A 48,652-nucleotide genomic window follows, 5' to 3' on the forward strand; every position below is an offset into this window, starting at 1 on the left:
CTCGTTCAAGCGCGACGACCCCGACCGCGCCACGAAGTTCGCGAATTTCGTCGACCCCGCAGTCGCCGCTCTGCAGGAAAAGGGCCACGGCGTTGCCGGGTTCATCGCCGAGACCTTCCCCTCGGTCGGCGGACAGATCATCCCGCCCAAAGGATACCTGCCTGCGGTTTACGAAAAAATCCGCGCGGCGGGCGGCATCTGCATCGCTGACGAGGTGCAGACCGGATTGGGCCGGCTGGGCGAGTATTACTTTGGCTTCGAACATCAGGGCGCGTCGCCGGATATCGTGGTGCTGGGCAAACCTGTCGGCAACGGGCACCCTCTGGGTGTTCTGGTCACGACCAGGGCCATCGCCGAAAGCTTTGACAACGGCATCGAGTTCTTTTCGACCTTCGGCGGCTCGACCCTGTCCTGCCGGATCGGCAAAGAGGTGCTGGACATCGTCGATGACGAGGGCCTGCAGGACAACGCCCGCGTCATGGGTGAGCGCCTGATGGCCGGGCTACGCCGGATCGAGGCCGAGTTCGGATGCGTCGGGGATGTACGCGGAATGGGGTTGTTTCTGGGCGTGGAACTGATCAACCCCGATGGCTCGGAAGGCACCGAGATCTGCAAATACGTCAAGAACCGGATGCGCGACCATCGTATTCTGATCGGCAGCGAAGGACCAAAGGACAACATCCTGAAAATCCGCCCGCCGCTGACCATCGAGGCCGAGGATGCGGACATGATCCTTTGGGCCTTGCGCGAGGTTCTGGCTGAAGTGGCGGATTTCACTCCGCCCCCGGATTGCGATCACGAGCACCATCACCAAGGGTGCGGCTGCTGCTGACGCGCGCTGGTGCCCGGTATCAGTGCAGAAGTCCGCTCTGCTCTACACGGTCCGGGCGGATGCCAAACCCGGTTCCCGAGACGCGGCGCAAGGCCAGTCCAAGCTGCTCGGACAAGGCAACGAGTGCAGGCGCAAAATCCGGGCGCACAATCAGGGATGCCATCATCAGGGCATCTTCGCGCGCACCATCCGAGGCCGCCGCAACCATATGGGCGAAACAGCTTTCGTCCGCGCCCAGACAGGCACATCCCGCTCCGTGTCGAACAAGCGGGCGCCGACCATAGCGGGCACAGAGCATACAGATCTGCGTCAACGCCGCGGATACCGATGGGTCATCCCCGACAGTTTCGGCCCTTTCCAGCGCGTGGTCCCCGTTCCCGACCAGAGCCATGTCACTCCAATGTCGCAGGATGACGACCGCGCCCGCTTCGACCGGGCCGAGATCAGACAACCTGCCCACCGCGGCACCGCCGCGCGAAACTGCGCCGCTCATTTTGTCAGGATCAATTTACCCGCGCGGGTGATGCGCAAGGTATAAAGCTGATCCCCCAACGCGATATGCGCAAGGTTTCCGCCCCCGGTCAGATCTTCGGCCTTGTGGGCGGGCAGCATTTGAACGGCATACCCCTGAGCGGGCGTCGGGTTTTGGGCATTCATCGGATCGTCTCCAGATTTTGAGGTCACGAACTTGCTCCGTTCACAAGCCGGAGAGACCACGCCGCACCGGCCACTGCATTCGCATTCGTTCCCTCATTGACGCTTCTGGCTGACCCGTTTTGCGGGGTGGCTGCTGCTTTTACCTTAATCTGATTATTTTACTAAGGTATGTCAAGCGCGGATTTTTGGACTTCATTTACCAAATATCATTCATTAAAATGAATGTGATTATGCGTACAGGAGGATTCATCATGCCCATGACACGCCGCTCGTTTCTGACGGCAACTGCGGCCACGGCCGTTCTGACCGCACGGCCGATCTGGGCGACAGCGCAAATCAGTCTGGGTCAGGCCCGCATCACCACCCTCAGCGACGGATATCTGAGCCTGCCCTCAAGCTTCGTTTTCGGGTCGATGCCACAGGACGATCTGGCCCACATTCTGGCTGAATACGGCGTGAACACCGGGACGCTGGAAACACCCTGCAACGTGACGCTGCTCCAGGATGAAGACCGGAATGTTCTGTTCGATACCGGATCCGGCCCCGGCTTTCAGGGCAGCGCGGGCAAGTTGCCGGAGGCACTGGAGGTTGCCGGCCTGACGCCCGACGATATCACGCATGTTGTATTCACCCATGGCCACCCGGATCATCTTTGGGGCGTTATGGATGATTTCGACGAGCCCCTGTTCGCCAACGCACGGCATATGATGGGCACGGCCGAGTGGGATTATTGGTGGAACCCGGAAACCGTGAATCAGGTTGGTGCGGACCGCGCCGCGATGGCGGCCGGGGCCAAACGCCGTTTGGAACTTCTGGAAGGTTCGATCCATCTCTTTGATGACGGCGATGAATTAATTCCCCGAGTTGCGGCACGTGCCACCTATGGCCACAGCCCGGGCCATATGTCCTTCGAACTTCGCAGCGGTTCCAACGCGGTGATGATCGCAGGTGATGCGGTGATCAACCATCATGTGGCATTCGAACGGCCGGACTGGCATTCAGGGTCCGACCAGGATCAGGCAATGGCGGCGAAATCCCGCATGGGTCTGCTGGATCAACTGGCGACCGAGCAAATTCAGATCGTTGGCTTTCACTTGTCGCACGGCGGCATCGGGCAAGTAGAGCGCAAGGGGGATGCCTATCGCTTTGTTCCGCTGGGCGCCTAGACATGGAATAATGGTGGGTGAGGCTTGCGGCTGGATTTCATCGCGCCACCCTGTCATTGATCGGGCACGGCAATCCCGGAGGCGTCATGACTTCACCTATCGTATTCGATCTTGACGGCACCCTGGTCGACAGCGCGCCGGACATCGCGGCGGCGGTCAACCGAATGCTGGATGCAGAGGGCGTCGCACCGCTTGAGGTCGAAACGGTCGTGGGTTTCGTCGGAAACGGCCTGCCAAATCTGGTTGGACAGGTGATCCGGCATTGCGCGCTGGACATGTCTGCCCATCCCCGGCTGACCAGAGCGACACTGGACCACTACAACGCGGCACCCAGCGACAGCACCGCACCCTATCCCGGTATGATTGCCGCACTGGAGATGCTGAAGGAACGCGGGCATCCGATGGGCATTTGCACCAACAAACCGGAAAGCGCCGCACGACTGGTTCTGGGCAATCTGGGGATGGCCGCCTTTTTCGATGCGGTCATCGGAGGCGATTCTCTGAATGTCCGCAAACCCGACCCTGCTGCCTTGTGGGCCACCTTCGATTTTTTGCCGGACGGCCCGCGCCTTTATGTCGGTGACAGCGAGGTGGACGCGGAAACCGCGCAGCGCGCCGAGGTACCGTTTCTATTGTTCACGCAAGGTTATCGCAAACGCCCCGCCGAGGAATTGCCCCACGCCGCGAGCTATGACGACAGTTCGCAATTGCCGAAACTGGTCGAAAGCCTGTTGGCCGCCTCAGCAGGCTAAAAGCATCAGGCGTCAAGCAGGCGCCATGCCTCTATCAACCCCCGAAGCGTCATGCCCGCGTCATCCGCCAGCGCCGCCGGAACGCCCTGCGCCGACAGGGCATCGACGTAGAGACCGGCCAACGGGCCGACTCCGATCACTGCCAGTTGCTGGCCCAGCCAGAACGGGCGCGCCGCGGCCAGTTCGGCCCCGATCAGGGCGCCATGAATGCGGGCGCTGGCCACCGGAGACTCCAATCCGTTCATGACGCATTCGGCATGGACCCCATAGAGACGGGCAAAGATGCGCTCGGGTTTGGCGAGGGCGTCTTCGAGAGCTGTGGCAAAGGCGGCGCGGTCAATGCCCTCTGCTGCCACTGCCGATGCGGTGGCCGGAATACTCACCATGGCCGAGAGCATGGAACCGGTCAGAAAGGTCTGGAAGCTGACGATTTCTCCGGCGCTGACATGTACCCACCGGGTTTCGGGCCCGGTCAGGCAAACAACGCCGTCCCAATCCTTGTTGAGCGCCAGAAACCCCGCCACGCGGGTCTCATCGCCCTGCATCATGTCCGCCGGCGTGGTCTGCCGTATCCCAGGCAGCACATGAAGGTCCATCCGGTCGTCGCCCAGTGAAACCGACCATGTTCCGTCCGGGAAGGGTTTGCAGGGCACTGCCCGACCCATCGGCCCGAGCGCGCCGCAGGCCACCACCGGAACGGTGCCCTGCCCCAGCCAGGGAAAGAGAAGATCGATCAGGGCGTCTCTGGCAGGTTTTTCGATATCCTGCCGCTCTGCCCGGTCCAGCACATCCGCGCCGCGCATGGCCCAGGCCCGCTGCCGGGACTGCCCCCAATCCACCGCAATCCATTCGGGCGTCATCGGATTCGCTCCGTTTCAATCGATTCCTCGGGTCGTTCTAGGCAAGCGGGGCATCCGGCACCAGTCCGAAGCGGCAATTTCCATACCGTACAGTGCCCGCTCTAAGGATAGGAAAGCGGCAGGCCCAGCAATTCATCGAGCTGCCGCGCGATCCAGCCATGCGGGATGAAGTGACCGCCGGGATGGGTGTCGAGCGTCACACGGCCCGAGGCGCAATCGTTCCAGGCCACACGCGAAAGCTTCAGAAAGGGAACTTGCTGCCAGTCGCCCTGCGGCGTTGCCTGGTGACAGCCGTTCCTTTGCCGCCACAGGGCGACAGGATAGGTGGTGTCGCCGCCGGGGCCGTAAGGGAAATCCATCACCGTATCGTCCAGCCCGTGCACGTGGCGCACCTCGGTCGGCCCTTGCGGGCACTCCTCGGTCTGGCGCAGGGTTCCGGCGATGGCCAGCAGGGCAGCGATGTGATTGCCCGACTGGCAGACATAGCGCCACGCCATGGCCGAGCCAAAGGAATAGCCCGAGACATAGATGCGATCGCGGTCAACGGGATAGCGATTGGAGACATCCTCCAGCACGCGGTTGGCGAAACGCACGTCACTGGTGTCGGCCGTCCAGAAATCCCAGCTTTTGCGCTGTCCGTTGGGTGCGACCAGCAGCACACCGCGCTTGCGGGTGGCGCTGGCGATGCGCTGGTGATTGACGACAACGGTGCCCTGCCGCGCCCAGCCGTGGAAATGCAGCAACACCGGCAGCGGGCTTTCACCGTCCCATCCGTCCGGTTCCAGCACATGATACGAGCGATCCCCGACGATACAGGCTGTATCGCTGTGGCAGGTTTTTTTCCACGGCCCCATGGCAAGGGCCGGACTGGCGGTAAGCAGAAGTAGGCATAGCAATCGGTATATCATCTGGCCGAGCCTACCCACCCGGCGCCCGCTGTCACGTCACAACCCCGTGGGAAGATGAAAACAAGCCGCGCCATCGCCAGACCGCGGGGTGGCGATCCGAGGGGTGCGGCCTGACGGCCTTTGCTCCGCACTTACTTTTTGAAACGATCAATGAGTTTTTTGGTTTTCCACAACTGGGATTGTTGATCGCTCCGGGTCTCATCCCGATTTTTCCAAACACGATGGTGTGCCATCATGAAAAGACTGGTGAATGGTGTGGATACAAGCAAGATCAGGGCGGCAACCCAACTTGGAAGAAAACCGGCTATTCCTACAAATATCCAAAACCACAAGAATAGTATTGCGAAGCCAATCCAACGACGATTGCGGCTGGAAAGCGCAACACTCCAGTCGTAGTATTTCGAAAGATATACCCCCAAAAGGTACATCTACCGCGACAAACCACCATGCAGGTTCGGCATATCCAGCGCTGCGAACCCGTAATGGCGCAGCCAGCGCAGATCGGAATCGAAGAACGCCCGCAGATCGGGAATGCCGTATTTCAGCATCGCCAGACGGTCGATGCCGATGCCAAAGGCAAAGCCCTGATAGACCTCGGGGTCGATGCCGCCGGCGGCGATGACCTTGGGGTGGACCATGCCCGAGCCCAGAATCTCCATCCAGTCGTCACCCTCGCCGATCTTCAGCTGGCCGCCCTCCCACGAACAGCGGATATCGACCTCGGCCGACGGCTCGGTGAAAGGGAAGTGCGAAGCGCGGAAGCGCAGTTCGACGTCATCGACCTCGAAGAAGGCCTTCACGAACTCTTCCAGAACCCATTTCAGGTTCGCCATCGAGATGTCCTTGTCGATGGCCAGCCCCTCGACCTGATGGAACATCGGCGTGTGGGTCTGGTCATAGTCGGCACGATAGACGCCGCCCGGACAGATGACGCGGATCGGCGCGCCCTGCAGTTCCATCGAACGGATCTGCACCGGCGAGGTATGGGTGCGCAGCACATGCGGCGGGCGGTCGTCACCTTCGGCCCGGTGCATATAGAACGTGTCCATCTCGGCCCGTGCGGGGTGATGGCCGGGGATGTTCAGGGCGTCGAAATTGTGCCAGTCGGTCTCGATCCGCGGTCCTTCGGCCACCGAGAAACCCAGTTCGGCAAAGATCGCGGTCAGTTCCTCGCTCGCCTGGCTGACAGGATGAAGCGTGCCCTGACGGCGGGGGCGCGACGGCAGGGTGACGTCCAGCCATTCGGTGCGCAGGCGTTCGTCCAGCGCGGCATCCGCCAATGCGGCCTTTTTGGCGGAAAGCGCCGAGTTGATCTCGTCCTTCAGCGCGTTCAGAGCGGGGCCAGCGACCTGACGCTCATCGGGCGTCATCTTGCCCAACTCGCGCATCTTCAGCGCCACTTCGCCCTTTTTGCCCACGGCGGCGACACGGATCGCCTCCAGCACGTTTTCGTCGCCTGCCTCGGCAATCTGCCCCAGATATTTTGCCTTAAGATCGTCCATGACGGTCCCCTGAATTTGGTCCAGAACCTGCTATCGGCCAATGGCCGTGAATGCAAGCCGGACACGGTCCTGCGGCGCATATTCCGGCGGACAGGCCTGATGCAAGAAACCCTCAGCATAACGCGATGTTGGTCAGAACACCCTTACACGGGGTGAATTTTCGGCGAATTTCGGTCAGGCTTGCACCCGACACCTCGAAACCGGTGGTGATGAAATGCTCGAATACGGAATTGCCATAAAGAACGCGACCGGAAGCGGCGGCGGGTCTGGCGGATTTGATCTGTCGAGCCTGACGGAAACGGTCACCTCGAATCCGACAGCCCTCATGATCGGCGGCGCCGTCGCGGTTGCGGTTCTCTGGTTTCTCGTGACCTGATACGCCGGACCGAACCCCGTTGCACGACGAAAAAAGGCCGCTCCCCGGGGGAACGACCTTTGATTCACCGTCTCTCGAAAGAGGATCAGGCAGCCAGAGCCGCCTGTGCCTTGGCCACGATCGCGCCGAACGCTTCCGGTTCGTGCACGGCCAGGTCAGCCAGAACTTTGCGGTCCACTTCGATACCGGCCAGGTTCAGGCCGTTGATGAAGCGGGAATAGGTCAGAGCCTCGTCATGCGAACGGACAGCAGCGTTGATACGCTGGATCCACAGCGCGCGGAAGTTGCGCTTGCGGTTCTTGCGGTCGCGGGTTGCATACTGATTGGCCTTGTCGACGGCCTGACGGGCAACCTTGAAGGTGCTCTTGCGGCGGCCATAGTAACCTTTGGCGGCCTTGATGACCTTCTTGTGACGGGCGTGAGTTACGGTTCCACCTTTAACGCGGGACATCTCTTAATCTCCTCTTAGCGGTCGTAGGGCATATAGCCCTTGACGATCTTGGCGTCGGGGGCGGACATGGTGGTGGTGCCACGGGCATTGCGGATGAATTTCTTGTGCCGCTTGATCATGCCGTGACGCTTGCCGGCCTGAGCCGTCAGGACCTTTCCGGTCGCTGTCACCTTAAAGCGCTTCTTGGCGCTCGACTTGGTCTTCATCTTGGGCATTTCCGTCTCCTATTCTTCGGGTTCGGTGCAAAACGCGACTCGGCATGCCACATCGGCCGGTCGCGCGGTCAGAGGCGCCGTTTACGCAAGTCCGCGCAAACTGGCAAGGGGTTTCACGCATTTTCCGCTGCGAAAAACCGAAAACGCGTTCAGCCCGGATCGGTGTTATAGATCAACCGCTCGTCACAATGCGCGACGCGCAGGATGTTGGTCGTGCCCGGAACATTGAACGGAACGCCCGCCGTCACCACGATCTGATCGGCTTCTGTCGCGAACCCGCCAGCGCGGGCAGCGCGGGCGGCATTGACAACCGCGCTCTTGAACCGCTCCAGTTCCGGCGTCATCACGCAATTGCAGCCCCAGCTCAGGCACAGGCGCCGCGCGGTTCCGATCAGCGACGTCATGGCGATGATCGGCACTCCGGGCCGCTCTCTTGCGGTCAAAAGCGCAGTCGTTCCACTTTGCGTAAAACAGCAGATCGCCCTGATGTCGGTTTTTTCCGCAATCTCGCGCGCGGCAGCAACGATGCCGTCCGCAATCGTCGTGCCCTTGGCGCTGCGTGAGGCATTGATGATCTGCGTATAGGTCGGGTCGGCCTCGACCTCGATCGCCACCTTGTTCATGGTCTGAACCGCCTCGATCGGATAGCTTCCGGCCGCCGACTCCGCGCTCAGCATGATGGCATCCGTCCCCTCGTAGATCGCGGTCGCCACGTCAGACACTTCGGCCCGGGTGGGCATCGGGCTTTCGATCATGCTTTCCAGCATCTGCGTCGCCACGATCACCGGCTTGGCCGCCGCCCGGCACTTGCGCACCAGGCGTTTCTGGATCGGCGGCACGGCTGACACCGGCAATTCCACCCCGAGATCGCCACGCGCCACCATGATCCCGTCCGAAGCGTCAAGGATTTCTCCGAACGCCTCGACCGCTGCCGGCTTCTCGATCTTCGACAGAATGGCGGCTCGGCCGCCGGCCAGCGCGCGCGCTTCGAACACATCCCTGGCGCGCTGCACGAAACTCAGCGCCAGCCAGTCGACGCCCAGCTTGCAGGCAAAGTCCAGATCGGCCCGGTCCTTGTCGGACAGCGCCGCCAGCGGCAGCACGACATCCGGCACGTTCACACCCTTGCGGTTTGATATCGTACCGCCGGTTTCAACCGTGCACTCCGCGAAATCGCGGCCACAACGTTCCACCATCAGACGAATCTTGCCGTCATTGACCAACAGGCGCGCGCCGGGTTCCAACGCCTCGAAAATCTCGGGATGCGGCAGGCACACACGGGTCGCGTCCCCTGCGGCCCGATCCAGATCCAGCCGGAACGACGCGCCGTCCTCCAATTCCTCCGAGTCGTTGGCAAACTCTCCTACCCGCAGTTTCGGCCCCTGAAGATCGGCCAGAATGGCAATCGGGCTGTCGAGATCCTTTTCCACCTGGCGGATGATCCGGTGCTTTTCGCGAATGTCGTCATGGGTTCCGTGGCTCATGTTCAGCCGGAACACATCCGCCCCCGCCTCGTGCAATGCACGGATCATCTCATAACTTTCGGACGCCGGGCCCAGCGTCGCCACGATTTTCACATTTCTCAGGCGTCGCATTTGCCTTGCTCTCCTCAATTCGGCATCTGTTATCGCAAACAGCACTTGGGCCGCTTATTGCGCAATTCCCTTTCCCAGACAACTGTCCTACACCTGCGACAAACAAGATGACAGGCTGATGACATATACTCCGTTCTTCATTCACGGCGAGGACCGTCCGTCGCGCTGGCTGATTACCTGCGATCATGCGACCAATCTGGTCCCCCCGCAGATCAATGGCGGAGACCTCGGCCTGCCGCGCGAGGACATGGAACGCCACATTGCCTATGACGTGGGTGCCTATGAAGTGTCGAAACATCTGGGCGAGATCCTGAACGCGCCGGTGATTGCCGCCAATTTTTCGCGCCTGGTGATCGACCCGAACCGGGGCGAGGACGACCCCACCCTGCTGATGAAGCTTTATGACGGCTCGATCATCCCCGGCAACCGCCACGCGGATGCAACCGAACGCGAGCGGCGGCTGAACCTGTGCTATCGTCCCTATCACGCGGCGCTGACGCGGCTTGCGGCCCTGCCGCACGTGGTGGTCATCTCGATGCACTCCTTCACCCGCCAGTTACGGGGCCACGAACCGCGCCCCTGGCATATCGGCGTGCTGCACACCAGCGACGAGCGGTTCTCGCGACCGCTGATCCAGCGCCTGAAAACCGAAGGGGAGCTGTGCGTCGGCGTCAACCAACCCTATACCGGCGTGCTGCCCGGCGACGCGATCGACAAACATTGCACCGCCCATGGCCGCCCGAATGCCTTGATCGAGCTGCGCAACGACCTGATCGCGGATCACGCGGGCCAAAAGGCCTGGGCCGAGCGGCTGGCCAATATCCTGCAATCGGCGCTGGCAGACAGCTGCATATGACGTAAGGTAAAACCCACCGAAACCGGAGCCTCACTTTCTTGTGAGGATGTCTCGTCACCCCCATATTCATTGGGAAAGGAGACAAACATGACTCAGGAAATCCTGACGACTGTCTTCGGTTGGATGACGGTCCTAAACTTCGGTATCTTGCTCTTCAGCACCATTATGATCCTTGCCTTGCAGAACTGGATCGCGAACCTTCATGGCAATATGTTCGGAATGGAAAAGACCGATGTCAAAAAGGCCTATTTCCGCTATCTGGCCAACTACAAGATCCTGACACTGATCTTCTGCCTTGTGCCGTGGGTGGCGCTGAAACTGGCCTGATCACAGGTTTTTCAACCCGACGGGGGCCAGACAGGCCCCCGTTTGTTGTATCACGGGGCAAGTGTTGCTACCTCATTGCAAAATCATACACTCCGGAGCCTGCACCATGGACCATCAGACCGAAATCGAACTTCAGGCCGCCGCCTTTCGCCGCCTTCAGAAACACCTGATGGAGGACCGCACGGATGTGCAGAATATCGACATGATGAACCTGGCCGGTTTCTGCCGCAACTGCCTGGCCCGCTGGTATCAGGAAGCCGCCAACGAAAAGGGCATCGAGATGGGCAAGGACGAGGCGCGTGAAATCTATTACGGCATGACGATGGCCGAATGGAAAGCCAACTATCAGACCGAGGCCAGCGCCGAAAAACAGGCCGCCTTCAAAATCGCGTTCGAGGAAAACGTGCTCAAGAAGGGCTGAACACCACCCCGCGCGCGGCCAGATCGTCGAATGCGGCCGTGCCGATACCAAGTTCCCCAAGCAACTCCCGGCTGTCGGCCCCGTGCGCGCGCGGGGCGCTGTGCAGTTCCGGCGCACCGTGATCATAGGTAAATCCGGTTACCGTCAGACGCATTTCGCCGACGCTCTGCACTACGGGGCGCGCGGCGATCTGCGGCTCGGTCAGCGTCTCCTCCAGCCTGCGCACCCGTGCCGCCGGAACGTGATGGGCGTTCAGGATTGCTTCCCATTCTGCGGCGGTTTTGGTTTGCATTGCGCGACGCAATACCTCTGCATCCTTTTTCCGGCGCGCGCCGATACATGCGCGGGGTGTCGCCTCGATCTCGTCCGCCAAACCCTCTTCTGTCACCGCCCGCATCAGATTGGCCATCTGCGCGTTCGTAAACGCCCCGATCATCAATGTGCCGTCAGCGGTTTCATAAGTGGCGTATCCCGCCAGCGAAGGGTCCTGATTGCCGTGCGGGCTGGGGGCGACCCCGGTCGCCAGAGCCGCCACCGTGTGCGAATTCATCAGCATCAACGCGCAATCGGCCATCGCCACGTCAATCCGCCGCCCCCGCCCGGTCATCGCCCGCCCGTACAAGGCCGCCGAGACCGCCAGCGCCGCCTGCGCCCCGGTGCCATAATCCACCATCGCGGGACCCACCCTCACCGGGTCCGATCCGGCTTCACCATTGGCCGCCATGACGCCTGCAAAAGCCTGAATGACAACATCATAGGCAGGATGCCCCGCCTTTGGCCCGGTGGCGCCGAACCCGCTGATGGCGCAATAAATCAGCTCGGGTTTCAAAGCGGCCAGCCGGTCATATCCCAGATTCAGCGCCTCCACCGCATGAGCGGTGTAGTTCAACACCATTACATCCGCGGTTTGCACCAGCCTGTCGAAAATCCCCTGCCCTTCATCCGATTTCAGGTTCAGCGCCAGCGTGCGTTTACCGCCGCCCTGCGCCTGAAATCCCAAGCCCATTCCGGCAGCGTTCAGATCGGGGGCCGCACCCTCGCCGCGCGTCATGTCCGGCTGGTCCACCGGTTCGATCTTGATGACCTCGGCGCCCAAAACACCCAGTTGATAGGCGCAGAACGGGCCGGCAAAGACATGGGTCAGGTCCAGAACCCGCAATCCTTCGAATGGTCGCATGAAATATCCTCCCACCGGCAGGCTACCAGTCGGAGGATTGAAAGATGGTCCGTTTTCGTCAGACCGAGGTCGGTTTCCTCAGATCGCGGCCTTGCGGCTTTCGTCCAGATAGATTTCACGCAGCCGCCTGGCCACCGGCCCGGGCGTGCCATCGCCCAGTTGCACCCCGTCAATCTCGACCACCGGCATCACAAAAGCGCTGGCCGATGTGGTAAACGCCTCATCCGCCTGTTGCGCCTCGTGGATGGTGAACAGACGTTCCTCGATCTCCATCTGTGCCTCGGCCGCCATCCGCAGCACCGCCTTGCGGGTGATACCGTGCAGGATGTCGGTCGACAGCGGACGGGTTACGATCTTGCCGTTCTTGACGAAATAGGCGTTGTTCGAGGTGCCCTCGGTCACATGCCCATCTTCGATCAGCCAGGCATCGTCACAGCCTGCCGCCTTGGCCATCATCTTGCCCAGCGACGGATAGAGCAACTGCGTCGTCTTGATGTCTCGGCGGCCCCAGCGGATATCCTCGATCGAAATGATCTTGTTGCCCTTTGCGGCCGCCGGGCTGTCGGCCAGTCCGGGTTTATTCTGGGTAAACAGAACGATCGTCGGCTGCGTGTCATCCGACGGAAACACAAAATCACGATCCCCGTCTGATCCGCGCGTGACCTGCAGATAAACCAGCCCTTCGTCGATGCCGTTCAGTTCCACCAGCTTGCGGTGAATCTCCAGCAACTCCTCCTTGCTGCATGGCTCGGCCATCTGCAACTCGTCCAAAGACCGCTTGAGGCGCACGGCATGGCCCTCGAAGTCAATCAGCTTGCCGTCTAGCACGCTGGTCACTTCATAGACCGCATCGGCCATCAGAAATCCACGGTCAAAGATCGAGACCTTGGCCTCGGTCTCGGGCAGGTATTCGCCGTTCACGTATACAGTGCGGGTCATCTTCGTCTCCTTAGCCCCAGAGGCCCGCTGCAGGCGGGTGCACTCCGGCATCGTCAAAAATCAGCGGGATGTCGCGGTCCTCGGCCAATAAAAGCGGGCCGTCAAGATCCGTCACCAGCGCACCCTGCGCCACCAGCGTCGCAGGGGCCATCGCCAGCGAACTTCCGACCATGCAACCCACCATGACGCCATATCCTTCGGCCAGCGCCGCGTCACGCAGTTTCATCGCCTCGGTCAGGCCGCCCGTCTTGTCGAGCTTGATGTTGATCACATCATATTTGCCCTTCAGCCGCGGCAGGCTGGCACGGTCGTGGCAGGACTCGTCGGCGCAGACCGGCACCGGGCGCTCCATCCCGATCAACGCCTCATCGTCACCGGCGGGCAAGGGCTGCTCGACCAGAGCCACCCCCAACCGGACCAGATGCGGGGCAAGATCGGCATAGACCCCGGCCGACCAACCCTCGTTGGCGTCCACGATGATCTTCGCCTCTGGCGCGCCCGTGCGCACCGCTTCCAGCCGAGGCATGTCGTCGGGCGTGCCCAGCTTGATCTTGAGCAGGGGCCGGTGCGCGTTCTTCGCCGCCTGCTCCTGCATGGAATCGGGCGTGTCCAGCGACAGCGTATAGGCGGTGATTTCCGGCCCCGGCGCGGGCAACCCGGCCAGTTCCCAAACGCGCTTGCCTGCCCGCTTGGCCTCAAGATCCCACAACGCGCAATCCACCGCGTTGCGCGCGGCACCTGCGGGCAGCAGATCCATCAGCCCTTCGCGAGTGAATTCGGCGGGCAGCCCGGCAATCTCGGCCTCGACCGTCTCCAGCGTCTCGTCATAGCGGGCGTAAGGCACGCACTCTCCCCAGCCCTGATGTATCCCGTCCGTGATTTGGACCGTCAATACCTTCGCCTCGGTCCGCGACCCGCGCGAGATGGTGAACACCTGTGCCAGCCGGAACACATCACGACAGACTTCAATCCGCACGCGCCCGCTCCTTCATCATTTTCCAAATACTTCCGCCGGAGACGAGATTTTTCGACGAAAAATCTCATCCCACCCCAGCAGTGTTCTTAGATCACATCGCCGCCAGCGCATCCACCAGCTTGCCCGAACCAAAGCGGAACGGGTCGGTGGCGGGCAGTCCCATATCGGCCTCGATCTGCGCCAGATAGGCGGTGGCATCCGCCTCACTCATGTGCTGGGTGTTCACCGACACGCCCACAACCTGACAGTCCGGGTTCGCCACTTTCGCCAGATTCAGAGCGGTATCGCGCAGCGCTTCAAGCGAGGGCTGCTGATAACCGGGCAAACCACGCATATGTTCGCGGGTGGGTTCGTGGCTCAGGATCAGCGCGTCAGGCTGACCGCCATGGATCAGCGCCATGGTCACACCCGAATACGAAACGTGGAACAAAGAGCCCTGACCTTCGATCAGGTCCCAGTGATCCTCATCATTGTCGGGCGTCAGCCATTCGACCGAACCGGCCATGAAATCGGCGATCACCGCATCCAGCGGAACACCGTCGCCGGTGATCAGGATGCCGGTCTGACCAGTGGCACGGAAGGTCGACTTCATACCGCGTTCGCGCATTTCCGCATCCATAGCCAGAGCCGTGTACATCTTGCCCACAGAACAGTCGGTGCCGACCGCCAGGCATCGCTTGCCCTTGCGCTTGATTCCATTGGCAATCGGATAATCCACCGAGGGCACCCGCACGTCATGCAGCTTGCGCCCGGTGGCCTCGGCCACGGCCACCAGATCGGGCTCGTCGCGCAGCAGGTTGTGCAAACCGCTCGCCAGGTCGAACCCTTCCTCCAGCGCCATCACCAGCACCTTCTTCCACTCCTGACTGATCACGCCGCCGCGGTTGGCCACACCGATCACCAGCGTTTTAGCGCCGGCCTCGCGCGCCTCGACCAGGTCCATGTCCTTCAGGCCCAGATCGGCCTTGCATCCGTCCATGCGGTACTGACCGACAGCATTTTCAGGTCGCCAGTCCTTGATTCCCACGGCGACCTTTGCCGCCAATTGGTCGGGCGCATCGCCCAAAAACAGCAGGTACGGTGTCTCGATCATTGCGGTGCACTCCTTTGATTCCGGAACAAACTATTGGCCCCTCTCAACGAGCGTTTTGCTTTCTGCGATTGAACAAATCCAAGGCTTGGAAAATTTTCGCGCCAAGTTGAAATTTTTCGCAAGATCCTTCGAAGTTTTCAAACTGACTAAACTTTCATCACTCGTTTTTACATCCTTGCCAGCAAATGCTGCACACGCATTGCCGCAGGTGCATGATGGCGCTTGCGCAGAGCCGCGCAATTTAATACCCCATTGAGCGAGAAAATCGAAATTTCATTACTCATGCGAGGTCCAGATGAGTTTCCGTATCCAACCCGCCGCACCGGCACGCCCCAACCGCTGCCAGTTGTTCGGCCCGGGCTCGAACACCAAACTGTTCCCGAAAATGGCCGCTTCGGCCGCCGACGTGATCAACCTGGACCTTGAGGATTCGGTCGCACCTTCCGACAAAGACATCGCCCGCGCCAATGTCATCGAGGCACTGAACACCGTCGACTGGGGCGGCAAATACATGTCTGTCCGGATCAACGGGCTGGACACACCTTATTGGTATCGCGACGTGGTCGATGTGCTGGAACAGGCGGGCGACCGGCTGGATCAGATCATGATCCCCAAGGTGGGCTGTGCCGCGGATGTCTATGCTGTCGACGCACTGGTCACCGCCATCGAGCGCGCCAAGGGCCGCACCAAGCCGATCAGTTTCGAGGTGATCATCGAATCCGCCGCCGGGATCGCCCATGTCGAGGAGATCGCCGCCGCCTCCCCCCGCCTGCAGGCGATGAGCCTGGGTGCCGCCGATTTCGCCGCCTCGATGGGGATGCAGACCACCGGCATCGGCGGTACGCAGGAAAACTACTACATGCTGCGCGAGGGCGAAAAGCACTGGTCGGACCCGTGGCACTGGGCGCAGACCGCCATCGTCGCCGCCTGTCGCACCCATGGCGTGCTGCCGGTCGATGGCCCGTTCGGCGATTTCAGCGACGACGACGGCTATATCGCGCAGGCCAAACGCTCGGCAACGCTGGGCATGGTTGGCAAATGGGCCATCCACCCGAAACAGATCGCGCTGGCCAATCAGGTCTTTACCCCCTCGGACGAGGCGGTGACCGAGGCCCGCGAAATCCTTGCCGCGATGGAACAGGCCAAGGCAAATGGCGAGGGCGCCACCGTATATCGGGGCCGGCTGGTCGATATCGCCTCGATCAAGCAGGCCGAGGTCATCGTCGCCCAGGCCGAGCTGATCGCCGCAAACGGCTGAAGTCTGGTATCAAATTGAGCGAAAAGGGCGCCCATCGGGCGCCCTTTTCTGTTAGAATTTGCAGAATGACCGAGTTGACCCTGTTTCACACTGCCGAGGTACATCGCGCTATGTTCGACGCTTTATCGGCGCGCATCGCGCCGGATGCAAAGCTGACGCATGTGGTACGTCCCGACTGGCTGGACCGGGGGCTGCACGGGATCGACGCCGAACTGGCGCTTGAAATCCACTCGGCCATCTTCACCGCGCGGAACGCCATATGTACCTGCTCTACGATTGGCGAAATCGCGGCGCGCGCTGGAGCGATGCGCATCGACTGGCCGATGATGCAGCAAGCCGCGGCAATCGGCGGGCCGGTTCTGCTGGCCTACTGCCTGGAAAGTACGAAAGAACCCTCTACCCGCCTGCTGTCAAAAGCCTTTGCAGATATCGGGCTGGAGCCGAATATCCGCGAGCTACCACTTGCGCATCTCTGGGTTCATTTCGTCTCGGGCGACACCAGCGCTTTTGCCACCCGCATCGCCGCACGGCTGTCGCAGGCGCTCGAACAGGCTCCGGATACCGCTTGCGTCGTCCTGGCTCAGGCCTCCATGGCGGCGGCCACCGAACATCTGAATAGCGGCGTTCCGGTTCTGAGCGCACCGGAATCGGCATTGCGCGCAGCGCTGGATCTGCCCCCGAACTGAAGATCGGCCCAGCGGCCCCTCCATTCGCCGTCATCGACTGCGATCAATGGCCGAACACGCCGTTCGGAACCCATTGCAGCTTGTCGCCCTTCCTGCCCCACTTCATCATCAGGCAGGCGGTGCTGTATTTCTGAAAATAGACAATGCTCAGATCGTACCAACCCGCCTTCGGCACCTCGACATCGACGCGCTGGTTCGCCTCGCACGGTTGGCGGCTTGAAAAATACCCGACCTGCTGCCCGCCGATATGCGCTTCGATCCCGTCGTTCGACCAGGTCTCCAGCGTATAGGTTCCCGGCGCATCGAACCGGATATAGCCCTTGATATCCGCGGCGACGTTCATCGCCTGATTGAAAGTCATGACAGGTTCGCCTTCGTCGGTATCCCGATAATCCAGCCCCCTGAGCGGCTGACCCGGCCTCGCGCTTGCAACCATGCTTTTGGCAGCGCTGATCGACTGGATCTGCGCCGGCGGATCACCCGCCCAGGCATATTTCACCGCAAGCCCTGCCTTGGGCTTCGAAGGCTGGGGGCTGGCCGGGGTCAGCGTCAGTGTTTCGGCGGCCGCAACGGCGCCGAGCATCAGGCCAAATCCTCCGGCCAACACAGAAACAACAGATTTCATGGTCAACTCCCTGTTGGTTGCGTCGCAGCCGGATTCAACCGGTCTTTTGCAACGAAATCAAACAAAGCCTAGGCGGCAAGCGTTCTCACGGCAAGCCCGGTAAGTCCGACGGGCTCCAGTTTGCCGATCCGGCCATCTGGCCGTCGGCACTTGCGGAGGTACATCCGCACCTCTCCGCTCACAGCGCCCTGATCGGCACAAACCGGCATTGCATGTCATGCCGAGTTGCATCCGGAGCGGCCTCGGGTCATATAACGCGAAGATTCCGCTTTGAGAGACGTCATGACCCAGTATCTGGATTTCGAAAAACCCCTGGCCGAAATCGAAGGCAAGGCCGAGGAACTGCGCGCGCTGGCGCGGGCAAACGAAGAGATGGACGTGGCCGACGAAGCGGCAGCGCTGGATGCCAAGGCCACCAAGCTGATGGACGAGCTGTACAAGGATCTGACGCCCTGGCGGAAATGCCAGGTGGCGCGTCATCCGGAACGGCCCCATTGCAAGGACTATATCGAGGCGCTGTTCACCGAATACACGCCGCTCGCCGGAGACCGGAACTTTGCTGACGACCTTGCAGTGATGGGCGGGCTGGCGCGGTTCAACGACCAGCCGGTGATGGTGATCGGCCATGAAAAAGGCAGCGATACCAAATCCCGGATCGAACGCAATTTCGGCATGGCCCGGCCCGAAGGGTACCGCAAGGCCGTGCGCCTGATGGAAATGGCGGGCCGCTTTGGCCTGCCGGTAATCACCCTGATCGACACCGCAGGCGCCTATCCCGGCAAGGGCGCCGAGGAACGCGGCCAGTCCGAGGCCATCGCGCGTTCGACCGAGATGTGCCTCAAGATCGGCGTGCCGCTGGTCGCGGTGATCGTCGGCGAAGGCGGATCGGGCGGTGCGGTTGCATTCGCGACGGCCAACCGCGTGGCAATGCTGGAGCATTCAGTCTATTCGGTGATCTCGCCCGAAGGCTGCGCATCGATCCTGTGGAAGGATGCCGAAAAGATGCGCGAGGCCGCCGAGGCGCTGCGCCTGACCGCGCAGGATCTGCACAAGCTGGGCGTGATCGACCGGATCATTCCCGAACCCAAGGGCGGGGCGCACCGGAACCGGCCTGACGCCATCGACGCGGTCAGCGAAGCGATTGCCGCCATGCTGCAGGAACTGGATGGCAAGGATGGCGCAACGCTGGTCGCGGACCGCCGCCAGAAATTCCTCGACATTGGCGCCAAGGGGCTGGCGGCCTGATCCGTCAGCCGCCCAGCCTGCGCAGCAAGTCCACCGAGGGCTCTCCGGTCACCGGCAGACCATTGGCGCGCTGATAGGCGCTGATCGCGGCCGTGGAATTGGACCCGATCACACCGTCCGCGCCCTGCGTATCGAACCCGGCGGCGGTCAGCCGCCGTTGCAATTCCTTGCGGTCATCCAGCGTCAGGCCCGTTTCGTCCGGACCGAACGACGCCTTGAACGGCCCGCCGCCAGCGATCCGGTCTGACAGGTGGCCCACGCCGATCGCATAGCTGTCCGAATTGTTATAACGCTTGATGACCCTGAAATTCTGAAACACCGCAATCTGTGGCCCCGGGACCTGCGGTTGCAGGGTGGCGACCGGCGTTCCCGAACGCGCCGCGGCCGAGCCGACCTCGCCGCCCCAGGGCTGCCCCCGGACCCACCCGGACCGCGCCAGATACGCCGCCGCCGAAGCCAGCGCATCGGTCGGGTCCTCGGACCAGATGTCGCGCCGCCCGTCACCTGTGAAGTCGACCGCATAGGCCAGATACGAGGTCGGGATGAACTGGGTATGCCCCATCGCCCCGGCCCAGCTGCCGGTCATATTGGCGGGCGCGGTATCGCCGTTCTGTACGATCTTCAGCGCCGCCACCAACTGGCTTTCAAAGAACGATCCACGCCGTCCGTCATAGGCCAGCGTCGACAGTGCCGAAACCACCGGCACATCGCCCCGGCGCGCGCCATAGCGGCTTTCCAGCCCCCAGATGGCCACGACGACTTCCTTGTCCACGCCGTAGCGCGCCTCGATCTGCGACAGGGTTGAGCCGTGGCGTTGCAACATCTGCCTGCCGGTGCTGATGCGCTCGTCCGAAGCAGCGATGGCCAGATAATCCTCCAGAGAACGCTTGAATTCCGTCTGGTTGCGGTCGCGCTCGATCACGCCGGGCAGATATCCCGCCCCCTGAAAAGCGCGGGTGATTGTGGTTTCGGAAATACCCTGCGCCGCGGCGCGATTCCTGAAACTGGCGACCCATGCGTCCCAGCCCGCGTTTGGAACCGCGCGCATCCGGGAAGGTTGGGCGGTCGGCGCCCCTCCGCCGCCCGTACAGGCCGAAACAAGCGTTGCGCCAACGCCAAGGGAAAACATCCGCCGATTGATCATTGCCGGGGCCCTGCTCTTTTTCTGATTTGCCTCGACCCCAGGATACCGTGTTCAACCGCGCCATGCCAGCAGGCGTTTCTCCAAAATCCCGATCGCCCAGCTTGTCAGAACGCCCAGCGCCGACAGGATCACCACCCCGGCGAAAAGCCGCTCAAGATCGTACAGCGCACCGGCCTGAAGGATATACGCGCCGATGCCGTATTCTGCCCCCAGCATCTCGGCGGCAACCAGCAGGATGATGCCAATCGCCAGCGAAACGCGCAGTCCGGACAGGATGCCGGGCAGCGCGCCGGGCAGGACGATCTTGCGGACGATGCTGTTCCAGCCAAGGCCAAAGCTCTGGCCCATGCGGATCAGGTTGCGGTCGACATTGTCCACCGCGCCGTAGGTGGCGACCACCGTCGGGGTAAAGGTGCCCAGCGCAATCAGCGCGTATTTCGAGCCTTCGTCGATACCGAACCAAATGACGAACAGTGGCAGTAGCGCTATTTTGGGGATCGGGAAGATCGCCGCAACCAATGGCACCAGCCCCGCCCGGACATAAGAAAACAGGCCAATCATGACACCGACGCCGACCCCGGCGGTCACTCCCATCGCCGAGCCTACCAGCAGCCGCGTCAGAGAGGGCAAAAGATGCGTCCACAAAGCCCCGGAATGGGCCAGCCCCCATAGCGTGGTTGCAACATCCGAGGGGCGAGGCAGGGTCAGGTTCGAAATCCAGTCCGCCCGCGTGCCCCATTCGACAAGCATCAGCAACACAACGAAAACCAAAACCCCCGCGCCACGCTTGGCAACGGGTGTGAAACCACCGCCTCGGAACGAAACAGGGCGCGGTGTATCAGGCATCGGCCAGTTCCTGATCCGCCGCCAGCGCCTCTTCGCGCATCAGGTCCCAGAGCCGCGTTTGCAACGCTTCGAGATCCGGATCGCCGGGCCGCCTTTTGGTCAGGGGCATATCGATCTCTATCACCTCGCGCACCCGTCCGGGGCGGCGTGACAGGACGGCGATACGGTGACCAAGACGCACCGCTTCGGCCAGGTTGTGCGTGACATAAACGGCGGTGAACGGCTGGCGCGACCAGAGCGAAATGAGGTCCTCCATCAGCAACTCGCGGGTCTGCGCGTCGAGGGCCGAGAGCGGTTCATCCAGCAGCAGAACCGCCGGATTGACCGCCAGCGCGCGGGCGATGGCGACGCGCTGTTTCATGCCACCCGACAGCTGCCGGGGCAACGCATCGGCGAAATCCGTCAGTTTTGTACGCTCCAGAACATCCGATATGGCGTTTTGTACAACGCGCGCCGGCAGCCGGTGATCCTCCAGAACCAGCGAAATGTTTCCTGCCACGCTGCGCCACGGCAACAGGGCAAAGTCCTGAAAAACGAAGGTCAGCGGGTTGAGGCAACCTTGCGGTGCCTCGCCCAGTTGCAGAACCTGCCCCCGGCCCGGGCGCTCCAGCCCGCCGATCATGCGCAGCAAGGTGGACTTGCCGCAGCCCGAGGGGCCGACCACGCACAGGATTTCGCCCGCCGGAATGTGCAGCGAGACATCGTCGAGCACCGGCATGTCGCCATAGTGGTGCGTCAGGTTCCGGATCGTCAGTTCCATGGGATTTCCGGGCGGGCCGATCCGGCCCGCTCAGATCATCTGCACATAGGAGGGATCGACCAGCACCTCTGAGGTGATCTCATCCTTGATCAGCCCCTCGGATTTGAACCAGCTCAGTTGATCCTCGACCGAAGTCATGTTCAGCGCAGCACCTTGATTGATCCGCATCGCACCGTTGCGGATCGACGGCGCGGCTTTTTCATAGGGGCGGTCGGTATAGACGTATTTGTGGATCAGCTGCACCATCTCTTCCGCGGCCTCGTCACCGGCTGTCTTGTCGACCAGAGCGGCGTTGAAATCTTCGGCGCCGCGCGAAAACGCCCGCAGGAAAGCCTCGGTTTGGGCACGCTCGTTGGCGGCGTTGTTCGCCGAGGTGAATACGGTCGTGACCTGATAGTCGGGAATGTAATCCGCGACATTCCCGATCACCTGAACGGCGCCGCCGCCGGCCAGCGCCTTGGCGATATGGGGTACGATGGACCAGGCGTCCACCTGTCCGGATTTCATCGCGCCGATGATCGCGCCCACTTTTTGCAGTGGTGTAAAGCTGACCGATACCCCCTCGGCCGCCGCGATTTTCGAGCCCATGTAGTGGAAGGACGAGCCGGGCTGCGTCACCGCAAATTTCCGGCCGCCCAGCGCCGCCGGCGAGGTCAGCCCGGCCTCAAAGGCGGCGTTCGATGCCAGGATCATCTGGCCGTCGATGCCCTGTTCCTCGCTAAGTGCGCCGCCGATCACCTTGGTCGCGCCCTTTTCGGCAAGGCTGATCAGACCGCCCGAGATCGCCGTTACCGCATAATCCGCATCACCACTGGCAATCGCAACGGCCATCGGCTGCGCCGCTTCGAAAAAGCGGAACTCGATATCCAGCCCCTCATCGGAAAAATAGCCGCGCTCGAACGCCACGAAGGAGGCGGCGTGGCTGGTAAAGCGCAACGCGCCGACCGTCATCCTGGTATTGGCCAGCACCGGCGTTCCCAGGGCGGGCAGCGTTGCCGCACCTCCCATCAAACCCAAAGCGCTGCGGCGGGTGATCTGTGTCATTCTCGCTCTCCCCTGTTGTCCGCCGGATAATGTCTCAAAATGGGAAATCATCCAAGCCCCTCAACCCTTTGTCCGTGGCCCCGCCGATCCGGGGCCGATTTGGAGAATCCGCGGATCTGAGGGACACTGGCGGAACAGATTCGGGTTCGGAGAGCCGTCATGTCAGATCCGTATGCTAATCTTGCGGCGCAGGACCACGCCGTTCAATCCACGATTGCGGATGCGATGGAGGCAAGGTGCCTTGACCCGTCGCAGATCGCGATCCGTAAAGCGTATCTGCGCGGGCTAAATCTGCCTAAGGATGCCATTGCCGTTGAACTCGGCTCGGGCACCGGCCATGTCACGCACGACCTGACCACGGTTGCGGGGGCGGCGCGCGCATTGGGGATCGAACCTTCGCCGGTGATGGTCGAGCGGGCCGAAAGACAGTTTGCGTCCGATCCCGGGCTGAGCTTTCAGATCGGCGATGCCAAGCAAACGGGATTGCCGGATATGTCGGTGGATATGGTCTTGATGCACACTCTGCTGTGCCATGTGCCAGATCCGGAAGAGGCGATTGACGAGGCATTCCGCATCCTGAAACCCGGCGGTGTGTTGGCAATTTGCGATGGCGATTACGACACCGCCACTGCCCAGATCGGAGATTTCGACCCGTTGGATCAGATCGTGCGGTTCATGATCAACCAGAATGTCACCAACCTTTGGATCATGCGGCAGGTGGGTGATCTGTTGACGAATTCCGGGTTCGAACTGGGTGCACGGCGAGGGCACGGATATGTGGCCGAAGGTGAGGCCGGTTACTTCATGACCGTCATCACCCGCGGCGCCGACAGGATGGCCGAAACTGGATTGTTGTTCCCCGAAACGGCAGAAGCCCTGAAGAAGGAAGCGCGCCAGAGACTAAAAACCAACAAGTTCTTTGGCTTCATGTCCTATGTCAGCCAGGTCGCCTTCAAACCAAAGCCGACCTGATGCCGGTGGACTGAGCGCAGGGCTGAAATCGGCATGTCACAGACCAGAAACGAGAAATGGCGGCCTTTCCGGGCCACCACTTAATGAATCCGACACTGGTTTGGTTCAGACGACTCTGCGACGCCTGCGCATGACGCCCAGACCAGCCAGACCGCCCAGTAACAGGAACGCGGTTGCCGGCAGCGGCACCGGAGAAATCGAATAGGTGGCGGTCGCTTCGACGATGGCACCATATCGTTTGCCTTCACCAAGTCCGAAGAAACCCAGGTTGAAGATTTCATCACTGAGCGAAATCGTCAGCAGGCCGGCTCCTCCGGGTCCGAAATACAGCTGCAGCGGATTGGACCAGCTTATCGATCCCCACTGGATGATTCCGAATAATGCAGAACCGCCAACGGTGGTTCCCGGCAGCGTGCCGCTCGTAACGGGATCGGTCATGTTGAAAGAAACATTGAGCGACTGTGGCACTGTGTCATCGCCATTGACCCAGGTTTCATCGGTCCAAATGGCAAAAAGATTGAATGTGGTGCTTTCACCCACATCCAGATCAAACGACGTCGTGCCCGAACTCGGGTAAGTTTGCACAACCAGACCCGGGTCAGTTAACGCGCTACCGGACACGTTCCAATTGCCTGTGAAGGTCTTGGCATGAACGCCAGTCGCCAAAAGCACAACAAACGAAGCTATTGCGAGAAAAGTTTTCATTCAGATCTCTCGACTTGTTAACCAATTGTCCCAGCCCGGAATACGAGCGAAGTGTAATCGCCATCATGGCAAGATTTCGCCCATCTTTCAACACATTTCCGCCAAAATTCCAAAATCATAGCGGACATGCTCTCAAAATGCCGTTCTTTTAAAGACATAGCGACCGTTAGCACCCGCCCGGGCCGGCAGATACAACCGGGCTGACGGCACCGCGTGGATTGCCCAAAAGGGATCTTCGCCCCGGCAGTTCCTTTTTAATTTGACACCTCTTAGGTTGCTGGTCGCGCAATCTGCGGGGTCAGGTGACGAGCAACCGCAAACCCTGCGTGACATCGGACCGCACCGCCAGACGTAACCCCGGCTCGTCCCCTGCCTTGAGCGCGGCGATGATCAGGCGATGGAAGTGCGGCGGGTCGGTACGTCGCAGGCGCCCGTAAAGCGCCCGCATGGTCGGGCCAAGCTGCAACCAGACGGTTTCGGCAATGGCCAGCATCGCCGGAGCCTGCGCCCGCAGGTAGAGCGTACGGTGGAATTCCAGGTTCGAGCGGATGTAACCCACCGCGTCGCGTTTGGTGACCATTTCCGCCACCGTCATGTTGATCGCCTGCAACCGGTCGATCAGCGCCATATGCGCCCGCGGCAGGGCGCGGCTGGCCAGTTCCACCTCAAGCAGAGCCCGCAGAGCGGCCAATTCCTCGATCCGGTCGTTGGTCAGCTCCGGCGTCGAGACCCGGCCGGAAGAGGACAGAAACAGGGCGCCCTCGGCGGCAAGCCTGCGCACAGCTTCGCGCGCCGGGGTCATTGACACGTCGAATTCCTTGCCGATCCCGCGCAGGGTAAACGCCTGTCCCGGCGGGATCTCGCCATGCATGATCCGGGATCTCAGCGCACGGTACACCCGGTCATGAGTTGCGGAATGGGTATCGGTCTGGCGTGCGGTCAACATGCGTTCATGTGATCACAAATCCGGGCAAGGTCAACTCTCACCTGCATCAAATCGATAGCGGTGCAGGCTGCTGCCGTGGTCCCGCAGCCATCTGCGCGGGGTGTCATAAGGTCCGAAAATCGCTTCGACCTGGGCCCAGAACGCGCGCGAGTGATTCATCTCGACCAGATGCGCCACTTCGTGCGCGGCGACGTAGTGCAGCACCTCGGCAGGGGCGAGAATGAGACGCCAGGAGAACATGAGCGCGCCCGCAGAACTGCATGATCCCCAGCGCGACCGCGTGTCCCGCAACGTCAGCCGATCATAGCGCCGCCCGATCATCGAGGCATAGTCGTCGCAGGCCCCCGTCAGCCGATCGCGCGCCAGTTCCTGCAGATAGCGCTGCAGCCTGCGTGTCTCCGCCCCCTCCGGAACGGCGATCTCATCCTGTCGCAATTCCACCCGGCGCCCCGGCGCCGGCACGATTCGGCGCGGTTTTCCCTCGACCGGGATGTCATGCCCGTATTGCACCGGCACATGGTCAGGACGGCTTTGCAGATGGCTGCGGATCCAGTCCTCTTTGGAACGTGCGAAATCCAGCGCCTCGGCTTCGGGAATGCCAGCCGGCAGAGTCAGGGTAACCCGCCCGTCCAGTTGGGAAATCCTCAGGCTGATGCGCCGCGCCCGTGCCGACCGCCGCAGCGTCAGCGGCACGACAGGATGGCCTGGCAATGCATGTCTTCCCAAGATGCGCCTCCCTATTACGCAAAGGCTTTGACAGTCCCCACCGCATGTGGCAGGTGACCTGAATCGTCAATACGACTCAGCAGATATCAAGGGGATTTCACATGCCCAAGGAAGAATGGGGTGTAAAGCGCGTTTGCCCGACCACAGGCAAGCGGTTTTATGACCTGAACAAGAACCCGATCGTCAGCCCCTATACCGGCGAGATCGTGGAACTGGACACCGGCAAAGGCCGGATGATCGCCGCCGATGCCGAAGACGCCGCATCGGTCAAGGCCCGCGAGGCCGGCTCGGATGATGATCTCGTTCTGGACGATAACGACGATGTCGATGTCGATCTCGATGACGATCTCCTCGAAGATGACGACGACGACAACGTATCGCTGGACGACATCACCGACGTCTCGTCGGAGGACGATTCCTGAGAACCCGCACGGGGCAGCGATGCCCCGCGCCGTCCCCGAGGCAAGCATCCGAGGGGACCCGCAGCCGGAAGTTTTTTTGGCCCGACCAGTGTTTTTTGGGCTTGCACTCTTCACCGGCCTTGCATAAACGTCCGTCCACCGCACCGGCGGCACGGTATGGGGCCTTAGCTCAGTTGGGAGAGCGCTTGCATGGCATGCAAGAGGTCAGGGGTTCGACTCCCCTAGGCTCCACCAAAACCTAACAGAACAACCAGATAGCAAGCATTAGAGCGGTGTGACACACAGGTGTGACACAAAATGAAGTTGCATGCGTACCTCTCGTGTCCGGACACGGCATCCACTACTTCCGTTGGCCGCTAGGGCAGGCGCAGGTGAGCGGGGTGCTGAGCTTCGGTCTTTTTTGTTGGGTTTTAATCTTGTTGAGCCAGATTATCTTCTAAGCGTGCCCTGAGGTGGGTGACGACGTGTTGCGCCTTTTCGATGTCTGCCAGTGAAAGATCGTTTGACAGTTCGTTCACCCAAGGGATTTGGCGCGCGAGGGCGGCATCAAACAATCTCCTCCCTCTTTCCGTCATAGTGATCAGGTGCGCGCGCTTGTGGTGTGGGTTTGGTTGAGATTCAACGATGCCTTCTCTGATCAGTTCATTGACGATCCGTTGAATACCCTGCCTGTGAACACCCATGGTTCGCGCATGCCACGCGACTGATTCCGGTCGATCAGAATAGGCGATTGCACCGAGGATCTGCCACCGGGCACTTGTCAGGCCAAGCTCGGAAACAATTCGATCACCTGCGAGCTGCAACCGGCCGTTTAGCCGAAAAACGTCCAGTATCAACGCAGTAACTGCTTCGCCCTCTTTGGTCCATTGTTCATCCGACATGACACCCCCTCATTTTTATTTGACAACATATTGTCATTATGGTTTGTGATCACGATATTTGACAACATGACACCAAATAATCGAACTAACAAGGAGCGACAATATGGTGAACCTCAAACCTCTCGACCCCGAGTTTCCCATTGAACAGCAATTGGGCATCGATGCCGACCCAGTCGTTCTCATCAATCTCTTCACAGTCGATCCCGCGGACCAGGATTCCCTGATGAAAGCATGGAAGTGCGACGCCGAATGGATGAAGAAGCAACATGGATACATCAGCACTCAACTCCATAAGGCGATTGGTGAAAGCAGCATGTATCTGAATTATGCCGTCTGGGAGTCAGTTTCCGACTTCCGCGCTGCGTTCTCGAACCCCGAGTTTCAGCAGCAGCTGAGCCATTATCCCTCAAGCGCAGTGGCGACTCCCCACCTGTTCAAGAAAGTCGCCGTACCAAATTGCTGCACTGCCTGAAAACTTCTGGGTGACAGGCGAAAAGAGGGCACATCAATGAAAACAAAAATCCACGCAATGGCAGGCGGCATCGGATTCCTGACGATCCTCCTGTTTTGGACATCCACTGTGTTCAGCGAGCTGTTCACGAGCCACGAGGTAATCGCAGACGTCAAAGCTTTGATCTTAAAGGGGATGTTCATTCTCATCCCTGCCATGGTCGTTGCTGGTGGGTCAGGTATGGCCATGGGGCGCAGACGCAAAGACGCGCTGACGAGGGCAAAGAAAAACCGTATGCCCATCATCGCGTTGAACGGTTTGATTATCCTGGTTCCAGCCGCATGGTTCCTGGCTGGCAAGGCCTCCGCTGGCGCGTTTGATAGCGCATTTTACATTGTCCAGGTCGTTGAGCTGATCGCTGGCGCGGCAAACCTCACCATGATGGGCATGAACATTCGTGATGGATTAAAGATGACGGGGAAGATCCGGCGAGTAAGCTGACGGCACGAAGCAACAACAGGTGCAACCCGCCTGCCGGTGACCTGATACGCCATCTGCTGCGTCTACTTGCACCAATGCTTCCTCGTTCAACTGGTTTGTCGACGGGTGCTTCGGGAAGCGCTGTTTACGAAAAAACTTGCTTGCTTTAGTTTGAGCGCGCGCCGGACAGAACAAAATGCACCAATTGGGGGCGTCGGCGCACGCATTCATGGGACAACCGAAGGGAGGATTGGTATGTGCCAGATGTTTGCCGGCCAAGACCCGGAGCGCTATCAGAATGAGACGCGTCGCATGAGGCTGAATGGTCAAAGCACCAGCATACGACTAGAAAAGTCGTTTTGGTCGATCGTCGACGAACTCGCCGAGAAAGAGGGGTTTTCTACACCTGGATTCATATCCAGACTTCACTCCGAAGTTCTTGAAATACACGGCGAAACGAAGAATTTCACCTCTCTGCTGCGATGCACTTGTCTGCTTCACATTGAAAATGTTGGAAGCGCCGGCGAACCAGGGATCGCGGCCGAGTAAGCAGATTCCTACACTGTAGTATTCACTTACTACCCGGCGCTGCCAGAAAGTGTCAGCCTTTTCGAACCAACAAAATGGTTCGGAGGAAGGCATGGCAAAAGCCATACACAGCATGATCCGCGTTCTAAACGAAGAGCGGTCGCTTGACTTTTATGAGCGGGCATTTGGGCTCAAAGTATCACATCGCCTCGACTTTTCGGCGTTTACACTCGTCTACCTTAAGGGCGACGAGGGCTCTTTTGAGCTTGAGCTTACCATCAACAAAGACCGTGAAGAACCGTATCGCCTAGGCGACGGGTACGGTCATATCGCCTTCGCTGTCGACGATCTGGAATCCGAGCATGCGCGCTTTGAGGCTGAAGGGCTGAGCCCCAGAAAAATCGTCGAATTCGCGCCAGACGGCGATCTGATTGCCAAGTTTTTCTTCGTTCAAGATCCAGACGGCTACGAAATCGAAGTTCTGCAGCGCGCCGGGCACTACCAATAGCGGACATCCGCAATTGAAAGAGAGAAGAGGAAATGAAATACACGCATAAAAACAAAAACTTAAATCGCCGCGACTTACTGTCTCGATCCATGGCAGCCGGGGCCGGTTTTGGTGTTGGCACCGGTTAAACCAACGGCACGCGCGTGATCGGCAATAATCGAGTGCGTTTTTTGATCCGGAAAGTAATGCACCAACGCATATTCGATCGATCTTCCGATACAGCATAATCGCTCCTCTGATCATGTATTCCGAGCGGTGAACTCCGCTTAAAATGTAGCAATCAGGAAGCGGTCCGCCAAAGAGTTGATTCGCGCGAAAAAGTCATAATTTATTGGTGTTTCGGGACCAAATTCCTAGACTCAACCCATCGTTTTCTTTAGCCTGAGTGTAGCGAACAGGACAAAATGACGCGCCGGACAGCGGGAACGAGATCTCTCCGGGTTGGGTTCGCTTTGCGCTTTCAGCTGCAGAGTGGGCAGGTGTGTTTCAAAGATCCTACACATGGAAAACTTGGAGCTAGATCATGGTCGACATTTTTTCGAAAAAAGACGGTCCCCGCCGTGAAGATGCGGAAGCAAAACGGCTGCTTCAGGGCAACAGATCCACCATTCACAGACTTGCGGACCAGATCAGCAATGGCGAGTTTTCCCGGTCCCGGGCCAGAATGGCGCAGGCGAAAAAAGAACCCCAGCCGGAAGGTATGAGCATTCATATCCTTGGTGGAGCCACAGCCGTTTCAGAACCGGAACCGGTCATTCGGATCAGTCTAAACGACCGGGTTTTTGTCATGGACGCAAACTCTGGAAAGCAGATGGAATTCTTGGGTCAACTTCGCACCAATCAAAGCGGCACTAAGTTTTTCGCTCTCGCGACCAAGCAAAACGGATTCGTATCCCCCGTTGACCCCGAAACCGAAAAACAATTGGGGGATCTAGATGGGATCGTGATCGAAAACGATGACATCAGGGAAAAGTTGGCAGATGTGATAGCTAAGCGTTTGAACCTCTGAGGTTTAGAATGAAATCAGCCGGTTAAGGATGCGCAAAACGCCAAGCGTGCGTATCTGTCGAAAGAAAGCCATGCCAAACAAGAAATCGACCTCGCGAGTAACGAACTCTGTTCATTCTGACGTTTCTGCAATCGTAGGTAAGCAAAAAGCCACGATGAGCGCCTGGGAAGAATTTATCGAACTGGGCCATACGACAGAAGAAATTGAACAGAATGTGCGGCGGGAAATTCTGCAATCTTGGGCGCGATGTACTGATTTGGGAATTAACGCGCTATCCGGAGCAACGCCGCAAAAAATTGGCAACGAAGCAGTTTACGGCCTCAGGCGCAAAAACGACGCGCTTTGCCGCGCAACCAGAGCAGCTTTTGAAAGGTTGGCTCCACACCTGACTGAGTCAGGCGCAATACTGATCTTAACGGACAGATCCGGAACGATAATTGACGCGATTGGCGACGCACAGACGTTAGACACCGGACGCGAGATTCAATTGGAAATAGGCGGTGTCTGGGATGAACAAGTTATCGGCACCAATGGCATTGGGACCGCTCTGCGCACCGGCCAACCTACATTCGTGCATGCATCTGAACATTTTTGCCAGGGGATAAAGTCCTGGACATGTGCAGGTGTCCCCATTTTCGATCCGCTGGATCGCCAAATAGTTGGCGTAGTCGATCTTTCCGGGCCTCCAGATATCTTCCGACCTCATAATATGGCGCTTGTTGTTGCCGCTGCGAGGGAGATCGAGATTGCACTGGCAGAGCAACAGCGCGAAGAACGCACGAGCCTGCTCGAAGCGTTCATAGACCTGCCAAAATCACACAACCACGAAGATGCCGTTGTGCTTTTGAATTCCACGGGCCGCATTGTATTTAACAAGAATATCGACAAAGCGGTTGGTAAAAAATCTGACGACTTTTCCATAGGCAAGCACCTCCTTTCATGGAAGCCAAGCATGACGGACGGAGATTTGGCTGCAGCCTTGTCTCCCACCTTGGTGAATTCAAAAATTGACCTTCTAAAATTGGGCGATGAGGTGAAGGGCGCGGCCCTGGTCTTGCCCGGGAAGACCCATGTGCAAACCCCCGCCCGACCTCGAGGTATAACGATCAAGCCAAGAGCTGGTGTGGAGGAAGACACAATTACCATATTGGGCGATTGCCCAAAGATGCTGGAAGCGATCGAGTTCGCCCGGAGGGCGGCAAAAGCCAAAGTTGCGGTTTTAGTTCAGGGTGAAACTGGGGTCGGAAAAGAGCTCTTTGCCCGGCTGATCCACTATAATCATACAAAAGAAAAGGCCCCCTATGTCGCGGTAAACTGCGCTGCGATCTCTGGAGAGTTGATCGGCGGAGAGCTTTTCGGTCATGTCGCCGGCGCTTTCACGGGTGCACTACGCGAAGGTAAACCCGGTAAATTTGAGCAGGCAAACGGCGGTGTTCTTTGTCTGGACGAGATAGGCGATATGCCTCCTGAACTGCAAACCTATTTGTTGCGGACATTGGAGCAACGTGCAGTGTATCGGATCGGTTGTGACAAAAGACGCCCGATAGACGTTCAACTTGTTGCAATGACGAACCGGAACCTGAGGCAGGATATCGAAACCGGCCGTTTCCGCAGGGACCTCTTTTATCGAATTGGCACAATAATAATTGACGTTCCACCACTTCGGGATCGTGGCGGCGACGTGGATCTGTTAATTGAGCATTTCAACAGAGTTCTGTCCGAAAGGTTCGAGCGAGAGCCTTTGAATTTCGATAGTGAAGCAATGGCAATGCTTCGCACATACCACTGGCCAGGAAATGTGCGCGAGTTACGCAATACGATTGAAAGACTCTGTCTGCTGCATCGAAATGGACCTGTTACAGTCAGGGATCTTCCCAAAGAGATCACCGAACCCGATGACAACGATTTTTTGTTTGGAACATCCCCCAATGCACCAAGCACGGATCTGGGATTGGACAGCATCGAGTCGCGCGCAATTCAACGAGCGATTAAACAGGAAAACGGCAACCTGACGAAAGTTGCGGTGACATTGGGCATATCGCGACCAACATTGTATCGGAAAATCCGGCAGTACGGACTTGATCGCGGAAAATAAGAAAACGGCGACGGAACGATATCCGCCGCCGTTTTGTCAGGACGCAAGAAGTTCGGGGGAGAAACGAACGCCGGTCCTGATGTCAGTTCTCACGCGGGTTTTGCGTCTCCGAGTTTGCGACTGCCACGTGCATCGTTGGACAGAAACTTGCGGTGCACCACGCCACCGAGTGCAGCACCAAGGCAGGGCGCCAGAATGTACAGCCAAAGCTGGCCAATTGCTTCGGGACCCGCAAACAATGCCGGGCCCAGCGACCTTGCAGGGTTAACCGAAGAACCAGAAACGACAATGCCGGCCAAATGAATAACGACCAGCGTGAAGCCAATTGCCAACCCTGCGTTCGCACCAGCGGCCCCTTCTTCCGTGCTTCCGAGAATCACGATCAGAAACAACGCAGTCGCTACGAATTCGAACAAAAAGGCACCGACAACACCATAGTCCTCCCAGCCGTTTTGAGCGAAACCGTTTGTGGCAATGTCATAACCACCCTGTTTGCTTTGGACTATCACATACAACAGTGCAGCTGCCGCGATGGCCCCAAGGCACTGGGCGATGACATACCCGGCAAAATCGGAAGGGGACAATCGACCGGCGATGACAGCTCCCAGGCTTACGGCCGGGTTAAGGTGCGCCCCGGAAATATGTCCAATAGCGTATGCGACACCGACGACGGTCAGACCAAAGGCCGCGGCCACACCCAGCAGGCCAACCTCGTGAACCATGAAAATGATAGTGGCACAGCCCATGAACACCAGGGTGAAAGTACCCAGGCATTCTGCAATCAGTTTCTGCATGTTTTCCTCCATTTGCAGATACGTTTTCTGAAGCCCGTGCCCAGAGGTGCACAGGATACCCATTGTTTTGGTGGTTTGATTTCAGGCACGAGAGCGAACTACCGATGTTCGCTCTCGTGACAGTTGTGGTCAGGGAACGATAACCCCCCGCCCCGTGAATCGGCGGTTTTTGAAGTCGTCGATTGCCTGATTAATATTGGCCAGCGAGTATTCCGTCTGATGCATTTTCACCAATCCATCAGCATTCAACTCCATGAGTTCAACAAGCTCTGTATAGTCACCGACCAAGCTGCCGCCGATCTTGATTTCATTGACCACCAAGTCGACTGTCGGAACTTCGATCGTGCCGCCGTATCCAACCACAACCAATTCGCCACCTTGGCGCAGAAGTTTCCAACAGATGTTTTCGACACCAAGCTCGCCAACAAAATCGATGACGACGTGGCTGCCACCTCCGGTGGCGTCCATCACCTGCTCAATCAGATCAGGGCCGCCGTCCAATACAATGTCTGCACCCAAATCCTTTGCCAAAGCCTGAGCACCGGGCTCTCGGTCAACCGCGATTATGCGAGCACCACACAGATTTTTCAGGCACTGAATGGCAATGTGGCCCAGCCCGCCGACACCCAACACAGTGACATATGCACCTGGATACACCAAACCCGCTGCTCGCTTGGCTGCGCGATATGCCGTAATCCCTGCATCCGCCATCGGGGCAACTTCCAGCGGTGTCACATTGGTGTTCAATTTGATCAGCGAACTTTCGTTCGTAATGAAGTATTCGGCAAAACCGCCATCCAGTCCAAGACCGGGAAACAAGCCGTGGTCGCAGTACATGTCATGACCATAACGGCAGTTGAGACAGATCCCACAACTACGATGGGGATGGCAAATCACGGCATCACCAGGCTTTACCGACGTAACATTACTGCCTACGTCTTCTACCCAACCCGCATTTTCATGGCCCATGACGTAAGGCAGCAGATTGCCTTCGACATCCATTATGTCTTTCCAGACACCTTCGATGATGTGCAAATCAGTGCGGCACAGTCCAGCCGCCCCCACTTTGACAACAACTTCATCCGGGGAATTGATCGTTGGTGCTGAAACCTCTTCGATTTTCAGCTGAACATTCATTGCCGGATCGTATTCGTATAACCGTGCGGCTTTCATTTTCTTCCCTCTCGTGGATTTGTGCCGACACATTTTCCTGCCGGCACCGGATTTCGGTTACGGGCGACCCAACAGCTCAGCGCCGCCGCCCAGGGCGGGGCCTTCAGTCGGATCGGCCTCTCCTTCGGAAAGATCTCCGACCAGAGTTTCGGTTGTGAGGATGAGAGTCGCGACAGACGTCGCGTTCACCAAAGCGCTCGCCGTCACGCGCACCGGGTCAATAATTCCTGCCTCGTACATATCGCGAAACTCACCGGTTGAGGCATCGTAGCCATGGCCCTGCTGAGCCGACGTGACCGAAGCGACAACCGCAACTGGGTCTGCACCCGCGTTGCTGGCAATCCTTTGCACCGGCTTGGTCAGGACAGAACGAACAAGTTCCACACCCTTTTTGACGTCGCCTTCGTTGGCCGAAACGATGTCATCCAAAACAGCGCCGATTTGTGCCAGCGCAGTACCGCCCCCAGCAACGACGCCGTCTTCAGAAGCGGCGCGGACAGCGCAAAGGGAATCTTCGATAAGCTGAATCTTGCGTTTCTGCTCGACTGGGGTGAACCCGCCCGCGTAGATAACCGCCGTCCCGCCGGATAGCTTCGAAACCCTTTCGCGCAACTTGTCCTGTTCGATGTTAGGTGGCGCAACATCATGTTGACGCTGAACCTGGGCCCGTCTTGCACGGATCGCGGCCGGATCGCCCTCGCCCCGCAATACGCTGGTCAAGGACGAGCTGACCTTGACCTTCTGGGCCCCTCCCAGTTGGGCTAGCGTGACGTTTTCGATTTTCTTGCCAAGATCTCGCGCCAGAACTTCGCCACCGGTCATGATCGCCAGATCATCCATCATGGCGGCGCGCCAGTGACCGTATTCAGGTGGGTGAACGATCAGATACTTACCTGCACCGCCCCCGTCCATCAGCGCAATTACGACTTCTGGCGCAATCTCTTCCGCCACAATCAACAGCGGGCGATTTTGCTGATCTGCAATTGCGCGCGCGTTATCGAGTATTTCTGGGCGCAGGATCTTGTGATCCGTCATCAGGATCAGGGGATGGTCCAGCACCGCCTCCATATTGTCCTGATCTGTGACCATATGGTGCGAAATGTACCCGCGATCAAAGGACATGCCTTCGAGCACCTCAAGCGTGGTGTCGACGGTTACCGCGAAATCCGCAGTAATGACGCCCTCTTTGCCCACGCGTTTAAACGCCTCGGCAACCAGTGAGCCAAGCTCGGGGTCCGTCGCCGACACACGCGCTACGGCGTCAAGATAGGCAGGGTTGTCGTCACAGGACCGGGACGACTGATCGAGACCGTCAATGATCTTTTCAACCGCCAGTTCGATGCCCTTGCACAGATCAACCGGTTTGACACCACTGGCCGTTATCTCGACCCCTTTCTGTATCAGCGCATTGGCCAAAACAATCGCCGTTGTGGTACCGTCTCCGGCAACCTCATTTGTCTGCATGGAGACTTCGCGCACCACCTGCGCGCCCATGTTTTCGAACCGATCCGGCAATTCGATTTCGGAAGCGATGGAGACCCCATCGCGTGTAACCAGAGGAGTGCCAACCGGCCGGTCTATCATCGCGTTCAGACCCTTGGGCCCCAGAGTCGGCTCCACCGCGGCGGCCAATTTCGAAACACCCCTAGCCAAAGCATGCCGGGCAGTTCCGTTGTGTATCAGTAGTTTAGCCATAACTTCTCCTTGCCATCGCTCGAGTATCGATGACTTTTTGCTGTATTCGGTAGGGGGTGCAGTGTGCGCTTAGCTGTGCGCTTCAGCCCCTTTCGGTGGAACCCGGTTCTGGATGAAGTCGATCAATGTTGGTCCATCTTCGCCAATCTCAACTTCCTTGTACCGGGTGGATTGCAGCCCACGGCACAGTGCTCCGTTGAACTCCATATTGATCCGAACTCCGCGAAGCTTTCCGAGGTATTCCCGCAATCCACTGGACGTCAGGCGCTCGCCATCCCAGGTGACAAAAGCCGGATCGCTGATTGTCTTGGCCAGCCCCCTGGACATCAACAATGAACGATATCGCGGTTTTTGCTTTTCCTCTTCACCACTGTCGAAGCGGATTGAATCCAACTTCTCCAACGTCATGTCGACAATCTCTGCGCTGGAAAACCCACGCTCTTCCAAGGCGAGCAGGACTGTTTCCTGACGGCGAATGAAAGCCTTTTCCAGAAACTTGTTTCGAACGGCGCTTAGCTCTTCACCGTTGCAGTATTCCCGGAACACTTCGTTGAAGTCCTTTTGACCATTGACACCTTCGTTGACACGATCGGCGAAACAGTGGTCGTTCAAAGTGACTTTGACGCCCTGAACCCATTTCAGCTTGCCAATCTCATGGCGAATATCAAACGCCATGAGAAAGGCAAAATTTGGAGAACACCAGTAGGTCGGAAGCCTAAACTCAACTTCCACCACTTTTGAATCCAAATTGACTTCAACGAGTTCGACAAACCCCATCTCCGTGATGGGCTCGTCCAATTCTGGGTCAGTCACAAGATCCAGCTGCTGCCAGATTTCGAGTTCCAGTTCGTCCTTAAGCATCTCCAAAGACATCGGATCACTCCGCTGCTATCTGGACAGGGGCGGCGCTGAGTTGTTTTTTCTTCGCCTCAACATCAATATTGTAGAGTTTCGCCGCATTCAGACCCAGGATCTTCTCCTTGATCTCATCTGTCAGTTGAACTCCACCACGTTCGGCGGAAATATCTTCCGGAATCTGGTATTCCCAGAATTGTTCGACCAGCCACTGAGGGGTCCAGATCGCATAATCTGATCCGAACAGAAGTTTGTCTTCTCCGACCCACCACAACAGCTCTGCGATAACTTCACCAAAGTACCTGGGGCGCGAGAAGATAAACGGAAGCGCAACTGCCAAACCGCCATAGACATTCGTCTCCTGGGTCGCAATCCAGCAGAAATCATCCAGACGCGGCAGGCCGCAATGTTCGATGATCCAGTTCAGATTCTGGAAATCGGTTGCAGCATGGTCAACGTCATGTACATCAAATGCATCCTTGCTGAGCGGTATGATGGTCGGGCCTTTGTGGACATGAATGTTCTTGATGCCCAGCTTGTCACAGAGTTCGAAACACCTGTAGGCCGCCGGATCGTTCAGCGCCCAACCTTTGCTATCGCCATTCCACTCGGCCGTGTACATTTTCACGCCCTGAATGTCGAAGTTTTCCTTCATGTAGTGGATGTATTCCAGTGCCTTCTCGCCATCGCGCGGATCGAACGAACCATTCACGATAAAGCGTTCCGGATGCCGCGCCGCCATAGAGGTGCTGCGCTCGATACTGGAAAATCCGTTCTTGTAGAAATCCCGCAAGTATGTGGACTGGATGATGGCGACATCATCAGGTCCATCCACGAAAAGATCGCGGTACACGTCATCTACCGAGTATTTCTCGAAGCGACCTTTCTCCCAAAGCTGATCTGGCGGGCTTAGATTGGTGTGATAGGCATAGAAGCAGTCAATAAACTGCTTGCCGTGGACGTTGCTTTGATTTTCCGGGCTGCCATCCCAAAAATGGGTATGACCGTCGACCACAAAAATCTCTTTGCCATCCTTGGTTTTAAACATTTGTTCCTCCTGGGGTTTTCTGAATGTTCAGATCACGATCTTGAGGGGAACAAGCCCGGGCAGAACCCGGACTTGTTCTGCAGCGTGGCTATTCGATGTACTCGAACACATCGTCCATGTTGCCGAACAATATGACGGTATTGTCGTCAACTCGAACCATGCGTCCGTAGTGGGTGGACGTGTTGACTTCAAAAAGCTCCGCCGTCATTTCGCGGCCCAGAAATTCACTGATTTCATCCATCTTGAAGATCAGCTTGCCACGGCCGTCGATACGGATTGTGGCCGGATTGTGCGTAACCGTTACAGTTGGGTCTTCATCCATGTATTCGGCGATGGCGCGCGCCTCGACCGAGTCATTCATCGTGACGCCACACTGGTCCGAGATGGTTTGCTTGAACTCAATATCCTTCATGGATTTGAATATGTTACCTTGCGATGCGTCGCGGGCTACGTTCGACATTGGCTTATCTCCTGTTGATTAGCGGCTCAGGCCGAGTTCGTTGAGGATCTGGCCGACCCGTTCATGGGAAACAGCTTTGACGTCTTCGAATGAAACCGGCTTGGAATGGGGCTGAGACCAGATTGGCTGCAGCGCATTGGCAGCTTTGTCTGCAAGATCACCATGCTTTTTGATCCAGGACTGGAACAGCGCCTTATTGTGGGCTGAATGCTCCTCGTCGTTCGCCAGCAGGTAAACCAGATCAATGGCGTTCGCCAGGTTGCGCTCATAGTCCGCTTCGGCAGCAGAAATCACCGGCGGGGTAATGAAGTCGTTGTTTGCGGCTGCTGCTTGCATAAAGAAACCGGACCGAACGAGTTCACCGACCAGAGGTTCAAAGATCAGATTGATCGCAAAGTACTGCTCAAGGTAATCCTCGGAGCCCATGATCGTTTCGATGGCTTCGCGGCATGGTTGCCAGATTTGGTCTTCCAGCCACGCCTTTTTGCCCAGCTCGTCATCCCAGCCGTCGATGTCCATTCCGATCTCGGCCAGGTACAGTGTGATGTCCTGACACAGGCGCATCTTGTAGGACGAGTTGGTCAGTGTCGCATTGTTGATCATCTGCGTGTAGCCATAGCGCTGCGCCTGCATCAGCGAGGTGCCAAGGCCAAACTCAGCGTGTTTCCACGCACCCAGGTGGGTCTGCAGAATTCGTTCCCAGGTTTTGTCAAATGCGGTATGAGCGCCTGCTTTGCGAGCATTGTCGATAACGGCTTTCACCATCGAACAGATTTTCGACTGCCGCTGGTAGTGGGTCCGTTCCCATTCCTGATCCGGAGCACGGAATGCATGCCAGTTAGAGCTCAGGGCCGCGGTATTGTCTTTTTGATAGGCACCGCCACCTTTGCCGCCTTCAAACTCGATAATCCAGTTCTGGATCAGATAGCGCTCGGGATCAGGTTGCACGTCGACGGTTACGTCTTCGTAGTGGGTGGCCCGTTTCCCCCTGGGTTCAAAGTAGTTGTATTTGCGGCTTGTGGATCCGACGAATGTTGCGGCACCCGCGGCCCCAGAACCGACAGAACTTGATGTAGCTACCATTGTAGCCTCCCTTGGTTGGTTTCATTCACATGACCAGTGATCAGCCCAGCATCAGTGGGCCGATGAACCAGAAGTCGGTGTGAATTTGTCGTAGAAAATCCGATCTGCATCGAAGTCGTTCATGAACAGAACGGGCGTCAGCGCGTCGATCATTGGCGGCGGACCACAGGCATAGACATCACCCTCACCGTCCGCATCCAGTTCCTTCAGAAACCGGTCGACGCTTTCATGAACGAAACCACGTTCTCCGTCCCATGATGTGTCGTCATCCGCATGGCTTAGAACCGGAATGAACTGGACGTTGCCATTGGCCCCTGTCAGTTCAGAGATATCGCCGAGCTTGAACAGGTCATCTTGTGTTCGCGCACCATAGAAGAAATAGATGGGGCGGTCCTCTCCGCTGCTTATTTGGTCATTCAGGATCGACCAGACAGGGGACATTCCGGAACCAGCACCAACCAGTATCACTGGCCCTTCCCGGTCTTCTCGACGGAAGCACATTCCGTAGGGTCCGCTGATCTTGACCGTCGCACCTTTTTTGATCCCCCCGGCGTCGAGTTCGTTTGAGAATCTTCCGTCCGGGTATTTTTTGATGATGAAGGAGAGTTTTTGGGCTTCGCTCGGCGTATTTGCCATGGAGAACGAACGTGTAATCTCCTCCCCTTTTTCGGTGGTGACCGTGATGTCGACATATTGCCCCGCCCAAAATTTAAGCGGTGCATCAATTTCAATTTCCACACCGCGAATGTCGTGGGTTAGCTTTTGGAAATCGACAATGCGGCCATCAAATTCTTTGACCGGAATGGATTTCGACAAAACCTCTTCATCAAAGTTCAGGAGTTCGATTTCAACATCGCTGTAAGCAAGCGCCCGGCACATAAGAATATGACCGCTGTCTTTTTCGAAGTCATTGAGAGCGAACGTCGAGTATTTCAACATTTCGGTCTCGCCATCCAGTTGAACGCATTTGCAGGCTGAACACTGTCCTTCCTTGCAGCCATGTGGCAACGCGATGCCCTGGCGGAATGCGGCGTCGAGGATGGTTTCCTCTTCTTCGACCTCAAATTCCACGCCAACCGGCTCAAGTCGGACGTTGTATACGTCACTCATTTTTCGTGTCTCCTGTGGTTCGAAACCTGTTGGTGGCTTCGAATTGCGGGATGCAGGGGCCGTTTGGCCCCCGCGGTAGTTGGGTTTAGTTGAACGGCGTGATCGTGAAGCCGGCACGGTAGTCCGCCAGGTGCGCCTCGCGTTCGGAATCGGACATTCCACGCAGAGCTTTGAGCGGTGAGCCCAGCGTGTTGCCGCGCACATCGTCAAGCGTCCACATGTCCTTGTTGTCGAAGCGGAGATGCGGCTGCGGAACGAGGGTTTTGCCGTCTTCGCGGACAAAGTTGAGATCCTGAATGGCGTCAGCCAGATCCCAACCGTCATAGACAGTTTCCCATTCACGCTTGCCCGAGAACTTGCCCATGGCCGGTGTCGGGCGGCCTTGGTACTCATCCGAGAACGCTTCTACGGCGGTCCAGCGATCAAGCTCGTGCGCAAAGGTGTGCAGTTCGCCGTCGATCTCATCAACAACGATGTCTTCGCGGATCAGGCATGGCACCAGGCAAGACCAGCAACGATGCGGATAGACGTAGCCGACCTCTTCATTGAAGGTGATGACCTTCTGACCGGGAACGCTGAGCTTCGCATACCACTTCCAAAAGTCGCCGAATTCTGCGTACCAACCCGGATACTTGTGCTCGAACCATTCGAAATCTTTCTCGGTCTGAGCTTCGATCCGCCAGAAATTCACCGGCCAGCCAACGGCAAAGAACTGAGCGACCTTGTGGACATAGTTCTTCTCGGTGATCCGCTTCCAGGCTTCCTGAACATCGTCGTGATGAACTTTGACGCCATACTTCTCAAGCGGCAGCATGTAGGTGCGGTAGTAGTCTTCAAAGATCCACCGGTGCCACATTTCCGCGTAGGATTCTTTTTCCTTGTCGCGGTTGGTGGTGCCGTATTCGATGAACGTACCGATGGCCGCGTCAACGATGGCGTGGTTCTGCCAGAAGGCATAACGCAGATCGCGTTCCAACAACTGGTGGTTGTCAGGTTCTTTCAGCGCGGCCATCAGCAACGAATGACCATTGCCGATATGGCGGCTTTCGTCCGACTGCACCGACAGGAACACGGTGGGAAGAGCATAGTCACCATTCCGGGCGGCCTCTGACGGCATAGCCACAAACAAAGTGTTGGTGAACGCTGTCTCGGCAACGACCGTCAGATACATACACGCAGCGGTCATGGTGTCGCCGGTGATGAATCCTTCGCCGAACTGACGACCAATGGTCGTTGCATAGCACTTGCCGAATGCTTCTTCGGTGATATCGAACCCAGCTGGGTCAATGTAGTTTTCCATGTACCACTTCTTCAGGTTCATCTGAATTGTGGAGTGACGGAATTCATCGACCATCTGCATGGTAAAGCCGGTGCGCAGGTCTTCGCCCGGCGCCAAGCGGGCAACCATTGCCATCGAACGGGCTGCGGAGATTTCGGGAAACGGGATGATCGCCAGAAACAGCTTCATCCATTCGATCCAGCGCGGCTCGACATTGCGGAACATGTCGCCCCGCAGCGCCGCATCCAATGCGCCATAAACCCGGTTGTCCTTTTCCTCTTCCATCGGAAAGTAGGAGCGCAAGACCTGCTTCATCGGGTCGCGCGGGGCCTTGGTGATCTTGTAATCGGTCGGAAAGGTATTCGCTTCCTGGACGTAAGTCGGATTCCAGCCCAAATCAGAGATTTTCTTGGTGGCTTCTCCCACCGAAATCCCCCGTTGGGATGTAATCTTATTTAGCGTAATCGCCATGCCATGAGCCTCCTTCAGCTCTGACCGTTTGCACGGTCGGTTGGAGGCAGCAGCTTGCTGCCAGTTGATAGGCCAAGGTTCCACAAGCACATCGAAATACGCTTGAAAGCCCCGACCAGTCGGATCACGGCAAAGGTTTTAGGTAGTATCACCACTTGCTGACTGCCGTACGTTGCTCGGGCGAACTGGCATCGATATTGCAAATGGAACCTCCCTGTTCCTTCGTTCTTGGTGGTTTCCAGATTTCGGAAACGCGGCGTTATAAGGGAGTACATGCAAGCGTCGTGCCAATTTGGCTGCGCGGTGGCCCAAATGTTAAAATACCGGCGCGGAATTTTGCTAACCCGCTCAATTTTAACAATAAATATTCGGCACTTTTTTTGGCGCTCAAAACTCCAACGGAGTGAAGAGAACGGTTGCACAAATCCAAAGTGTATCAAAATCGTAAAGGAAATTTACGTTCGTTACACTTGTTCCGCCAAATTTACACTCCTGAACCACCTATGGCCAATCCAACATCGGTTAAGAAAAATCCCCAACACCCAATCGCGCTATTTCTCGCCACTTAAATTCATGGAGCACATTTTGACCGCCCCGTGATTCGCTCACGCCAAGGCGGATTCTCTTCGATTTACCAAAATGTAAAAATTTGAAACCATCCAATTTTACAATTGTAACAATACGAAACTGATGGCTGCCCGAATTTGAAAAAAAGGTTAGTTTAAGAGACATAAAAACGAGATTAGAACTTTGTGACGCACAGAATTGGTGATATTTTCATCGCCGAAAACTGATTGAGAAAATCACTCAACCGGTGAGGAAAAGCTCCCCCAGTGCTTTCACAGTGGGCTTCCAGTGAACCCGTGTGCGAAACGCCGCACGCGTCCAAATAGGGTTTGAAATGGAACTAATACAAAGAAACATAAACGCCCGACATGCCGGCAACAGTTACAGCCGTCTGTCAAATAGAACGAGTCGCTTTTTTGGCATATGGCAACTGGTCCCAAATTGCCTCAATATCGTTACGCAATTGAGAATGCGTTTCGCGCATGATGCGTTCTCTTTCGGATTCTGTGATATCCACAAGCGCCTCTTGCACCTTGACTATGTTTGCCGGCGTTGGATTTTCGAGCGCATTTCTTGCAGCAATTGCAACATTGCATTCCAAACCCAATATGTCAGCACTGACCACACTCAGCACCCTAATAAATCTTTCGGTCGCGCTCCCCTTAATCATGGTTCATTCCTTTTTAACTATGATTCGATCCGGAACCTTCTAGCCCTAAGGGGAAGTTAGATGCCCGGTCAATCAGAAAATGTTCCGTCTTTATTTGCGGAGCGCGCGCTTCTCATCAGCAGGCTTTCTCAAGAAAACGCGGGGCATCTGCGAATTCTGCGGCAGCTGAACGGCATTGATATCCTTTTGGCAAAAAACTCTAATTCTCTGGAATTTTGCAATTCCAGAGACGAGCTAAATATCGAACTTGAAAATAGCCGATCCCGAATAACCGCATTGGAAAAAAGCGTCGCGAAAATAGACGAGAGAATCGAGAGGTTGACTGAAATGGAGAACAATAATGGTTGAAAATAGCGCATCCGGACTCTCTCTTTTCGATCTGCTGGCTAGGGAATGGACACTTGATGATGAAATCTCTCAAATCTCATTCAACTTTGATGATACCGCAGCGGTCTTTAGACTTTCTTCGGGAATGGTTGCTCTGGCATCGACAAAAGACGCAGAAAGCCCAAAAATTCGCACTCGGCTGGAGTTGGACACTGGTCGCACGACTATACGCCCGCGCGAGAATCCGATCGCGCCACTTCTGACACCTGACATCAAGGTTCGTACTGATCTGCCAATTGTTCGCTTCGGCACACAAGGTTTTACGACCATTGATCTTGACGGAGCCATTCAACAGATTACAGCCGGTGGTCAGGTCGTACGCAGACAGCGACCGCGGCAGGGCCGGGTCACAGCCCTGGCCGCCAGCCATACCGGCGGCCTGCTGGTGATCGCGCGAGATTACCATCTCGAACTCATCAACTCAGCAGATATGACCGTGCAGTCCGAGGTTGCGCTCGATCACCCGATTTCGTGCCTGGCTGTATCGCACGATGGCAATTCAGTCGCGGCATGGGGGGCGGATACCTTGAGTATCGTACAACCAAGTGCTGCCGACAGCAGCCCGACTGCCTTATCTTGCGCTGGAACCATAACCGAAATCTGCTGGCAGAAATCGGGCCGCTACATGGCCTGCGCCTCGGCTGATCGTCGGTTCTATATCATAGACTGCAAAAAATGCTCCGTTCAGTGCGTCGAGGGCTACCCAAGTTCAGTAGGCAAGGTTGCTTTCAGTGAAACTGGCAATGCCTTGGTGACTTCGGGCGCGTATCGCCTGGCGGGATGGGACACTCGCGATCTGCCGGTTGATGACAAACCTGGCACCGCCCTCACGACCGGCAAACCCGGATTTGTTGTGCTGAATTCAATCGCTGCACACCCAGAGCGAAACATCGTCGCCACGGGGTATGCCAGTGGGCTGGTTACACTCGCCAGTATCGGAACGTCTCAGGACATGATGCTCCATCAAGAACGCGACACGACAGTCAGCAGCCTGAGCTGGTCGAAAACCGGCGAACACCTGGCCATTGGGTTCGCCTCGGGCAAGGTCGCGATGGTCACGTTCCCAACCCAGATGTTCAAATAGTTCCACCATACAGAGAAAAGGGGATGTACGATGGACAATAAACTTTCACCCGAAGAAGAAAGCAAAGACCGCTACTTTGCGCAATTATCTAAAATCGCCGAAGAAATGATCGACGAGCATGGCAAGGACTTTGCCATGGGGGCGTTGGTGATGGCGGCACAATGGATCGCAAAGAACCAGATCGGGCCGCAGGAAGAAATCAAACACTAAAGCGTTAGGCTGGCGGAACGTGCGCCGGTGGATCCAGAATCCAGGGTCCACCGCAGCTGATCCATTGTGATCTCGGAGATCGCAGGTGTCAGCCTTTCCAGACCGCCCCGCCCATCGTCTTGGCTCTTTTTACTGATAACCGACAGGTCTTCGGAAAACTCTGCGCGAAGACCATGAGAATAGGCACACATCTCTTGCAACCGAAGCGTCACATAATAAAGGCAATCTCCAGTCTCGCTGAACTGCCCGGCCACAGAAGGCTCTCGGCACGTTTCATGCGAACGGTACGAAGTATGCACCGCAGTGCTCAGGATCGTTTGAACGTGACGCCGCCAGTTTTCGTATTCCTCGGACTGGTTCAACTCCAACCCCGCTCGATAGAGCTGTTCACTCACAGCCTTATAGGCGCGGCCGCCTGCGATGTGACGGCGCCAGAATTCGTTGGCTTCGTCGACTGTTCGACACTCAACAAAGCGCTTTGCAAGCTTGGGTCGGGAAACAAAGGCCAATGCCATATCCACGCCCTCGGAGAGAGAGCGGGCAATCTGCATCGAAGGCGTCGGGAGATCCGTCAGAAACAGCAATCGGATGGCGTCCAACTGTTCGATCATTCGAAACGTCAACGCACGCATGGCCGCCCATTGCGGTGCGGTCAGGCCAGTATCGGCGACATTTGCAGCGACAGTGGCGCTGGCATGCAGCGAAGCAACCCACATTACCGCCTGGTCAAACATGAAAAAGTTGTCGATCGGTCCGCTATCGCCGTCATGAACCCAGTTACCGCCACTTTGGAAACCGCGAAATCGAACTATCGTGTTGCTCCAGACTTCGTCCAGATCCAAGCCTCGCGCCGACCACAATTGGCGGGTTCGGGCCATCAACTGCGGCGAGATGCCGGGATAGCTCCGTTCGAAAGAAACCGGCTTATCTTGTCCAAGGTCAATCTGCATGGCGGTGGTGGTCTTTCATTGCAAAAGCCAATGTATCAACGATTGCCGGTCCGACAAGCCACTAAAGGATTGCAGCCCAGGCTGCATTGGCAGCTGTCGATTGAGGCTTGCCAAAGGATAGACCGATGGGACTGATCCTTACGCCAAAATCACGTCAGACGCGTGCACTTAACCGGTCCATGATTCAGGCCTTCGACGTGATGCGCATGACCAAGGCCGAAATGCTTGACCACTTATCTGAGATGATCGAAAGGAACCCGTTTGTGATTGCGGACCGGGCGACCCATGACCTCGGAACCTTTTATCCGCCACGCGACTTTCAAGAAGGCCCCGAGGTGGCCTGTGATACTCGGGTAAGTCTCTATCGTCACGTGACCGAACACCTCCCGCTGATCTTGAGTTCAGAAGCAGATATACAAATCGCTCTGGCATTTCTGGCGGAAATCGAGCCAAGCGGATGGCTGGGCAAACCAGTCAAAGAGATTGCCCGCAATGCCGGATTTGATGAAGCAAAATGTCAGCAGGTCTTAAGCCAACTTCAAACCCTCGAACCGATAGGATTGTTTGCTCGGGATCTACGCGACTGCCTCAGGCTGCAGGCCATTGACCGCGGATTACTGGATGATCTGATGGATCGGTTGATTACGCATTTGGACGCAGTTTTGGAATACGGCTTTCAAGCCCTAACAAAACGCCTGAACGCGGACCCAACCGACGTTGCACGTTGCCTGCAACACATCCAGCGAATGGACCCCAAACCCGGCACCCGGTTTGAGCACGGCGAGACAATTTTGCGGGATTGCGACGCCATCCTCACGATCGTTGACCGAGAACTTGTTATTGAACTCAACAAATCAAGTTTTCCCAGTGTTCGTCTGACCCTGTCTTCGATGCCGGAGAATGGCGCCGATCTCTCCAGTTCTTCACAGCTTGGCGAGTTGGCCAATTCTGCAAAGTCTTTCAAAGCGGCCCTCGAGCTTCGAAGTTCAACCACACTCGCGGTAATCAATGCCATTTTCCTACGGCAACGTGACTTTCCGACCAAAGGATACGCATCCCTGCGCCCTATGCGCATGAGCGATATTGCGGACGATATTGGTGTCAGCGAAGCCACGGTAAGTCGCATCGTGACCGGACTCAGGCTACAATGCCCACAGGGTAACATTGCGGTAAAATCGCTGTTTTGTGCACCGGTCATATATCGTGGCCAGCCCCGCACCAAACATGTTGCGCTTCAGATAATCAGAGACTCCATTGCGCGCGAAGACAAGCGATTCCCGCTGAGTGATACAGATATTTTCCGACTTCTGAGCGAGGCCGGATTGGACCTATCCAGGCGAACGGTCACCAAATATCGCCAATCGATAGGACTGAGCGCACCCGCCTTGCGCCGAAAACATGCTGATTTGTCAACGCTTCTCTCAAGGCCGCAGTTGGCCAACGAACACAGCCGCAGAAATCACTAAAACCAAACGCCCCGTCGTCTTGATTGCCGACGCTCTAAACCAAGGAAAGACGAATAGATGGTCAAAGGGGTACACAGTATGATCCGCGTTCCGGATGCAGAACACAAGCGAATGGCACAGCTTGGCTGGAACCCCCAGGACAATGTTGAATTTGATCACGAGGGCTCACAATTGGCGCGCTTCTTTTGCAATTCAGACCCCGATAGATACCAGATCGAAGTACCGCAGCGCGCAGGGTGTTGCCCATGATTTTCCCCGGGGTCAGAAAATGCTCTGTAAGCGATCCAACAACCTGTAACGGCAAGGCATTTTTGCGCCCCTTTAGAAGATCGGATGCATTGGCCATTCGGAGGGCACTGCGAGATCGTGATCTGTTGCAGTGGCTTGCAGCATTGCCGGTACCTATCGATCACATCGCGCTGCAGGAGTACACCCGTTTCCTTGCCGATACGGATGTAATCGCCAGCGCCATTTGTGTCGGCGAGGACGTGATCGGCATTGTCAGTCTTGGAACCGAACTGTCCTTTTGGCTTCGCCGAGATATGCAAAACAAAGGCATAGGTCACTGGGCCGTTCGTCGTTTTTTGAAGCAACTGCCATTGAACATCCAGCAAGTAGACGCCTGTTGTCTGGCAAACAACACGGTCTCCATCCTTCTTCTGCGCAAAGCCGGTTTCGAGGAAACAGCAGCTCCATTCAAACGCTTTTCGTTCGCCCATGGAAAAGCGATGGAATTCAGGCGATTTAGCATTTCGCTGACGCGATCGGGGTGTTCGCCAAAGGAGCCCCCTTGCCTGCGCGGCGCCTCATTCCCATCCCTCTGACCCGCCTAAAACACGGCCAACCGCTAACTTCCGGGACCTGCCAATGACCGATTTCAAGAAAATCCTGATCGCCAACCGCGGCGAGATTGCCA

55 protein-coding genes and 1 tRNA gene (1 of these 56 running past the window's edge) are annotated in these 48,652 nt (G+C 57.6%); 24 read left to right on the forward strand and 32 right to left on the reverse strand.

Features of this window, described 5'->3' with window-relative positions; genetic code table 11:
• Window positions 1-832 carry the final stretch of an aminotransferase class III-fold pyridoxal phosphate-dependent enzyme gene (locus ACR0AO_RS19190; RefSeq protein ID WP_480607162.1) on the forward strand. Its footprint begins 2,234 nt before the window's first position, so 832 of the gene's 3,066 nt are visible here — the last part of the coding sequence; the start codon falls outside the window, past its left edge; it ends in the stop codon at window positions 830-832.
• 19 nt (window positions 833-851) lie between these two features.
• Here the strand turns inward: ACR0AO_RS19190 and ACR0AO_RS19195 are convergent, their stop codons facing one another.
• The gene (locus ACR0AO_RS19195) at window positions 852-1,325 is read right to left on the reverse strand and encodes a hypothetical protein (protein WP_480607164.1); all 474 of its coding nucleotides are present in this window, start codon (window positions 1,323-1,325) and stop codon (window positions 852-854) included.
• Entirely contained in the window at window positions 1,322-1,489 is a 168-nt protein-coding gene (gene hemP, locus ACR0AO_RS19200) for a hemin uptake protein HemP (RefSeq protein ID WP_480607316.1), read from the reverse strand. Before hemP ends, ACR0AO_RS19195 begins: the two co-directional genes overlap by 4 nt.
• 251 nt (window positions 1,490-1,740) lie before the next feature.
• Between hemP and ACR0AO_RS19205 the strand changes: the two genes are divergently transcribed.
• Window positions 1,741-2,655, forward strand: a complete 915-nt coding sequence (locus tag ACR0AO_RS19205; protein WP_480607167.1) for an MBL fold metallo-hydrolase — start codon at window positions 1,741-1,743, stop codon at window positions 2,653-2,655.
• An 86-nt stretch (window positions 2,656-2,741) separates the two neighbouring features.
• Window positions 2,742-3,407, forward strand: a complete 666-nt coding sequence (gene gph, locus ACR0AO_RS19210) for a phosphoglycolate phosphatase (protein WP_480607170.1) — start codon at window positions 2,742-2,744, stop codon at window positions 3,405-3,407.
• Between the two features lie 5 nt (window positions 3,408-3,412).
• On the opposite strand, the gene ACR0AO_RS19215 is transcribed toward gph, so the two are convergent.
• The 3 genes from ACR0AO_RS19215 to pheS form a co-directional block, all read right to left on the reverse strand.
• Window positions 3,413-4,267, reverse strand: a complete 855-nt coding sequence (locus ACR0AO_RS19215; protein WP_480607173.1) for a 2-dehydro-3-deoxygalactonokinase — start codon at window positions 4,265-4,267, stop codon at window positions 3,413-3,415.
• A 101-nt stretch (window positions 4,268-4,368) separates the two neighbouring features.
• Entirely contained in the window at window positions 4,369-5,175 is an 807-nt protein-coding gene (locus ACR0AO_RS19220; protein ID WP_480607176.1) for a CE1 family esterase, read from the reverse strand.
• Between the two features lie 428 nt (window positions 5,176-5,603).
• A complete protein-coding gene (gene pheS, locus ACR0AO_RS19225) occupies window positions 5,604-6,677 on the reverse strand; it encodes a phenylalanine--tRNA ligase subunit alpha (RefSeq protein ID WP_480607178.1) in 1,074 nt (357 codons plus the stop codon).
• Between the two features lie 214 nt (window positions 6,678-6,891).
• Here pheS and ACR0AO_RS19230 point away from each other — a divergent pair, with 214 nt between their 5' ends.
• Window positions 6,892-7,053, forward strand: a complete 162-nt coding sequence (locus ACR0AO_RS19230) for a hypothetical protein (protein ID WP_480607181.1) — start codon at window positions 6,892-6,894, stop codon at window positions 7,051-7,053.
• Window positions 7,054-7,138: 85 nt separating this feature from the next.
• Here ACR0AO_RS19230 and rplT read toward each other — a convergent pair whose 3' ends face one another.
• The 3 genes from rplT to pyk all read right to left on the reverse strand — a co-directional run bounded on the left by rplT (window position 7,139) and on the right by pyk (window position 9,314).
• Entirely contained in the window at window positions 7,139-7,504 is a 366-nt protein-coding gene (gene rplT / locus ACR0AO_RS19235) for a 50S ribosomal protein L20 (RefSeq protein ID WP_008756009.1), read from the reverse strand.
• A gap of 14 nt (window positions 7,505-7,518) precedes the next feature.
• On the reverse strand, window positions 7,519-7,719 hold the full coding sequence (rpmI, locus tag ACR0AO_RS19240) for a 50S ribosomal protein L35 (RefSeq protein ID WP_480607184.1): 201 nt from the start codon (window positions 7,717-7,719) through the stop codon (window positions 7,519-7,521).
• A gap of 149 nt (window positions 7,720-7,868) precedes the next feature.
• A complete protein-coding gene (gene pyk, locus ACR0AO_RS19245; protein ID WP_480607187.1) occupies window positions 7,869-9,314 on the reverse strand; it encodes a pyruvate kinase in 1,446 nt (481 codons plus the stop codon).
• Window positions 9,315-9,432: 118 nt separating this feature from the next.
• Here pyk and ACR0AO_RS19250 point away from each other — a divergent pair, with 118 nt between their 5' ends.
• The 3 genes from ACR0AO_RS19250 (at window position 9,433) to ACR0AO_RS19260 (ending at window position 10,918) form a co-directional block, all read left to right on the forward strand.
• Entirely contained in the window at window positions 9,433-10,170 is a 738-nt protein-coding gene (locus ACR0AO_RS19250; RefSeq protein ID WP_480607190.1) for an N-formylglutamate amidohydrolase, read from the forward strand.
• A gap of 87 nt (window positions 10,171-10,257) precedes the next feature.
• On the forward strand, window positions 10,258-10,497 hold the full coding sequence (locus ACR0AO_RS19255; RefSeq protein ID WP_480607192.1) for a DUF6868 family protein: 240 nt from the start codon (window positions 10,258-10,260) through the stop codon (window positions 10,495-10,497).
• Between the two features lie 106 nt (window positions 10,498-10,603).
• Window positions 10,604-10,918 (forward strand): DUF1244 domain-containing protein, encoded by a 315-nt coding sequence (locus tag ACR0AO_RS19260; protein WP_480607195.1) that lies wholly within the window; start codon window positions 10,604-10,606, stop codon window positions 10,916-10,918.
• Here the strand turns inward: ACR0AO_RS19260 and ACR0AO_RS19265 are convergent.
• The 4 genes from ACR0AO_RS19265 to dgcN form a co-directional block, all read right to left on the reverse strand.
• The gene (locus tag ACR0AO_RS19265) at window positions 10,905-12,095 is read right to left on the reverse strand and encodes a CaiB/BaiF CoA transferase family protein (RefSeq protein ID WP_480607198.1); all 1,191 of its coding nucleotides are present in this window, start codon (window positions 12,093-12,095) and stop codon (window positions 10,905-10,907) included. The genes ACR0AO_RS19260 and ACR0AO_RS19265 overlap by 14 nt on opposite strands.
• 78 nt (window positions 12,096-12,173) lie before the next feature.
• Window positions 12,174-13,034 carry a D-amino-acid transaminase gene (locus tag ACR0AO_RS19270; protein WP_480607201.1) on the reverse strand — a complete coding sequence of 287 codons (861 nt, stop codon included), beginning with the start codon at window positions 13,032-13,034 and terminating at the stop codon, window positions 12,174-12,176.
• A 10-nt stretch (window positions 13,035-13,044) separates the two neighbouring features.
• Complete coding sequence (gene dgcA, locus ACR0AO_RS19275) at window positions 13,045-14,010, reverse strand: N-acetyl-D-Glu racemase DgcA (RefSeq protein WP_480607204.1); 966 nt, start codon at window positions 14,008-14,010, stop codon at window positions 13,045-13,047.
• A 91-nt stretch (window positions 14,011-14,101) separates the two neighbouring features.
• Window positions 14,102-15,103 (reverse strand): N-acetyltransferase DgcN, encoded by a 1,002-nt coding sequence (gene dgcN, locus ACR0AO_RS19280; protein WP_480607207.1) that lies wholly within the window; start codon window positions 15,101-15,103, stop codon window positions 14,102-14,104.
• A 295-nt stretch (window positions 15,104-15,398) separates the two neighbouring features.
• Between dgcN and ACR0AO_RS19285 the strand changes: the two genes are divergently transcribed.
• Together ACR0AO_RS19285 and ACR0AO_RS19290 are read left to right on the forward strand one after the other, a co-directional pair.
• On the forward strand, window positions 15,399-16,361 hold the full coding sequence (locus tag ACR0AO_RS19285) for an L-malyl-CoA/beta-methylmalyl-CoA lyase (protein WP_480607209.1): 963 nt from the start codon (window positions 15,399-15,401) through the stop codon (window positions 16,359-16,361).
• A gap of 65 nt (window positions 16,362-16,426) precedes the next feature.
• Window positions 16,427-17,047, forward strand: a complete 621-nt coding sequence (locus ACR0AO_RS19290) for a hypothetical protein (RefSeq protein ID WP_480607211.1) — start codon at window positions 16,427-16,429, stop codon at window positions 17,045-17,047.
• A 43-nt stretch (window positions 17,048-17,090) separates the two neighbouring features.
• Here the strand turns inward: ACR0AO_RS19290 and ACR0AO_RS19295 are convergent, their stop codons facing one another.
• Window positions 17,091-17,672, reverse strand: coding sequence for a PA14 domain-containing protein (locus ACR0AO_RS19295; protein ID WP_480607215.1), 582 nt, complete (start codon window positions 17,670-17,672; stop codon window positions 17,091-17,093).
• 282 nt (window positions 17,673-17,954) lie between these two features.
• Between ACR0AO_RS19295 and ACR0AO_RS19300 the strand changes: the two genes are divergently transcribed.
• Window positions 17,955-18,917, forward strand: a complete 963-nt coding sequence (locus ACR0AO_RS19300) for an acetyl-CoA carboxylase carboxyltransferase subunit alpha (protein ID WP_480607218.1) — start codon at window positions 17,955-17,957, stop codon at window positions 18,915-18,917.
• 4 nt (window positions 18,918-18,921) lie between these two features.
• On the opposite strand, the gene ACR0AO_RS19305 is transcribed toward ACR0AO_RS19300, so the two are convergent.
• The 4 genes from ACR0AO_RS19305 to ACR0AO_RS19320 are packed head-to-tail and all read right to left on the reverse strand — an operon-like array spanning window position 18,922 to window position 22,711.
• On the reverse strand, window positions 18,922-20,061 hold the full coding sequence (locus tag ACR0AO_RS19305) for a lytic murein transglycosylase (RefSeq protein WP_480607221.1): 1,140 nt from the start codon (window positions 20,059-20,061) through the stop codon (window positions 18,922-18,924).
• Window positions 20,062-20,112: 51 nt separating this feature from the next.
• A complete protein-coding gene (locus ACR0AO_RS19310; protein ID WP_480607223.1) occupies window positions 20,113-20,907 on the reverse strand; it encodes an ABC transporter permease in 795 nt (264 codons plus the stop codon).
• Window positions 20,900-21,667: an ABC transporter ATP-binding protein gene (locus tag ACR0AO_RS19315; RefSeq protein ID WP_480607226.1), complete on the reverse strand. Its 768-nt coding sequence runs from the start codon at window positions 21,665-21,667 to the stop codon at window positions 20,900-20,902. The genes ACR0AO_RS19310 and ACR0AO_RS19315 overlap by 8 nt, the downstream gene beginning before the upstream one ends.
• A 30-nt stretch (window positions 21,668-21,697) precedes the next feature.
• Window positions 21,698-22,711, reverse strand: a complete 1,014-nt coding sequence (locus ACR0AO_RS19320; RefSeq protein WP_480607229.1) for an ABC transporter substrate-binding protein — start codon at window positions 22,709-22,711, stop codon at window positions 21,698-21,700.
• A gap of 159 nt (window positions 22,712-22,870) precedes the next feature.
• Here ACR0AO_RS19320 and ACR0AO_RS19325 point away from each other — a divergent pair, with 159 nt between their 5' ends.
• On the forward strand, window positions 22,871-23,683 hold the full coding sequence (locus ACR0AO_RS19325; RefSeq protein ID WP_480607232.1) for a methyltransferase domain-containing protein: 813 nt from the start codon (window positions 22,871-22,873) through the stop codon (window positions 23,681-23,683).
• A gap of 105 nt (window positions 23,684-23,788) precedes the next feature.
• Here the strand turns inward: ACR0AO_RS19325 and ACR0AO_RS19330 are convergent, their stop codons facing one another.
• The 3 genes from ACR0AO_RS19330 to ACR0AO_RS19340 form a co-directional block, all read right to left on the reverse strand.
• Window positions 23,789-24,388 (reverse strand): VPLPA-CTERM sorting domain-containing protein, encoded by a 600-nt coding sequence (locus tag ACR0AO_RS19330; protein WP_480607235.1) that lies wholly within the window; start codon window positions 24,386-24,388, stop codon window positions 23,789-23,791.
• Window positions 24,389-24,686: 298 nt separating this feature from the next.
• On the reverse strand, window positions 24,687-25,334 hold the full coding sequence (locus ACR0AO_RS19335) for a GntR family transcriptional regulator (protein WP_480607238.1): 648 nt from the start codon (window positions 25,332-25,334) through the stop codon (window positions 24,687-24,689).
• A gap of 30 nt (window positions 25,335-25,364) precedes the next feature.
• Window positions 25,365-26,060 carry a M48 family metallopeptidase gene (locus ACR0AO_RS19340; RefSeq protein WP_480607240.1) on the reverse strand — a complete coding sequence of 232 codons (696 nt, stop codon included), beginning with the start codon at window positions 26,058-26,060 and terminating at the stop codon, window positions 25,365-25,367.
• Between the two features lie 101 nt (window positions 26,061-26,161).
• On the opposite strand from ACR0AO_RS19340, the gene ACR0AO_RS19345 reads away from it, so the two are divergent.
• Window positions 26,162-26,482: a TIGR02300 family protein gene (locus ACR0AO_RS19345; RefSeq protein WP_480607243.1), complete on the forward strand. Its 321-nt coding sequence runs from the start codon at window positions 26,162-26,164 to the stop codon at window positions 26,480-26,482.
• Window positions 26,483-26,640: 158 nt separating this feature from the next.
• Window positions 26,641-26,716, forward strand: a tRNA-Ala gene (locus ACR0AO_RS19350).
• Window positions 26,717-26,892: 176 nt separating this feature from the next.
• Here the strand turns inward: ACR0AO_RS19350 and ACR0AO_RS19355 are convergent.
• Window positions 26,893-27,363 (reverse strand): MarR family winged helix-turn-helix transcriptional regulator, encoded by a 471-nt coding sequence (locus ACR0AO_RS19355; RefSeq protein ID WP_480607246.1) that lies wholly within the window; start codon window positions 27,361-27,363, stop codon window positions 26,893-26,895.
• Window positions 27,364-27,466: 103 nt separating this feature from the next.
• On the opposite strand from ACR0AO_RS19355, the gene ACR0AO_RS19360 reads away from it, so the two are divergent.
• From ACR0AO_RS19360 to ACR0AO_RS19385, 6 genes are all read left to right on the forward strand, one after another.
• Entirely contained in the window at window positions 27,467-27,835 is a 369-nt protein-coding gene (locus ACR0AO_RS19360; RefSeq protein ID WP_480607248.1) for an antibiotic biosynthesis monooxygenase family protein, read from the forward strand.
• A gap of 36 nt (window positions 27,836-27,871) precedes the next feature.
• Window positions 27,872-28,315, forward strand: a complete 444-nt coding sequence (locus tag ACR0AO_RS19365; RefSeq protein ID WP_480607252.1) for a hypothetical protein — start codon at window positions 27,872-27,874, stop codon at window positions 28,313-28,315.
• A 234-nt stretch (window positions 28,316-28,549) separates the two neighbouring features.
• Complete coding sequence (locus ACR0AO_RS19370) at window positions 28,550-28,843, forward strand: ribbon-helix-helix domain-containing protein (RefSeq protein ID WP_480607255.1); 294 nt, start codon at window positions 28,550-28,552, stop codon at window positions 28,841-28,843.
• 91 nt (window positions 28,844-28,934) lie between these two features.
• Window positions 28,935-29,330: a VOC family protein gene (locus ACR0AO_RS19375; RefSeq protein WP_480607259.1), complete on the forward strand. Its 396-nt coding sequence runs from the start codon at window positions 28,935-28,937 to the stop codon at window positions 29,328-29,330.
• A gap of 523 nt (window positions 29,331-29,853) precedes the next feature.
• A complete protein-coding gene (locus tag ACR0AO_RS19380; protein ID WP_480607262.1) occupies window positions 29,854-30,339 on the forward strand; it encodes a hypothetical protein in 486 nt (161 codons plus the stop codon).
• Window positions 30,340-30,409: 70 nt separating this feature from the next.
• A complete protein-coding gene (locus ACR0AO_RS19385) occupies window positions 30,410-32,434 on the forward strand; it encodes a sigma-54-dependent Fis family transcriptional regulator (RefSeq protein WP_480607265.1) in 2,025 nt (674 codons plus the stop codon).
• A gap of 89 nt (window positions 32,435-32,523) precedes the next feature.
• Here the strand turns inward: ACR0AO_RS19385 and ACR0AO_RS19390 are convergent, their stop codons facing one another.
• From ACR0AO_RS19390 to ACR0AO_RS19435, 10 genes are all read right to left on the reverse strand, one after another.
• The gene (locus ACR0AO_RS19390) at window positions 32,524-33,228 is read right to left on the reverse strand and encodes an aquaporin (RefSeq protein ID WP_480607268.1); all 705 of its coding nucleotides are present in this window, start codon (window positions 33,226-33,228) and stop codon (window positions 32,524-32,526) included.
• A gap of 129 nt (window positions 33,229-33,357) precedes the next feature.
• Window positions 33,358-34,401 (reverse strand): NAD(P)-dependent alcohol dehydrogenase, encoded by a 1,044-nt coding sequence (locus ACR0AO_RS19395; protein WP_480607270.1) that lies wholly within the window; start codon window positions 34,399-34,401, stop codon window positions 33,358-33,360.
• Between the two features lie 57 nt (window positions 34,402-34,458).
• Window positions 34,459-36,096 (reverse strand): chaperonin GroEL, encoded by a 1,638-nt coding sequence (gene groEL, locus ACR0AO_RS19400; protein ID WP_480607273.1) that lies wholly within the window; start codon window positions 36,094-36,096, stop codon window positions 34,459-34,461.
• A gap of 69 nt (window positions 36,097-36,165) precedes the next feature.
• Window positions 36,166-36,969, reverse strand: coding sequence for an iron-sulfur cluster assembly protein (locus tag ACR0AO_RS19405; protein ID WP_480607276.1), 804 nt, complete (start codon window positions 36,967-36,969; stop codon window positions 36,166-36,168).
• 4 nt (window positions 36,970-36,973) lie between these two features.
• On the reverse strand, window positions 36,974-37,999 hold the full coding sequence (locus ACR0AO_RS19410) for an amidohydrolase family protein (protein ID WP_480607279.1): 1,026 nt from the start codon (window positions 37,997-37,999) through the stop codon (window positions 36,974-36,976).
• Between the two features lie 88 nt (window positions 38,000-38,087).
• Complete coding sequence (locus ACR0AO_RS19415) at window positions 38,088-38,459, reverse strand: MmoB/DmpM family protein (RefSeq protein WP_480607282.1); 372 nt, start codon at window positions 38,457-38,459, stop codon at window positions 38,088-38,090.
• Window positions 38,460-38,477: 18 nt separating this feature from the next.
• Window positions 38,478-39,542 (reverse strand): aromatic/alkene monooxygenase hydroxylase subunit beta, encoded by a 1,065-nt coding sequence (locus ACR0AO_RS19420; protein WP_480607285.1) that lies wholly within the window; start codon window positions 39,540-39,542, stop codon window positions 38,478-38,480.
• Window positions 39,543-39,593: 51 nt separating this feature from the next.
• Window positions 39,594-40,652: a 2Fe-2S iron-sulfur cluster-binding protein gene (locus ACR0AO_RS19425; RefSeq protein WP_480607288.1), complete on the reverse strand. Its 1,059-nt coding sequence runs from the start codon at window positions 40,650-40,652 to the stop codon at window positions 39,594-39,596.
• An 85-nt stretch (window positions 40,653-40,737) separates the two neighbouring features.
• A complete protein-coding gene (locus tag ACR0AO_RS19430) occupies window positions 40,738-42,402 on the reverse strand; it encodes an aromatic/alkene/methane monooxygenase hydroxylase/oxygenase subunit alpha (RefSeq protein WP_480607291.1) in 1,665 nt (554 codons plus the stop codon).
• A 961-nt stretch (window positions 42,403-43,363) separates the two neighbouring features.
• Window positions 43,364-43,639 carry a hypothetical protein gene (locus ACR0AO_RS19435; protein WP_480607293.1) on the reverse strand — a complete coding sequence of 92 codons (276 nt, stop codon included), beginning with the start codon at window positions 43,637-43,639 and terminating at the stop codon, window positions 43,364-43,366.
• A 60-nt stretch (window positions 43,640-43,699) separates the two neighbouring features.
• On the opposite strand from ACR0AO_RS19435, the gene ACR0AO_RS19440 reads away from it, so the two are divergent.
• Genes ACR0AO_RS19440 through ACR0AO_RS19450 form a run of 3 tightly spaced genes read left to right on the forward strand, consistent with a single transcriptional unit; the run spans window position 43,700 to window position 45,320 of the window.
• Window positions 43,700-43,987, forward strand: coding sequence for a hypothetical protein (locus ACR0AO_RS19440; protein WP_480607295.1), 288 nt, complete (start codon window positions 43,700-43,702; stop codon window positions 43,985-43,987).
• The gene (locus ACR0AO_RS19445) at window positions 43,980-45,110 is read left to right on the forward strand and encodes a WD40 repeat domain-containing protein (RefSeq protein ID WP_480607298.1); all 1,131 of its coding nucleotides are present in this window, start codon (window positions 43,980-43,982) and stop codon (window positions 45,108-45,110) included. The genes ACR0AO_RS19440 and ACR0AO_RS19445 overlap by 8 nt, the downstream gene beginning before the upstream one ends.
• A 30-nt stretch (window positions 45,111-45,140) precedes the next feature.
• Entirely contained in the window at window positions 45,141-45,320 is a 180-nt protein-coding gene (locus ACR0AO_RS19450) for a hypothetical protein (RefSeq protein ID WP_480607300.1), read from the forward strand.
• On the opposite strand, the gene ACR0AO_RS19455 is transcribed toward ACR0AO_RS19450, so the two are convergent.
• Entirely contained in the window at window positions 45,317-46,270 is a 954-nt protein-coding gene (locus tag ACR0AO_RS19455) for a hypothetical protein (RefSeq protein ID WP_480607302.1), read from the reverse strand. The genes ACR0AO_RS19450 and ACR0AO_RS19455 overlap by 4 nt on opposite strands.
• 125 nt (window positions 46,271-46,395) lie before the next feature.
• Here ACR0AO_RS19455 and ACR0AO_RS19460 point away from each other — a divergent pair, with 125 nt between their 5' ends.
• A complete protein-coding gene (locus ACR0AO_RS19460; RefSeq protein WP_480607304.1) occupies window positions 46,396-47,736 on the forward strand; it encodes an RNA polymerase factor sigma-54 in 1,341 nt (446 codons plus the stop codon).
• A 245-nt stretch (window positions 47,737-47,981) separates the two neighbouring features.
• Window positions 47,982-48,560 (forward strand): GNAT family N-acetyltransferase, encoded by a 579-nt coding sequence (locus tag ACR0AO_RS19465; RefSeq protein WP_480607307.1) that lies wholly within the window; start codon window positions 47,982-47,984, stop codon window positions 48,558-48,560.
• Window positions 48,561-48,652: the final 92 nt, after the last annotated feature.

The organism is Ruegeria sp. AF8, from assembly GCF_056541825.1.

Coding starts and splice junctions, on each gene's coding strand:
- ACR0AO_RS19375 (WP_480607259.1), top strand. CDS start 28,935: ATGGCAAAAGCCATACACAGCATGATCCGCGTTCTAAACGAAGAGCGG.
- pheS (WP_480607178.1), bottom strand. CDS start 6,677: ATGGACGATCTTAAGGCAAAATATCTGGGGCAGATTGCCGAGGCAGGC.
- ACR0AO_RS19365 (WP_480607252.1), top strand. CDS start 27,872: ATGAAAACAAAAATCCACGCAATGGCAGGCGGCATCGGATTCCTGACG.
- ACR0AO_RS19320 (WP_480607229.1), bottom strand. CDS start 22,711: ATGACACAGATCACCCGCCGCAGCGCTTTGGGTTTGATGGGAGGTGCG.
- ACR0AO_RS19195 (WP_480607164.1), bottom strand. CDS start 1,325: ATGAGCGGCGCAGTTTCGCGCGGCGGTGCCGCGGTGGGCAGGTTGTCT.
- ACR0AO_RS19285 (WP_480607209.1), top strand. CDS start 15,399: ATGAGTTTCCGTATCCAACCCGCCGCACCGGCACGCCCCAACCGCTGC.
- ACR0AO_RS19380 (WP_480607262.1), top strand. CDS start 29,854: ATGGTCGACATTTTTTCGAAAAAAGACGGTCCCCGCCGTGAAGATGCG.
- ACR0AO_RS19315 (WP_480607226.1), bottom strand. CDS start 21,667: ATGGAACTGACGATCCGGAACCTGACGCACCACTATGGCGACATGCCG.
- ACR0AO_RS19455 (WP_480607302.1), bottom strand. CDS start 46,270: ATGCAGATTGACCTTGGACAAGATAAGCCGGTTTCTTTCGAACGGAGC.
- pyk (WP_480607187.1), bottom strand. CDS start 9,314: ATGCGACGCCTGAGAAATGTGAAAATCGTGGCGACGCTGGGCCCGGCG.
- ACR0AO_RS19415 (WP_480607282.1), bottom strand. CDS start 38,459: ATGTCGAACGTAGCCCGCGACGCATCGCAAGGTAACATATTCAAATCC.
- ACR0AO_RS19270 (WP_480607201.1), bottom strand. CDS start 13,034: ATGACCCGCACTGTATACGTGAACGGCGAATACCTGCCCGAGACCGAG.
- ACR0AO_RS19295 (WP_480607215.1), bottom strand. CDS start 17,672: ATGAAATCTGTTGTTTCTGTGTTGGCCGGAGGATTTGGCCTGATGCTC.
- ACR0AO_RS19410 (WP_480607279.1), bottom strand. CDS start 37,999: ATGTTTAAAACCAAGGATGGCAAAGAGATTTTTGTGGTCGACGGTCAT.
- ACR0AO_RS19395 (WP_480607270.1), bottom strand. CDS start 34,401: ATGAAAGCCGCACGGTTATACGAATACGATCCGGCAATGAATGTTCAG.
- ACR0AO_RS19460 (WP_480607304.1), top strand. CDS start 46,396: ATGGGACTGATCCTTACGCCAAAATCACGTCAGACGCGTGCACTTAAC.
- ACR0AO_RS19255 (WP_480607192.1), top strand. CDS start 10,258: ATGACTCAGGAAATCCTGACGACTGTCTTCGGTTGGATGACGGTCCTA.
- ACR0AO_RS19250 (WP_480607190.1), top strand. CDS start 9,433: ATGACATATACTCCGTTCTTCATTCACGGCGAGGACCGTCCGTCGCGC.
- ACR0AO_RS19325 (WP_480607232.1), top strand. CDS start 22,871: ATGTCAGATCCGTATGCTAATCTTGCGGCGCAGGACCACGCCGTTCAA.
- ACR0AO_RS19305 (WP_480607221.1), bottom strand. CDS start 20,061: ATGATCAATCGGCGGATGTTTTCCCTTGGCGTTGGCGCAACGCTTGTT.
- ACR0AO_RS19450 (WP_480607300.1), top strand. CDS start 45,141: ATGGACAATAAACTTTCACCCGAAGAAGAAAGCAAAGACCGCTACTTT.
- ACR0AO_RS19440 (WP_480607295.1), top strand. CDS start 43,700: ATGCCCGGTCAATCAGAAAATGTTCCGTCTTTATTTGCGGAGCGCGCG.
- ACR0AO_RS19390 (WP_480607268.1), bottom strand. CDS start 33,228: ATGCAGAAACTGATTGCAGAATGCCTGGGTACTTTCACCCTGGTGTTC.
- ACR0AO_RS19345 (WP_480607243.1), top strand. CDS start 26,162: ATGCCCAAGGAAGAATGGGGTGTAAAGCGCGTTTGCCCGACCACAGGC.
- ACR0AO_RS19260 (WP_480607195.1), top strand. CDS start 10,604: ATGGACCATCAGACCGAAATCGAACTTCAGGCCGCCGCCTTTCGCCGC.
- ACR0AO_RS19265 (WP_480607198.1), bottom strand. CDS start 12,095: ATGCGACCATTCGAAGGATTGCGGGTTCTGGACCTGACCCATGTCTTT.
- ACR0AO_RS19430 (WP_480607291.1), bottom strand. CDS start 42,402: ATGGCGATTACGCTAAATAAGATTACATCCCAACGGGGGATTTCGGTG.
- ACR0AO_RS19465 (WP_480607307.1), top strand. CDS start 47,982: ATGATTTTCCCCGGGGTCAGAAAATGCTCTGTAAGCGATCCAACAACC.
- ACR0AO_RS19215 (WP_480607173.1), bottom strand. CDS start 4,267: ATGACGCCCGAATGGATTGCGGTGGATTGGGGGCAGTCCCGGCAGCGG.
- ACR0AO_RS19420 (WP_480607285.1), bottom strand. CDS start 39,542: ATGGTAGCTACATCAAGTTCTGTCGGTTCTGGGGCCGCGGGTGCCGCA.
- ACR0AO_RS19330 (WP_480607235.1), bottom strand. CDS start 24,388: ATGAAAACTTTTCTCGCAATAGCTTCGTTTGTTGTGCTTTTGGCGACT.
- ACR0AO_RS19435 (WP_480607293.1), bottom strand. CDS start 43,639: ATGATTAAGGGGAGCGCGACCGAAAGATTTATTAGGGTGCTGAGTGTG.
- hemP (WP_480607316.1), bottom strand. CDS start 1,489: ATGAATGCCCAAAACCCGACGCCCGCTCAGGGGTATGCCGTTCAAATG.
- ACR0AO_RS19385 (WP_480607265.1), top strand. CDS start 30,410: ATGCCAAACAAGAAATCGACCTCGCGAGTAACGAACTCTGTTCATTCT.
- ACR0AO_RS19405 (WP_480607276.1), bottom strand. CDS start 36,969: ATGTCTTTGGAGATGCTTAAGGACGAACTGGAACTCGAAATCTGGCAG.
- ACR0AO_RS19355 (WP_480607246.1), bottom strand. CDS start 27,363: ATGTCGGATGAACAATGGACCAAAGAGGGCGAAGCAGTTACTGCGTTG.
- rpmI (WP_480607184.1), bottom strand. CDS start 7,719: ATGCCCAAGATGAAGACCAAGTCGAGCGCCAAGAAGCGCTTTAAGGTG.
- rplT (WP_008756009.1), bottom strand. CDS start 7,504: ATGTCCCGCGTTAAAGGTGGAACCGTAACTCACGCCCGTCACAAGAAG.
- ACR0AO_RS19230 (WP_480607181.1), top strand. CDS start 6,892: ATGCTCGAATACGGAATTGCCATAAAGAACGCGACCGGAAGCGGCGGC.
- ACR0AO_RS19360 (WP_480607248.1), top strand. CDS start 27,467: ATGGTGAACCTCAAACCTCTCGACCCCGAGTTTCCCATTGAACAGCAA.
- ACR0AO_RS19425 (WP_480607288.1), bottom strand. CDS start 40,652: ATGAGTGACGTATACAACGTCCGACTTGAGCCGGTTGGCGTGGAATTT.
- ACR0AO_RS19370 (WP_480607255.1), top strand. CDS start 28,550: ATGTGCCAGATGTTTGCCGGCCAAGACCCGGAGCGCTATCAGAATGAG.
- ACR0AO_RS19290 (WP_480607211.1), top strand. CDS start 16,427: ATGACCGAGTTGACCCTGTTTCACACTGCCGAGGTACATCGCGCTATG.
- dgcN (WP_480607207.1), bottom strand. CDS start 15,103: ATGATCGAGACACCGTACCTGCTGTTTTTGGGCGATGCGCCCGACCAA.
- ACR0AO_RS19445 (WP_480607298.1), top strand. CDS start 43,980: ATGGTTGAAAATAGCGCATCCGGACTCTCTCTTTTCGATCTGCTGGCT.
- ACR0AO_RS19310 (WP_480607223.1), bottom strand. CDS start 20,907: ATGCCTGATACACCGCGCCCTGTTTCGTTCCGAGGCGGTGGTTTCACA.
- ACR0AO_RS19220 (WP_480607176.1), bottom strand. CDS start 5,175: ATGATATACCGATTGCTATGCCTACTTCTGCTTACCGCCAGTCCGGCC.
- ACR0AO_RS19205 (WP_480607167.1), top strand. CDS start 1,741: ATGCCCATGACACGCCGCTCGTTTCTGACGGCAACTGCGGCCACGGCC.
- ACR0AO_RS19335 (WP_480607238.1), bottom strand. CDS start 25,334: ATGTTGACCGCACGCCAGACCGATACCCATTCCGCAACTCATGACCGG.
- groEL (WP_480607273.1), bottom strand. CDS start 36,096: ATGGCTAAACTACTGATACACAACGGAACTGCCCGGCATGCTTTGGCT.
- ACR0AO_RS19300 (WP_480607218.1), top strand. CDS start 17,955: ATGACCCAGTATCTGGATTTCGAAAAACCCCTGGCCGAAATCGAAGGC.
- gph (WP_480607170.1), top strand. CDS start 2,742: ATGACTTCACCTATCGTATTCGATCTTGACGGCACCCTGGTCGACAGC.